At 65.0% G+C, this 56,915-nt stretch carries 50 protein-coding genes and 2 riboswitches (2 of these 52 cut by a window edge); of the genes, 26 read left to right on the forward strand and 24 right to left on the reverse strand.

Translation table 11 applies throughout. The features are described 5' to 3' along the window. Together ACOJCM_RS03710 and ACOJCM_RS03715 are read left to right on the forward strand one after the other, a co-directional pair. Positions 1–14: the final stretch of a heavy metal translocating P-type ATPase gene (locus ACOJCM_RS03710; RefSeq protein ID WP_445210717.1), read on the forward strand. The gene continues 2,524 nt to the left of window position 1, outside the view; only the last 14 of its 2,538 coding nucleotides appear in the window; its start codon lies off the left edge, out of view; the stop codon is at positions 12–14. A gap of 11 nt (positions 15–25) precedes the next feature. Next, positions 26–271 (forward strand): hypothetical protein, encoded by a 246-nt coding sequence (locus ACOJCM_RS03715; RefSeq protein WP_445210718.1) that lies wholly within the window; start codon positions 26–28, stop codon positions 269–271. Between the two features lie 205 nt (positions 272–476). Here the strand turns inward: ACOJCM_RS03715 and ACOJCM_RS03720 are convergent, their stop codons facing one another. After that, positions 477–1,490: a L,D-transpeptidase family protein gene (locus tag ACOJCM_RS03720; protein WP_445210780.1), complete on the reverse strand. Its 1,014-nt coding sequence runs from the start codon at positions 1,488–1,490 to the stop codon at positions 477–479. A gap of 320 nt (positions 1,491–1,810) precedes the next feature. Between ACOJCM_RS03720 and ACOJCM_RS03725 the strand changes: the two genes are divergently transcribed. From ACOJCM_RS03725 to ACOJCM_RS03735, 3 genes are all read left to right on the forward strand, one after another. After that, positions 1,811–2,131, forward strand: coding sequence for a hypothetical protein (locus ACOJCM_RS03725; RefSeq protein WP_445210719.1), 321 nt, complete (start codon positions 1,811–1,813; stop codon positions 2,129–2,131). 62 nt (positions 2,132–2,193) lie between these two features. After that, a complete protein-coding gene (locus ACOJCM_RS03730) occupies positions 2,194–2,346 on the forward strand; it encodes a hypothetical protein (protein ID WP_445210720.1) in 153 nt (50 codons plus the stop codon). After that, positions 2,343–2,783 carry a DUF411 domain-containing protein gene (locus ACOJCM_RS03735; protein ID WP_445210721.1) on the forward strand — a complete coding sequence of 147 codons (441 nt, stop codon included), beginning with the start codon at positions 2,343–2,345 and terminating at the stop codon, positions 2,781–2,783. The genes ACOJCM_RS03730 and ACOJCM_RS03735 overlap by 4 nt, the downstream gene beginning before the upstream one ends. Positions 2,784–2,829: 46 nt before the next feature. Here the strand turns inward: ACOJCM_RS03735 and ACOJCM_RS03740 are convergent, their stop codons facing one another. From ACOJCM_RS03740 to ACOJCM_RS03760, 5 genes are all read right to left on the reverse strand, one after another. Beyond that, entirely contained in the window at positions 2,830–3,549 is a 720-nt protein-coding gene (locus ACOJCM_RS03740) for a response regulator (protein WP_445210722.1), read from the reverse strand. After that, positions 3,533–5,536: an ATP-binding protein gene (locus ACOJCM_RS03745; protein WP_445210723.1), complete on the reverse strand. Its 2,004-nt coding sequence runs from the start codon at positions 5,534–5,536 to the stop codon at positions 3,533–3,535. The genes ACOJCM_RS03740 and ACOJCM_RS03745 overlap by 17 nt, the downstream gene beginning before the upstream one ends. Before the next feature lie 11 nt (positions 5,537–5,547). After that, entirely contained in the window at positions 5,548–7,050 is a 1,503-nt protein-coding gene (trkI, locus tag ACOJCM_RS03750; RefSeq protein WP_445210724.1) for a Trk system potassium transporter TrkI, read from the reverse strand. A 98-nt stretch (positions 7,051–7,148) separates the two neighbouring features. Further along, complete coding sequence (locus tag ACOJCM_RS03755) at positions 7,149–7,502, reverse strand: DUF488 domain-containing protein (protein WP_445210725.1); 354 nt, start codon at positions 7,500–7,502, stop codon at positions 7,149–7,151. Between the two features lie 421 nt (positions 7,503–7,923). After that, positions 7,924–8,763 carry an MOSC domain-containing protein gene (locus tag ACOJCM_RS03760; protein ID WP_445210726.1) on the reverse strand — a complete coding sequence of 280 codons (840 nt, stop codon included), beginning with the start codon at positions 8,761–8,763 and terminating at the stop codon, positions 7,924–7,926. A gap of 118 nt (positions 8,764–8,881) precedes the next feature. Between ACOJCM_RS03760 and ACOJCM_RS03765 the strand changes: the two genes are divergently transcribed. Both ACOJCM_RS03765 and ACOJCM_RS03770 read left to right on the forward strand, forming a co-directional pair. Beyond that, positions 8,882–9,154 carry a DUF5666 domain-containing protein gene (locus ACOJCM_RS03765; RefSeq protein ID WP_445210727.1) on the forward strand — a complete coding sequence of 91 codons (273 nt, stop codon included), beginning with the start codon at positions 8,882–8,884 and terminating at the stop codon, positions 9,152–9,154. A 196-nt stretch (positions 9,155–9,350) separates the two neighbouring features. Beyond that, entirely contained in the window at positions 9,351–10,232 is an 882-nt protein-coding gene (locus ACOJCM_RS03770; RefSeq protein ID WP_445210728.1) for a DMT family transporter, read from the forward strand. A gap of 89 nt (positions 10,233–10,321) precedes the next feature. Here ACOJCM_RS03770 and ACOJCM_RS03775 read toward each other — a convergent pair whose 3' ends face one another. The 6 genes from ACOJCM_RS03775 to ACOJCM_RS03800 form a co-directional block, all read right to left on the reverse strand. Further along, positions 10,322–11,095 carry an enoyl-CoA hydratase-related protein gene (locus ACOJCM_RS03775; RefSeq protein WP_445210729.1) on the reverse strand — a complete coding sequence of 258 codons (774 nt, stop codon included), beginning with the start codon at positions 11,093–11,095 and terminating at the stop codon, positions 10,322–10,324. Between the two features lie 72 nt (positions 11,096–11,167). Next, complete coding sequence (locus ACOJCM_RS03780) at positions 11,168–12,016, reverse strand: 3-hydroxybutyryl-CoA dehydrogenase (RefSeq protein WP_445210730.1); 849 nt, start codon at positions 12,014–12,016, stop codon at positions 11,168–11,170. Beyond that, positions 12,013–13,662: an acyl-CoA synthetase gene (locus ACOJCM_RS03785; RefSeq protein ID WP_445210731.1), complete on the reverse strand. Its 1,650-nt coding sequence runs from the start codon at positions 13,660–13,662 to the stop codon at positions 12,013–12,015. The genes ACOJCM_RS03780 and ACOJCM_RS03785 overlap by 4 nt, the downstream gene beginning before the upstream one ends. A gap of 79 nt (positions 13,663–13,741) precedes the next feature. Beyond that, positions 13,742–15,517 (reverse strand): acyl-CoA dehydrogenase, encoded by a 1,776-nt coding sequence (locus ACOJCM_RS03790; RefSeq protein WP_445210732.1) that lies wholly within the window; start codon positions 15,515–15,517, stop codon positions 13,742–13,744. Between the two features lie 135 nt (positions 15,518–15,652). Continuing rightward, positions 15,653–17,071: an MFS transporter gene (locus tag ACOJCM_RS03795; RefSeq protein WP_445210733.1), complete on the reverse strand. Its 1,419-nt coding sequence runs from the start codon at positions 17,069–17,071 to the stop codon at positions 15,653–15,655. A 243-nt stretch (positions 17,072–17,314) separates the two neighbouring features. Beyond that, positions 17,315–17,950, reverse strand: a complete 636-nt coding sequence (locus ACOJCM_RS03800) for a class I SAM-dependent methyltransferase (protein ID WP_445210734.1) — start codon at positions 17,948–17,950, stop codon at positions 17,315–17,317. Between the two features lie 67 nt (positions 17,951–18,017). On the opposite strand from ACOJCM_RS03800, the gene ACOJCM_RS03805 reads away from it, so the two are divergent. The 3 genes from ACOJCM_RS03805 to ACOJCM_RS03815 all read left to right on the forward strand — a co-directional run bounded on the left by ACOJCM_RS03805 (position 18,018) and on the right by ACOJCM_RS03815 (position 19,786). Then, positions 18,018–18,410 carry a VOC family protein gene (locus tag ACOJCM_RS03805; RefSeq protein WP_445210735.1) on the forward strand — a complete coding sequence of 131 codons (393 nt, stop codon included), beginning with the start codon at positions 18,018–18,020 and terminating at the stop codon, positions 18,408–18,410. Between the two features lie 67 nt (positions 18,411–18,477). Beyond that, positions 18,478–18,852: a DUF4870 family protein gene (locus ACOJCM_RS03810; protein WP_445210736.1), complete on the forward strand. Its 375-nt coding sequence runs from the start codon at positions 18,478–18,480 to the stop codon at positions 18,850–18,852. 4 nt (positions 18,853–18,856) lie between these two features. Continuing rightward, positions 18,857–19,786, forward strand: coding sequence for a lysophospholipid acyltransferase family protein (locus tag ACOJCM_RS03815; RefSeq protein ID WP_445210737.1), 930 nt, complete (start codon positions 18,857–18,859; stop codon positions 19,784–19,786). Between the two features lie 74 nt (positions 19,787–19,860). Here the strand turns inward: ACOJCM_RS03815 and otnC are convergent, their stop codons facing one another. Next, positions 19,861–20,508, reverse strand: coding sequence for a 3-oxo-tetronate 4-phosphate decarboxylase (gene otnC, locus ACOJCM_RS03820; RefSeq protein ID WP_445210738.1), 648 nt, complete (start codon positions 20,506–20,508; stop codon positions 19,861–19,863). Between the two features lie 5 nt (positions 20,509–20,513). Next, a complete protein-coding gene (gene otnK / locus ACOJCM_RS03825) occupies positions 20,514–21,812 on the reverse strand; it encodes a 3-oxo-tetronate kinase (RefSeq protein WP_445210739.1) in 1,299 nt (432 codons plus the stop codon). Between the two features lie 447 nt (positions 21,813–22,259). On the opposite strand from otnK, the gene ACOJCM_RS03830 reads away from it, so the two are divergent. The 5 genes from ACOJCM_RS03830 to ACOJCM_RS03850 all read left to right on the forward strand — a co-directional run bounded on the left by ACOJCM_RS03830 (position 22,260) and on the right by ACOJCM_RS03850 (position 30,220). Beyond that, positions 22,260–22,967 carry a hypothetical protein gene (locus ACOJCM_RS03830; protein WP_445210740.1) on the forward strand — a complete coding sequence of 236 codons (708 nt, stop codon included), beginning with the start codon at positions 22,260–22,262 and terminating at the stop codon, positions 22,965–22,967. Between the two features lie 31 nt (positions 22,968–22,998). After that, positions 22,999–25,626 carry a hypothetical protein gene (locus ACOJCM_RS03835; protein WP_445210741.1) on the forward strand — a complete coding sequence of 876 codons (2,628 nt, stop codon included), beginning with the start codon at positions 22,999–23,001 and terminating at the stop codon, positions 25,624–25,626. Between the two features lie 57 nt (positions 25,627–25,683). Then, positions 25,684–25,818: riboswitch (TPP riboswitch) on the forward strand. Positions 25,819–25,902: 84 nt separating this feature from the next. Next, positions 25,903–26,571: a thiaminase II gene (tenA, locus tag ACOJCM_RS03840; RefSeq protein ID WP_445210742.1), complete on the forward strand. Its 669-nt coding sequence runs from the start codon at positions 25,903–25,905 to the stop codon at positions 26,569–26,571. A 188-nt stretch (positions 26,572–26,759) separates the two neighbouring features. Further along, positions 26,760–26,878: riboswitch (TPP riboswitch) on the forward strand. A 70-nt stretch (positions 26,879–26,948) separates the two neighbouring features. Then, on the forward strand, positions 26,949–28,838 hold the full coding sequence (gene thiC, locus ACOJCM_RS03845; RefSeq protein ID WP_445210743.1) for a phosphomethylpyrimidine synthase ThiC: 1,890 nt from the start codon (positions 26,949–26,951) through the stop codon (positions 28,836–28,838). Positions 28,839–28,966: 128 nt separating this feature from the next. Continuing rightward, entirely contained in the window at positions 28,967–30,220 is a 1,254-nt protein-coding gene (locus ACOJCM_RS03850) for a hypothetical protein (protein WP_445210744.1), read from the forward strand. A 75-nt stretch (positions 30,221–30,295) separates the two neighbouring features. Here ACOJCM_RS03850 and ACOJCM_RS03855 read toward each other — a convergent pair whose 3' ends face one another. Together ACOJCM_RS03855 and ACOJCM_RS03860 are read right to left on the reverse strand one after the other, a co-directional pair. Then, on the reverse strand, positions 30,296–30,937 hold the full coding sequence (locus ACOJCM_RS03855) for a porin family protein (RefSeq protein ID WP_445210745.1): 642 nt from the start codon (positions 30,935–30,937) through the stop codon (positions 30,296–30,298). Between the two features lie 98 nt (positions 30,938–31,035). After that, entirely contained in the window at positions 31,036–31,959 is a 924-nt protein-coding gene (locus ACOJCM_RS03860; protein ID WP_445210746.1) for an EamA family transporter, read from the reverse strand. Positions 31,960–32,131: 172 nt separating this feature from the next. Between ACOJCM_RS03860 and ACOJCM_RS03865 the strand changes: the two genes are divergently transcribed. After that, positions 32,132–33,310 (forward strand): acetate/propionate family kinase, encoded by a 1,179-nt coding sequence (locus tag ACOJCM_RS03865; RefSeq protein WP_445210747.1) that lies wholly within the window; start codon positions 32,132–32,134, stop codon positions 33,308–33,310. Next, the gene (gene pta / locus ACOJCM_RS03870; RefSeq protein ID WP_445210748.1) at positions 33,307–35,481 is read left to right on the forward strand and encodes a phosphate acetyltransferase; all 2,175 of its coding nucleotides are present in this window, start codon (positions 33,307–33,309) and stop codon (positions 35,479–35,481) included. The genes ACOJCM_RS03865 and pta overlap by 4 nt, the downstream gene beginning before the upstream one ends. Here the strand turns inward: pta and thiO are convergent. Next, positions 35,478–36,623 carry a glycine oxidase ThiO gene (gene thiO / locus ACOJCM_RS03875; protein ID WP_445210749.1) on the reverse strand — a complete coding sequence of 382 codons (1,146 nt, stop codon included), beginning with the start codon at positions 36,621–36,623 and terminating at the stop codon, positions 35,478–35,480. The two genes, pta and thiO, sit on opposite strands and share 4 nt — an antisense overlap. A gap of 202 nt (positions 36,624–36,825) precedes the next feature. On the opposite strand from thiO, the gene ACOJCM_RS03880 reads away from it, so the two are divergent. Together ACOJCM_RS03880 and ACOJCM_RS03885 are read left to right on the forward strand one after the other, a co-directional pair. Continuing rightward, positions 36,826–37,428 (forward strand): class I SAM-dependent methyltransferase, encoded by a 603-nt coding sequence (locus tag ACOJCM_RS03880; RefSeq protein WP_445210750.1) that lies wholly within the window; start codon positions 36,826–36,828, stop codon positions 37,426–37,428. A 207-nt stretch (positions 37,429–37,635) separates the two neighbouring features. Further along, on the forward strand, positions 37,636–38,760 hold the full coding sequence (locus tag ACOJCM_RS03885) for an aminotransferase class V-fold PLP-dependent enzyme (RefSeq protein WP_445210751.1): 1,125 nt from the start codon (positions 37,636–37,638) through the stop codon (positions 38,758–38,760). A 47-nt stretch (positions 38,761–38,807) separates the two neighbouring features. Here ACOJCM_RS03885 and ACOJCM_RS03890 read toward each other — a convergent pair whose 3' ends face one another. From ACOJCM_RS03890 to ACOJCM_RS03900, 3 genes are all read right to left on the reverse strand, one after another. Continuing rightward, the gene (locus tag ACOJCM_RS03890) at positions 38,808–39,506 is read right to left on the reverse strand and encodes a CBS domain-containing protein (protein WP_445210752.1); all 699 of its coding nucleotides are present in this window, start codon (positions 39,504–39,506) and stop codon (positions 38,808–38,810) included. Positions 39,507–39,670: 164 nt separating this feature from the next. Further along, entirely contained in the window at positions 39,671–41,164 is a 1,494-nt protein-coding gene (locus tag ACOJCM_RS03895) for a hypothetical protein (RefSeq protein WP_445210753.1), read from the reverse strand. A gap of 111 nt (positions 41,165–41,275) precedes the next feature. Continuing rightward, positions 41,276–43,552 (reverse strand): mechanosensitive ion channel family protein, encoded by a 2,277-nt coding sequence (locus ACOJCM_RS03900; protein ID WP_445210754.1) that lies wholly within the window; start codon positions 43,550–43,552, stop codon positions 41,276–41,278. A gap of 206 nt (positions 43,553–43,758) precedes the next feature. Between ACOJCM_RS03900 and ACOJCM_RS03905 the strand changes: the two genes are divergently transcribed. Together ACOJCM_RS03905 and ACOJCM_RS03910 are read left to right on the forward strand one after the other, a co-directional pair. Beyond that, entirely contained in the window at positions 43,759–44,778 is a 1,020-nt protein-coding gene (locus ACOJCM_RS03905; protein ID WP_445210755.1) for an amidoligase family protein, read from the forward strand. Beyond that, the gene (locus tag ACOJCM_RS03910) at positions 44,775–45,467 is read left to right on the forward strand and encodes a gamma-glutamyl-gamma-aminobutyrate hydrolase family protein (protein WP_445210756.1); all 693 of its coding nucleotides are present in this window, start codon (positions 44,775–44,777) and stop codon (positions 45,465–45,467) included. Before ACOJCM_RS03905 ends, ACOJCM_RS03910 begins: the two co-directional genes overlap by 4 nt. A gap of 47 nt (positions 45,468–45,514) precedes the next feature. Here the strand turns inward: ACOJCM_RS03910 and ACOJCM_RS03915 are convergent, their stop codons facing one another. Beyond that, a complete protein-coding gene (locus ACOJCM_RS03915) occupies positions 45,515–45,946 on the reverse strand; it encodes an OsmC family protein (RefSeq protein ID WP_445210757.1) in 432 nt (143 codons plus the stop codon). Between the two features lie 145 nt (positions 45,947–46,091). Here ACOJCM_RS03915 and ACOJCM_RS03920 point away from each other — a divergent pair, with 145 nt between their 5' ends. After that, positions 46,092–46,979 carry an aldo/keto reductase gene (locus ACOJCM_RS03920; protein WP_445210758.1) on the forward strand — a complete coding sequence of 296 codons (888 nt, stop codon included), beginning with the start codon at positions 46,092–46,094 and terminating at the stop codon, positions 46,977–46,979. A gap of 3 nt (positions 46,980–46,982) precedes the next feature. On the opposite strand, the gene ACOJCM_RS03925 is transcribed toward ACOJCM_RS03920, so the two are convergent. Together ACOJCM_RS03925 and nfi are read right to left on the reverse strand one after the other, a co-directional pair. Next, positions 46,983–47,540, reverse strand: a complete 558-nt coding sequence (locus ACOJCM_RS03925) for a DUF1415 domain-containing protein (RefSeq protein ID WP_445210759.1) — start codon at positions 47,538–47,540, stop codon at positions 46,983–46,985. Between the two features lie 58 nt (positions 47,541–47,598). Continuing rightward, positions 47,599–48,294 carry a deoxyribonuclease V gene (nfi, locus tag ACOJCM_RS03930; protein ID WP_445210760.1) on the reverse strand — a complete coding sequence of 232 codons (696 nt, stop codon included), beginning with the start codon at positions 48,292–48,294 and terminating at the stop codon, positions 47,599–47,601. 133 nt (positions 48,295–48,427) lie between these two features. Between nfi and ACOJCM_RS03935 the strand changes: the two genes are divergently transcribed. From ACOJCM_RS03935 to ACOJCM_RS03950, 4 genes are all read left to right on the forward strand, one after another. After that, complete coding sequence (locus tag ACOJCM_RS03935) at positions 48,428–49,708, forward strand: exonuclease SbcCD subunit D C-terminal domain-containing protein (RefSeq protein ID WP_445210761.1); 1,281 nt, start codon at positions 48,428–48,430, stop codon at positions 49,706–49,708. Further along, positions 49,705–53,010, forward strand: a complete 3,306-nt coding sequence (locus ACOJCM_RS03940; RefSeq protein WP_445210762.1) for an AAA family ATPase — start codon at positions 49,705–49,707, stop codon at positions 53,008–53,010. The genes ACOJCM_RS03935 and ACOJCM_RS03940 overlap by 4 nt, the downstream gene beginning before the upstream one ends. Positions 53,011–53,097: 87 nt before the next feature. Beyond that, complete coding sequence (locus ACOJCM_RS03945; protein WP_445210763.1) at positions 53,098–53,466, forward strand: YciI family protein; 369 nt, start codon at positions 53,098–53,100, stop codon at positions 53,464–53,466. Between the two features lie 118 nt (positions 53,467–53,584). Next, positions 53,585–54,463: an alpha/beta fold hydrolase gene (locus ACOJCM_RS03950; protein ID WP_445210764.1), complete on the forward strand. Its 879-nt coding sequence runs from the start codon at positions 53,585–53,587 to the stop codon at positions 54,461–54,463. Between the two features lie 25 nt (positions 54,464–54,488). Here the strand turns inward: ACOJCM_RS03950 and ACOJCM_RS03955 are convergent, their stop codons facing one another. After that, positions 54,489–56,915 carry the 3' portion of a bifunctional diguanylate cyclase/phosphodiesterase gene (locus tag ACOJCM_RS03955; RefSeq protein ID WP_445210765.1) on the reverse strand. The gene runs 84 nt beyond the window's last position, so only the last 2,427 of its 2,511 coding nucleotides appear in the window; its start codon lies beyond the right edge, outside the window — the gene reads right to left on this strand; it ends in the stop codon at positions 54,489–54,491.

The raw sequence follows: 56,915 nt of genomic DNA on the forward strand, positions 1-56,915 counted from the left end.
AGGCTCAAGCCTAAGGAGACCTCTCATGACACAGCCGCATCCGAAACCCTCCGCAGGAGAGGCCGAGTCGCAGAAGGACTCACCAACACATTCGGGGGGTTTCCATAAATGGATGATGACCCTCTGCCTGGTGCTGATGGGGGTGGCCATGCTCACCGTGATGTGGCGCGGCAACGCCTTCGGAGCCGGCTCCTGGCTGCTGCTGCTTCCCATGGCGCTCTGCCTCGGGGTCCATCTGCTGCTGCACCGCCATGGCCACCGGCACGAATAAGCAGAAGGCAACACTCAGAGGAGTCCAAATGAACGGCTTGAACCCACATCGCTGACACAACGCACAGGAGGGCGCTGGGCGGCCCTCCTGCTCGCCTTGTTGGCAAAGGTCACACTGTCGAGTCACGGCTGCGGCATGGCGTAATCCCCTGATTGTAGCGCCGCTTCCGAGTGGAAGCGTATGACGCCACTGGGTCAACGATTCGCTAGACCGCCAGCTCCTCCCAGAACAGCCCCTCTTCGCTGTGTTCTTCCTCGGGTTCCGGCTCAGGCGTCGTGGCAGGAGTCAGTGCGGCGACTTCGCCAGAGGGATTCTCGAGCAGTTCGCGCAACAGCTCGTAGTTGAGGGGCGTGGAAGGTTCACCGCCGTCGCGCTCCAGCATCGTCAGCGTTTCCATGAGAGCGGCCATGCCGGCTTCCTGCTCTTCCAACGGCTCGTAGACCTGAACGTATGGCATGTCCCCATCCCAACCGGCCTTGATCGGCTGGTTGATGAGGTGTACCTGGGTGCCGACGGGCACCCGCTCGAAGAGCGATGCGACGTCTTCGGGGAACATGCGGATGCAGCCCCGGCTGGCGCGCATGCCGATGCCGTCGGGCTTGTTGGTGCCATGGATGAGGTAGCCGGGTATCTCGAGCAGGATGGCATGGCTGCCGAGCGGGTTGTCCGGTCCCGGCGGCACCACGGCGGGTGCCTCCTCGCCACGCTCGGCGGCCTCCTCGCGCACCGACCGGGGCGGGTACCAGGCCGGGTCCTTGAGATTCATGGTGGTCTCGGTCTTGCCCAAGGGGGTATCGAAGCCTTCCCGCCCGATACCGATCGGGTAGGTCTCCACCCGTGGCGTTTCGCCTTCCTCAACCGATGGGTAGTAGTAAAGCCGGAGCTCGGCAACATTGATCACGATGCCTTCTCGCTCCACCGGCGGCAGGAGGAAGCGTCCGGGAATCGTCACCTTCGTGCCCTCACCGGGCAACCAGACGCTGACATCCGGATTGGCCCGTCGGATCTCCTCATAGCCTACGTTATGCTTGCGGGCGACATCGAGCAGGGTCTCTTCTCCTTCCACTTCGACGGCGTAGTCCTCGCCGATGACGTCGCCCTGCTCCGGTAGCGGGTAGTGACCCTTGGGCCACTCCTCGGCGGATGCATCATCACTCTCCTCGGCGGGTGCCTCTTCCTCGGCCCAGGCCGTGCCGGCGACCGATGCAATGGCCAGCATGCCCACGAACAGCGACAGCCATACCAGGCGCCACGTCGGTCGGCAGTTCTCCCGAACAGTGCCGTCATGTCTCATCATCTTGCCTCTTCCCTTCCACCCTGGAGCGGAGCCGATTCAGAATGGCCCTTATACTAACGTTCCTCATGCAATTCGGCAGCCATCGCTCCCGATTTCGATGACGATACTCCGCTGCATGCCCTACCTGCATGCCGCACGCCCTTCTTTCTCCACCGGCAGCGGGAACTCGCCGCCTTGCGCTGGGTCAATACCGAGCAGCCCTCACCGTCGTAGGATGGTGACAAGCAGAATGAGGCAAGGCCATGACTCGACCCACCATCATGAAAGCGCATTACGGCAGCGCCATTCGTCTGGTGGCCCTGCTGCTCGCACTGCTGGTGGCGTCAAACAGCCTCATGAGCCACGCCGCCGTCGACAGTCACATGGCCGATTGCGGGCTCTCATCGCAGATGCAGTCGCCCAATACCGATACGCCATCGGACGAGACCCGCTGCTCGGCCTGCAGCATGCTCCCGCATAGCGGTGAGATGGCCGTTGATGAGTCGCCCTTCCCGGCCTTCGCTCCCGCGTTGGCCCTGCTCGATCACCGCTTGCCCCCACCGAGGCGTCCTCCCAAAGCCTGAGCGAATGCATGACGAGCCCGACCGGCTCGAAGACATTCCTTCATTCCTCAGGAGTCATTGCCATGATGACCAACTGCCTCGCCCTGATGGGCAACATGAGCTGGCTGGGCTGGCTGATGCCGCTGACCGTCCTTAGTCTGCTGGGCCTCGGTATCGCCGCCCTGATCAAGTACCTGTTCACTTCCACCCGAACCTCGACCGGAGCACGCTCATGAACCGACACACGACCTCCCTGCTGCTTTCCGCCACGCTTCTCCTGGGTGCCGGTGCCGCTCATGCTGCATTGCCCGACGAGGCGACGCTCTACAAGAACCCGCAGTGCGGCTGCTGCGACGAGTATGCGCGCCAGCTCGAGGAACTGGGCGTGACGGTGCATATCGTCGATGACATGGACATGGGCAAGATCAAGCAGGATGCCGGCCTTCCCTATGGCCTGGGCTCGTGCCATACCGTGTTGATGGGTGACTACGCCATAGAAGGACACGTGCCCTTCGAGGCCATCGAGCGGCTGTTCCAGGAGCGGCCCAAGGTCGACGGCATCGGCCTGGCCGGCATGCCCATCGGCACGCCCGGCATGCCGGGACCGAAGCGGGAGGACTGGAACGTCTACCAGTTCACCGACCAGGAGCCCGCTCCGTTCATGACACTGTGAAACAGGAGGCACCGGCTTCGGCCGGTGCCTGCTCAACACGTTGGGTTCAAGACACTTCGCTCGGCTCGACCAGCAGTCGATAGCCGATTCCCGCCTCGGTCTGGAGAAGCGAGGGAGCCTGCGGGTTGTCTCCCAGCTTGTAACGCAACTTGCTGATGACGATACGGAGATAATGCGTGTCCTCGACGTGGGTCGGTCCCCAAATATCGCGCAATAGCTGGGTCTGGGTCACTACCCGACCGGCGTGACGCCCCAAGCACTCCAATACGGCATACTCCTTGGGAGTCAGATGAATGGGGCGACGGTCGCGGGTGACGCGCCGAGCGGCGAGGTCGATCTCGAGCCCGGCATGCTGCAGGCGCAATGCACCAGCACTGCCCACAGCCGCTTCGTGCTGTCGCAGCAATGCGCGAATCCGCGCCAGCAGCTCCTGAATACCGAAGGGTTTCGTCACATAATCGTTGGCGCCCGAGTCGAGCGCCTGCACCTTCTCCGATTCACGCTCGCGAACCGATAGCACGATGACCGGCATCTGGCTCTTGCTGCGCAGTTCGCCGAGCACATGCTGTCCGTCCATGTCGGGCAAACCCAGGTCGAGCAGCACCAGATCCGGAAGCTGGGAGTCGACGAGAGTCAGCCCCTCCCTGCCCGTTGTCGCCTCGTTCACGACAAAGTCCTGCGACATCAGGCTAATGCGCAGGAAACGACGTATCTGCGGCTCGTCATCGATGATGAGGATGCGGCGGCGTTCAGTCGTCATGGACATGCCCCCGTTCCGGCCGCTCAAGCGGTAGGCGCAAGACAATCGCCGTTCCTCGCCCAGCCGGGCCGGGTTCCGCTTCGACACTGCCGCCGTGCGCCCCCAGCATGCCACGGCAGATGGCCAGCCCCAGACCGCTCCCATGACGTCCCCGGTCACCCTCGCCACCGGTAAAGAACATATCGAACACGGCTTCGCGCTGCTCCGGTGGTATGCCCGGCCCTTCGTCGGTGACGCGAATCTGCAGCTGTTCTCCGGCGGCGTCCAACCTGGCCTGAATCCCCACCTGGCCGCCCGGCGGCGAGAAGCGCACGGCATTATCGAGCACGTTAACCAGGGCCTGCTCGATCAGTGCCGGGTGCACATAGAGCAACGGCAAGCCATCGGTCTCTTCCCGCTCGATACGAACGGATTCCAACGCGGATCCAAGCCGCTTCAGCGCACCCGTAATCAGGTCGTCCAGCGAAACCCAATCGCGTTCTATCTTGAGGCTGCCATGGCCAAGCCGGGTCATGTCGAGCAGGTTCTGGATATAGCGATTGAGACGCTCGCTCTCGGCCAGGATGCCGTCGAGCAACTCGTGTCGATCCGAGCGGCTGAGTTGCGGCTCGAGCTCCCGCAGCGAGCTGGCCGAACCAATGATCGAGGCGAGCGGTGTCCGCAGGTCATGCGATACCGAAGAGAGCAGCGCCGAGCGCAAGCGCTCGTTTTCCTCCGACAGTCGCGAAGCCCCAAGTTCCGCCACCAGTCGCGTGCGCTCAAGCGCCATGGCAAGCTGTCGGGTCAGGGTGGTGATCAGCGTCTCCTGGTCCGGGTCCGGCGGCCCGTCGCGTACGGCGAGTTCCAGCCCCACGATGCCCAGCATGCGCTCCTGCTCCACCAGGGGCACGAAGCGCCAGCGCAGTGAAGTCTGAGCAGCCGTACCCGCACCGCACGGCTTGCGGTGCTGCCAGCACCAGGCGGCGGCCGCCGCCTCCGCGCTACCGAGCCCGACATTGGCCGGGACCGAACTGCGCACCGACAGCCCGCTCCCCGTTTCACTCTCGTCGAGGAAGACAACCGGCACGCCCAGCCATCGTTCCAATGTGGTGACACCGATATCGCGTACCTGCTCCCGATCGGTGGCCACCGAAAGCGCACGGGAAAGGGAGAGCAACCGGTGGGTCTGCTCGCGGCTGCTGCGTAGCGCCATCAGGCGCTGCCGACCGTTGCCGGCAAGCTGGCCGACGACCACCGCCACCAGCAGGAAGAAGATGACCGTCAATAGCTGCTCGCGCTCGACCATCGCCAGCGAGAAGCGTGGCCGGGTGAAGAGGAAGTTGAAGGCGAGAAAACCCAGCGCAGCACAGATCATGGCGGCCCGGGTTCCTGCCAGCGTGGCGCTGGCCAGCACGGCAGCAAGGAATATGAGCGACAGGTTAGCCAGTTCAAGCCAGAATTCGAGCGCCCAGGCCACCGCCACAGCGACAAGGAAGCTGCCCGCCACTACCGTCCCCTCGCGCCAGCCCAGCGGGTGTCGCCGGCTAACGGGACGGAAGCGGCGCCGCTGCCGAGCCTCGGCGACAACCACCAGATCGTAGGCGCCGCTATAGCGCAGCAGGCGCTCCGCCAGCGGACGGCGCCAGAAGCGCCAACCCGAAGGCCGTGTGCGCCCCACCATGAGGGTCGCAACCACCTGCTCCGTGGCGTATTCGTGAAGCTCCCGTGCCCGACCCGCTCCCTGGAGGATTCGCACCTCGCCGCCCAGGCGGGCCACTAGCGCAAGGATTTGATCCAGCTCCAGTCGCTGCCTGGCGCCAGCGCGACCATTGTCGACATGGACAGCGCGCCAGCTCACCCCCTCGCGCTGCGCGTACCGATGCGCTGCCCGCACCAGCGCGGCATCCTCGGCACCGCGGCCGGCCAAGGCAACCAGCAGTTGTGGTCGTGCCGGCTTGACCACATCAAACCGAGGCTCGTCCTCTTCCGCCTGGGGTACCGAACGATCCGCCATTCTCCTCCCGCCTATTTGCGCCAGAACATGGGCGTCAACAATACGAGTACGGTGAGTATTTCCAGCCTTCCGAGCAACATGCCAGCGCACAGCAACCACTTGGCGGCATCCGGCAATGAGGCGAAATTTCCTGCTGGGCCGATGATGTCGCCCAGCCCCGGGCCGACATTGGCCACCGCCGTGGCGGCCCCCGACAGCGCCGTGGTGAAGTCCAGTCCCATCAGTGCAAGCCCCAGCGCCAAGCCGGCAATGGTCAGGAAGAAAAAGAACGAGAAGGCCACCACGCCCCGAGTGATGTCGTCGGTCAGCGGCTGGTCGTTGTAGCGCGAGGCGAAGACCCCGTGGGAATGAATCAGGAAGCGCAGCTGGTTGCGCAGCAGGAGGAAGGCCACCTGGAAGCGGAAGATCTTCATGCCGCCGCTGGTGGAGCCGCTGCACCCGCCGACGAAGGTCAGATAGAAGAACGCCACGTAGGCCAGCGGCCCCCAGAGGCTATAGTCATCGGAAGCGTAGCCGGTGGTCGTCACCACCGAGACGACATTGAAGGCAACGTGCGTCAGGGCCTCGAACGGCGGCGTACCAAGCCAGACCCGCCAGAGGGAAAGCCCCAGGATGACCATGGCCAGCAGCATCAGGAGCCCCTGCACCTGCTGGTCGCGCCACAGCGCCATGTAGGCACCTCGCAGTGCGCGGATATAGAGTACGAAAGGCAGGGCACCCATCAGCATGAACAGCGACCCCAGCCACAGCAGGTGGAGCTGTCCGGCGTAGGCACCAAAGGAAGCGTCGGAATTGGCGAAGCCACCGGTGGCAAGCGAGGTCATGCCATGCACGACGGCATCCAGTAACGTCATGCCGCCCAGCCAGTAGCCCAACATGGCTATCAGCGTGAAACTGCAGTAGATGCCCAGGGTCGCCTTGGCGATACCGCCCGTGCGCGGCATGACTTTGTCCGACCAGTCTGACGACTCGGTGTGAAACAGGCGCATGCCGCCCACCTTGAGGAAAGGGAGTATGGCAATACCCATGACGATGATACCGATACCGCCCAGCCACTGCATGAGGCCCCGCCACAGCTTCAGCCCGTCGGAGAGCGTCTCGATGCTGATAAGTACGGTGGAGCCGGTCGTGGTGATGGCCGAAACCGATTCGAAGACGGCGTTGGTGAAGGTCAGCTGCGGCGCACCGAGTATCAGCGGCAAGCTGGCAAAGCCGCTGACGCTGACCCAACTGAAGGTCGTCAGCACGAACATCTGCCAGGGTTTGAGTTCGATCGCGGTGCGAAGGGTAGACAGCCACACCAGGCCGACCGCCGCCAGGACGATGAGGATCGACAGGCCGAAGGCGCGCGCATCCGGGTCTTGCTCGATGACCAGGACGATCCAGGGTATGGCCATGAAAAGCGCGAGTACCGTCCAAAGGACGGACATGACTCTTAGTACCGGCGTCCAGTTGCGCCAGTGGGATCTGAGACGCGAGCCCAGCTCATTCGCACCTCGTGCGGCGATACGCATTGGCTGACCGTCATCCTTCTACCCAACGTAACGGTATGAAAGCACAGCCCAACCTAAAAAAGCCGTAAAAATCGCTGCCAGTTCGCCTGGCCTAGATGCTATGGCTTGAGCATCTCCAGGTACTGTTTAAGAACGACCGCATTGTTGCGACGCTCATTCTTCGAGCTGAACACCAGCGTTACGCTGCCCCGCCGCGCGCGCTCCGCCAGTTCGCGCAGTGTGGCGCGATGAGCCTTGAGCTCCGCCAGATAGCGGCGGCGAAAGTCCCCCCAGCCAAGCTCGCCGTCATGGAATGCCTTGCGCAGTTCCTCGCTCGGGGCGATCTCCTTGGGCCAGGAATCGATCCTGGCGTCCTCCTTGGCTATGCCTCGGGGCCAGAGCCGGTCCACGAGCACGCGATAACCATCTTTCGTCTCGGGCGAAGCATAAGCACGCTTAAGCGTGATACTCACCGCAGCCCTCCCTTGATCATGAAGACAATGGACGATACGGCAAGCGTAGCAAGTCGCAATGGCCAGTGAATCGCACGCTAAACTACACCAGTCAACCGGCCGGAGGCTGAAACATGAGGAGGCGATCAGGCATACGACTTACATACGTTGTCGGCAATTTCCTACAAAACGGAAGTAGAACGGATGACATTCTCATTGCCCTAAAGAGGCTACCTTAGATCAACTCACGCCGGTTCTTGCACAGCAGTCGTGAGTCCCTTGCTTATGCCCGCTTTACTAGCGGGCATTTTTTTGCCCTCGGCTCGACGCCTGGCCGGAACCAACACTACGGTTCACTCTGTCGTGAGCGTCAAGCGGCCGCTTCTTCTCGGCAATTTCACCTCGCTCCGGCGAACCCGTGCGGTTGCAGTTTCAAGCGCGCTCAAGTGATGTCCAGCCTATCCCCCACGGCAATGGTTAGCCCTTCACCGGCCAGCAGTGTGGCGTTCTGGCCGAAGTACGCTCCCGGGCGCAACGGCTGTGTCTTCATCTGGATCAGCGTCTGCAACGGTTCGCCAGGCACGTCGATGGTGCCGCTGGTCTGTTCGATGGTGGTGATCTTGCAGCGCTGGCACGGCTTGCGGATACCGAAGCGATAGCGACCGTCCTGTGCCGATACCTCACGCCACCCGTCCTCGGCGAAGGCCGATCCTTCCTCGATGACGATATTGGGCCGGAATCGGTTCATGGGCAGCGGCTCGAGCCCCTTCTGCTCCAATGAACGATTCAGGGCTTGCAGGGATGCCGTGGAAGCGATCAGGAAGGGGTAACCATCGGCGAAGGCGGTATGGGCCGTCTCACCTTGCAGATAGCGGGACTCCACGGGGCGACGATGATCGTCGTCGAAACGCACCAGGCGAAGCCTGCTGCCGCGCAGGTCGCCAAGCACGCGGGTCAGCCAGTCGGATACCTCCTCACCCTCATCCAGCGCTTGGCAGGCATCGTCCCAAACGTAGGCTGTCAGCCGAGGCTGGCCACGGCGCTCCAGCGCCACAGCGCACGGCTCCGCTCCGGGATGGCTCAACACCAGCCAATCGTCATCGAGGTGCACCGAGACCCGCGCCATCGTCGGCAGCTGCCGCTGGGTAACGAATCGCCCCACCTGGTCGACCACCATCCAGTTGCGGTCGTAGGCCAGGCCGCGTATGCCCAGTGTGGCCCGTTCGAGCGGGATGCCACCGAGCGACTTTACCGGGTAGAAATTGAGCGCGGAAACCTTCACATACCGTTCCTCTGCATGACGTCACATTTTTTAACTCGCAGGTGAATATCGCGCTGAATAAGCTGTTTCTGCAAGCCAAGCTCAACCAAGGATAGGCATAACCCAAGGAGAGACAACCATGTCAAAACGCTTCGCTTACATCGCTTCCGCCCTGCTGCTCACTTTCGCTGCAGTTGCCCATGCCGACGACATCGAGGGCGAAGTCGAATCGGTGGATGCCGACAGCCAGACCTTGACCGTGCAGGGCATCACTTTCCAAACCGATGACAGTACCGACTACGACGACGGCCTGAACAGCTTCGATGACCTGGAAACCGGGCAGCGGGTCGAGGTTGACTACGAGTACGATGGTGAGCGTCACCTGGCGACCGAGATTGAACAGGACGACTGACCGTACCTGACGTTCAACGACACCAGACGAGCGGGCCGGCACTGGCTTCCATGCCGGCCGGTTCCGTAGGGCTTCGCTCTTTCGCGCCGTGCAAATTGAACCATACCATCAGAATTATTGATGGAAGCTGGCCTATCAATTCACTGGCAGCGTGGTTTAGTCTTTTCGCTCAGCCATAGCTTGCCAAGGACGCCGAATGTCGCCGGCCGATTCCCTACGCCTTATCCTGCTCTCGACGCTATGGGGCATGTCGTTCATCTTCATGCGCGTGGCAGTGCCCGAGTTCGGCCCGGTGCCACTGATCCTGGTCCGCATGGGTATCGGCTCCCTGCTGCTGTTGCCTCTGCTTTTCAGCCTGCGCTATATCACGCTGGTGTGGGAGAACAAGGGCGGCTTGCTGCTGCTGGGACTGGTCAACCATGTGTTGCCCTTCAGCCTGCTGGCATTGGCCACGGTGCGGCTCGAGGCAGGCTTCACCTCCTTGATCAACGCAACCACGCCGATTTTTACCGCCCTGCTCGGCGCGCTGTTCTTCACCACCCCGGTGCAGCGTCGGCAATATCTGGGTCTGGCGCTGGCCTTCTTCGGCGTCTACGTGCTGTCGGCCAATCGGCTGGACTTCGCCCTGGGCGGCGACGGCTGGTTCATTGTGGCTGCCGTCGGGGCCACCTTCTGCTACGGCGTGGCGACCAATTATTCCAAGACTTACCTGTCACACCTGCCGGTACGCGTACTGGCCGCCGGCAGTACCGCAATGTCCGCGTTGATTCTGCTCGTGCCAGGGCTGTGGCTGTGGCCCAGCGAGCCGATCAGCGGCCTGGCCTGGGCCAACGGCCTGGGGCTTGCCGTCTTCAGTACCACGCTGGCTTTCCTGCTCTACTTCGGGCTGCTCTCCAGCGCCGGCGCCACCGCGACCTCGACGGTCACGTTCCTGGTGCCGGTCAGTGCGCTGCTATGGGGCTACCTGCTGCTTGGGGAGCGTCTCAGTCTGCAGGTCATGATCGGTATGGCCATTACCCTGGCAGGGACTGCCATCGCCACCGGGATGCTTCGCTGGCGACGGCACGAAGTGGCTTGAACCAAGCCTAGCCGACGCCAAACGAAAGGCGGCAGCGTGGATCACGCTGCCGCCTTTATTGGTTGAGCCGCTACGTCGTCGGGACTGGATCAGAAGTTCGGCTTGCGCTTCTCGACGAAGGCCCCCATACCCTCCTTCTGCTCGTCGCCGGCGAAGCAGAAGGCGAACAGCGCGGTTTCCAGCGCCAGGGCGCTGTCGAGGTCCTGGTCCATGCCGTCGTGGACGGCCTGCTTGGCGGCGCGAACCGCCAGCGGGCCGTTGCCGGCAAGCTGCTTGGCGAGCTCATCGGCATAGCCCTCGAGATCGGCCTGAGGCATGACACGGTTGACCAGGCCGATGCGCAGCGCTTCCTGGGCATCGATCTTGCGACCGGTGGTGACCAGGTCGAGCGCCATGGCCGGGCCGACACGGCGCGGCAGGCGCTGGGTGCCGCCGAAGCCCGGGATTACGCCCAGCAGCACTTCCGGCTGGCCAAAGACCGCATTGTCGCTGGCTACGGCCCAGTCGCAGGCCAGCGCCAGTTCGCAGCCGCCGCCAAGACAAAACCCGTTCACCAGGGCGACCACCGGCACCGGGAGCACCTCCAGTCGCTTGATGGTACGCAATGCCTGGCTGGCGAAGGCGCGCGCCTCCTCCGGCGTCTTCTCGCGCATCTCGGTGATGTCGGCACCGGCGACGAAGGACTTCTCGCCCGCCCCGGTAATCAGCACGGCACGTAGGTCCGTGCGGGCTTCGAGCTCGGTCAGGATGCTTTCCAGCTCGGTCAGCACGCCGCTGTTGAGGGCGTTCAGCGCCTTGGGGCGGTTGATGGTGAGGCGCACGACGCCAGCGTCTTCAACCACATCGATCAGCTTCTCGCTCATGTGGGGCTCCTGGGTTGTTGTCGGAACGATACCGGCCAACCCTAGCGAACGCTTGGTTGGTCGGCAATCCCCTTAATCGTAAATATGGAAGCCTCGCCCCGTCTTTCGCCCCAGATAACCGGCCGCGACCATGCGCTTGAGCAACGGGCAGGGGCGGTACTTGGGATCGCCGAAGCCCTCCTGGAGCACTTCCATGATCGCCAGGCAGACGTCGAGCCCGATCAGGTCGGCCAGTGCCAGCGGCCCCATGGGGTGGGCGGCGCCCAGCTTCATCGATTGGTCGATGTCCTCGGCGCTGGCCGCGCCCTCCTGCAGCAAAAAGGCGGCCTCGTTGATCATCGGCACCAGCAAGCGATTGACGGCGAACCCGGGCGAGTCGGCAATCGCCACCGAGGTCTTGCCCAATGACCGCGCCAGCGCTTCGATGCTCGCCACGGTGGCATCACTGGTCTGCTCGGCGCGGATCACCTCGACCAGCTTCAGCACCGGCACGGGGTTGAAGAAGTGCATGCCCACCACGCGCTCGGGACGTTCGCACACCGCGGCAAGCCGGGTCAGTGACAGCGAAGAGGTGTTCGAGGCGAGTATCGCATCGTGGCTCAGCCGGCTCAGGTCGCGGAATAGTTTCTCCTTCAGCGCCGGCTGCTCGGGGGCGGCTTCGATGATGATCGCGCAACCACGCAGGGCCTCCAGCGATGTGGTCAGCTCGAGGCGCGCCATGGCCTCGCCTTTCTCCGCTTCGCCAAGCTTCTCCTTGGCGACGAGCTTGGCAAGCCCCTTGTCGATGGCAGCCTGGGCGCGGCCGAGCTGGTCATCGGCCACGTCATAGAGCTGCACGGGGAAGCCGCTCGCAACCAGCACCTGCGCAATGCCCTGCCCCATGGTACCGGCGCCCACCACACCGATGACTTGCTGACTCATCGTGTTTCTCCCGTTGAGTGCTTGCGCGCTTCTTCGCGCAGGACGAACTTCTGGATCTTGCCGGTGGAGGTCTTGGGTAGTTCGGTGAAAATGACCGTCTTGGGCACCTTGAAGCCGGCCAGTCGCTCGCGACAGTGGCTAATGATGTCGGCTTCACCGATCTCGCCGTAGCCCACCTTTAGCTTGACGAAGGCGCAGGGCGTTTCGCCCCACTTCTCGTCGGGCTTGGCCACCACCGCGGCCTCCTCCACCGCAGGATGCGAGTAGATGGCATCCTCGACTTCGATGGTGGAAATGTTCTCGCCGCCGGAAATGATGATGTCCTTGGAGCGGTCCTTGATCTCGATGTAGCCATCCGGATGCCACACGGCCAGATCGCCGGTGTGGTACCAGCCGCCCTCCAGCGCCTGTTCGGTGGCGGCCTCGTTCTTGAGGTAACCCTTCATCACGTTGTTGCCGCGCATCAGGATCTCGCCGATGGTCTGGCCGTCCTTGGGCACCGGTTCCAGGGTGTTGGGATCGGCCACGCAGAGCGCTTCAAGCATGTGGTAGCGCACGCCCTGGCGTGCCTTGATCCTGGCCCGCTGCTCCAGCGACAGCTCGTCCCACGCCTCGCGCCAGGCGCACACGGTCACCGGCCCGTAGACCTCGGTGAGGCCATAGACGTGAGTGACCTCGATGCCGAGCTTCTCGACCCCGGCGATCACCGAGGCGGGCGGCGCGGCGCCGGCGGTCGTGACCTTGACCGGGTGATCGAACTGGCGCTGCTGCTCTGCGGGCAGGTTGACTAGACCGTTGAGCACGATAGGCGCGCCGCTGAAGTGGGTCACCTTCTCATCGGCGATGAGGTCCATGATCTTCTTGGGGTCGACCTTGCGCAGGCACACGCTGGTACCGGCGTTGGCGGCAATCGTCCAGGGGAAGCACCAGCCGTTGCAGTGGAACATCGGCAGCGTCCAGAGGTAGACCGGGTGGTGCGGCATGGCCCACTCGAGGATGTTGCTCACCGCATTGAGGTAGGCGCCGCGGTGGTGGTAGACCACGCCCTTGGGCTTGCCGGTGGTGCCCGACGTGTAGTTGAGCGAGATCGCTTCCCACTCGTCCTCGGGCAGGCGGTAGGTGTAGTCCGGATCGCCCTCGCCCAGCAGCGCCTCGTAGTCGACCTCGCCGATACGACGCGCCTCGCCTTCATACAACGCATCCTCGACATCGATGACCAACGGCTTGATCGCCAGTCGCGAGACGGCGTCCTCGATCACGCCGGCAAACTCCGGGTCGACCAGCACCGCCTGGGCCTCGCCATGCTCGAGCATGTAGGCGATGGCCTCGGCGTCGAGGCGAATGTTGAGGGTATTGAGCACGCAGCCGGCCAGCGGCACGCCGAAGTGCGCCTCGAACATGGCGGGTACGTTGGGCAACATGGCGGCCACCGTCTCGCCGGGCTTGACGCCTCGCTTCTCCAGCGCCGAGGCGAGCCGGCGGCAGCGCAGCCAGGTTTCGCTCCAGCTGCGGCGGATGTCGCCGTAAATCACCGCGGGGTAGTCGGGGTAGATGGAAGCGCTGCGCTCGATGAACGTGAGCGGCGACAGCGGCACGTGATTGGCCGGCGTCTTGGGCAGGCCCTGTTCGAAGATGCTGTTGTTCATGGTGGGCTCCGAGTGGGTGTTCGTTATTGTGTGGTGCGGTTCGACGCAGCGCCCGGCGAGTCGGCCGCTGCGCATCGCCTCAGGAGGCGGTGACGTCGAAGTCGGCCAGGCTCGCCATGCCGGCCTCGATCACGCTGCGATTGGCGCGGCCAACCGGCAGCCACTGGCGCAAGGCGAAGTCGGCGGCGGCCAGTTTGGCCCGGTAGAAGGGCTCTGCCTTGCCGGCATTCAGGGCGGCGCGGGCCTTGAGCGCCGCGCGCCCCATCTGCCAGGCGCACAGCACATGGCCGGCCAGGCTGAGGAAGGGCGTGGCGTAGGCCTGGATGGCATCCGCGCCACGTTCGGCGTCGCGCCCCGCTTCGAGCACGATCTGCATGGCGGCTTCGAGGTCGGCAGCACCGGCGGCCAGGCTCTCGCCCAGGGCGACAAGCTCGCTATCACGCAGTTCGCTGGCCGTGGCCTCGACCTCCTCGATCAGCCCGGCCAGCGCCGCCCCGCCATCGCGGGATAGCTTGCGCCCGGCCAGGTCCAGCGCCTGGATGCCATTGGTACCTTCATAGATCGGCGCGATACGGGCGTCGCGCAGTAGCTGGGCGGCACCGGTCTCCTCGATGAAGCCCATGCCGCCGTGCACCTGTACGCCCATGGAAGCGATATCCACTGCCTGGTCGGTGGAGAACGCCTTGACCACAGGAATCAGGACGTCGGCGCGGGCCTGGGCGACCTCACGCTCGCCGGAGGCACCATGGCGAGCCACGTCGAGCTGAGCGGCGCAGTAGAGCGCCAGCGCCCGCAGGGCATCGGTACGCGCCCGCATGGAGAGCAGCATGCGGCGGACATCGAGATGCTCGCTGATGGTCGCCTCGCGGCCACGTACCCGGCCCTGAACGCGATCGAGGGCATAGGCGAAGGCGTGCTGACAGGCGCGCTCGGCCACGCCGATGCCTTGTACGCCCACCTTGTGGCGCGCTTCGTTCATCATGGTGAACATGTGGTTGAGGCCACGCCCTTCCTCGCCCACCAGGTAACCGATGGCACCCTCCTTCTCGCCGAAGCTTAGGGTGCAGGTCGGCGAGCCGTGGATGCCCAGCTTGTGCTCGATGGAAGCGCAGGTGACGTCGTTGCGCTGACCCAGCGAGCCATCGGCATTCACCAGGAATTTCGGCACCAGGAACAGTGAGATGCCCTTGTTGCCCTCGGGGGCATCGGGCTTGCGCGCCAGCACCAGGTGGATGATGTTCTCGCTGGCATCGTGCTCCCCCCAGGTGATGAATATCTTCTGGCCGTACAGACGATAATGATCGCCTTCGGGGACGGCACGGGTACGCACCTGGGAAAGATCGGAGCCGGCCTGGGGCTCGGTGAGGTTCATGGTGCCGGTCCAGCTACCCTCGACCAGCTTGGACAGGTAGCTCTGCTTGAGCGCATCGCTGCCATGATGCGCCAGCGCCTCGATGGCGCCGGCGGTGAGCATCGGGCACAGCCCCAGCGCCATGTTGGCGCCGTGCAGCATTTCCTGCACGCTGCTTGCCACGACCTCGGGCAGGCCCTGCCCGCCCAGCGCCTGCGACACCCCGATGCCGTTCCAGCCCCCCTGGGCATAGGCCTGGTAGGCCTCGGCGAAGCCATCCGGCAAGGACACGCCACCCTCTTCCCGGCGCACGCAGCCCTGGCGGTCACCACTGGCGTTGAGTGGCGCCCAGACTTCGCCGGCGAGCTTGGCGGCTTCTTCCAGCACGGCCTCGACCAGGTCTGGGCTGGCCTCTTCGAAACCAGGCAGGTCGAGCGAGCGATACTCGAGCAACTCCTCGAGCACGAAGCGGAAGTCACGGATGGGGGGGGCGAAGGGGAACATGGCACTACCTCGGGAAAATGATAACAGCGATAGTAGATTCACTACTTTTGGTTAACCATTATCCCTAGGTCGCAGCACAACGCAAAGCGCCCGATGCAAGGCACCGGGCGCAAACGAATCGGCTTGGAGGCGCTATCAGCGGCGCGAGTCGTCCACCAGCGGCGCCTCGGCTCGCTCTTGTTCCTCGGGCGGCGTTGCCTCCTCTTCCTCCGGGAAGAAGGCGATATGCGGTTCGTCCGGCGGCGGCGGACCCACCAGGGGTTCGGCCACCTCCACGTCGGGCACCAGGTCGGAAAGATCCTCCACGTGCTCGTGCTCGATGGCTCCCTGCATCAATTCTTCGGTTACGGTCAGCTCGGCGCCCGCCGGCGACATCGGCGTGTTGGGAGAGAACGGCGCCACCGGTATCGGCGCCGGACGCACGCTACGCCGCCAGGCGAAGAAGCCGACCAGGAAGAGCCCCAGGGCACCGAAGGCCCAGAACAGGCCGGCATCGCCCGCCCATGCCATGGCCGGGGAAATCAGCGGCGGGCTCACCGTCGAACCGATGGCGTTGATCAGCAACAGCCCCTGGCTCATGCGCACCAAGGCGCCGGCCGGAGCGCGGTCGGCGGCATGGCTCACCGCCACCGGGTAGAGCGCGAACACCCCGCCACCCAGCAAGAACAGCAGCGCTGCCAACATCCAGATATTCAGGGGCAGCATCAGCATGCCGACCGAAATCAGGGTGCAGAAGGCGCCGATCAGGATCAGCACGATCTGGCGGTCGTGGCGGTCGGACCAACGCCCGATGGGGTACTGCAGCAACATGGCACCGAGCACCACCACCGCCATCATCTGGCCGACCTGCGCCACCGTGAGGCCGATGCGCTGCAGGTAGAGAGGCAGCAAGGTATACACGGCGGCCACCGCGAGGCCTGAGCCGAAGCTTCCCATCACCCCGGTCGGAGTGAGCGTGATCAGGCGCATCGGCGAGAGCGGCTCGGCGTGCTCGATCAGCGGCGACACCCTAGGGATCATCGCCATGGGCAGCACCGACAGCGAGGCCAGCATGCCGATGACCATGAACGGAGCGGTCTCTCCCATGGCGTCGGTCACGCCAAGCAGCAATTGGCCGACCACGCCAGCGGCATACAACGAGATCATGTAGAGCGCCAGCAGCCGGCCTCGCACCTTCTGGTCGCCGGAGGTGAGAAGCCAGCTCTCGATGACCAGGTAGACCCCCACGGTGGCCCAGCCCCCGACCAGGCGCAGCGCGAACCAGGCCCAGGGATCGAAGATCAACGCCTGCAACAGCACCGTGACCGCCACCAGCGAGGCGAAGCTGCCGTAGGCACGGATGTGACCGATGCGCAGCAACAGCCGGTCGTTGAGCATCGCCCCCAGTGCCAGTCCGATGAAATAGGCCGAGGAGACCCAGCCGATTACCACCGGCGATTCACCGGCCGCATCCAACCGCAGGGTGATCAGGGTGGCCAGAAAGCCGTTGCCGATCCCCAGGATGAAAAGGCCTAACAGGGGAGCCAGAGCCATGGCCAGTAGTTGCCGCGACATGAATGCGCCTCTCGACAGCAAGGAGAAAATAGGAAAGAAGATGACAGAAAATAGCGTGCAAGGCTGCCCACCGCCCGCTGCGAAACGCCGAAAAACGGGTCGCGAGCGAGCAGGGCGGCGCGAATCATACGCCTGACTGTGCCGGCATTAAATACTTATTCCTTCGTCGACTCGAAAGTTAGTGAAAAGCACCAACAATGAGCCCCAAAACAGCAAAACCTTTGGAGTCAAACGAGGTCTCCCTCAGCGCTTCTGCAGCAGGACCACGTCGGCGTCGGGAAACTCCACCTGCATGTCGAGACGCTGGGCCAGCCACTCGAAGCTCGCCTCGCTGAAAAAGCAGACATGGGTGGGGTCGAGGATGTAGTGCCAGCGTGCAAAGGACTCTTCACTGGTCACGCGCTTCGTCATCAGCCCCAGCCAGCCGCCTTCGGGCAGCAGGGCCGCGAGGCGCTCGAGCTCCCACCCCGGCGCGAACAGGTGCTCCACGACCTCCGTGGCGGTGATGAAATCGTAGCGGCGATCGAGCACGGCCGGGTCCGGGGCGTAGTAGGGGTCGTAGATGGCCATGGGGTGACCCGCCTCCTCGAACATCACCGAGAGGGTCGGCCCCGGGCCGGCCCCGAAGTCGAGGCCGCGGGCGCCCGGCTCCAGGCGGCTGCGAAGGGGCTCGAACAGCCGCGACAGGAAACGGCGATAGCCGGGGTCGTCGGGGCGGTTCTCGTGCTGGTCGTAGACCGCCCTCTCCTGCTCGGGCGGGAGATGATGCTCCGGGGGCACGAACGCCAGAAAGCAGACCCCGCAGCGGTAGTAGTCTCGACGCGCATCGCGATGGAAATGCCGCGAATGTGGACATGCGCATAGCGGGCAGGTCGGCATCGTCGTATCCTTTTGGGCCTGGTGCACTACAGGTTACTCAAAACTCATCTCGACGAGGAGGCCGGCAATGCTGTCAGGTCTGGACCACTTGGTCATCACCGTGACCGACATTTCCCGCGCCGTGGATTTCTATTCTCGTGTGCTTGGACTCGAGGTGCGCTACCGCGACCGCGAGCGAGTCGACCTGATGCTCGGCGACATCGCCCTGCGCCTGCATTGGACGGCCACCGATATCGTGCCGCGTGCCGCCACCCCCACCCCGGGCAGTCTCGACCTGTGCCTGCGCAGCCTGCTGCCGCTGGACGAGGTCCAACGGCATCTGGAGGCGCTGGAAGTGGAGGTGGAGCTCGGCCCCGTGACCCGCCAGGGCGCCACCGGCCCCATCGAATCGCTCTACCTGCGCGACCCCGACGGCAATCTGCTGGAAATCAGCCGGCCGCTCAAGGAAGCGATCGAATGATGGGTAGCCTGGCATTGTCGCCCACGGCCGGTATCATTGAGGCAAACCACGGACGACTGGACGTCTCATGAACCCAAGCCCCGATAACCACAGCGTCATCGAGCCGGGCCGTACGCCCGACACTACCCTGCCACTCGTCGTGTATGCCCTGCTCCTGGCCGGCATCGTCACCGGCGGCCTGACAGCCCTCGTCGGCGTGGTGATCGCCTATGTCTATCGCGGCGAAGGGCCACACTGGTTCGACGAGCACTACCGCTATCAGATCCGCACGTTCTGGATCTCCGTGCTCTACTTTGCCGTTTCCGGCCTGCTGACGTTGGTGTTGATCGGCTTCGTGACCTGGCTGCTGGCCGTGGTCTGGCTGGTCGTACGCTGCGTCAAGGGAATCCGGCGCCTTCAGGAACACCGCGCTCCCGACAACGTGGATGCCTGGCTGATCTGACTCCATGAGTGAAGCACCACCGCATAACCCTACCCTGCAGGGCCGTGCCATTGCCACGCTATGGCATACCCTGGCCGGCCGTCGCCCCGCCATGCTGTGGCGCCTGGCCCGTGTTGCCGGCCCCCTGGTGTATCGCTTCAGCCGGCGCGAACGCGAGGTGACCGAGATCAACCTTGCCGAGGTCTACCCGGAACAAGGCACAGCCGAACGCCGCCGGCTAGCCCGGGAAAGCCTGACCCACTCTACCGCCACCATGCTCGAGCTGGGCTTCGCCTGGATGGCCGAGCCCAGGCGAGTCGAAGCCTCCATCGTCGAGGTGTACGGCCGCGAGCTGCTCGACGAAGCCCGTGCCGAAGGGCGCGGGGTCATCGTGCTCGCTCCGCATTTCGGCAATTGGGAGGTGCTCAACTTCTGGCTCTCGAGCCATTTCCCGTTCACCGCCATGTATGAGCCCCCCAAGATCGACGATCTCGACCCCGTGATCCGCCAGGGCCGCGAGCGCATGGGCGCGAGCCTGGTACCGACCAACCCGCGCGGCGTCGCCGCCCTGCTCAAGGCGCTCAAGCGCAGCGAGGCCATAGGTATCCTGCCCGACCAGGAGCCTGACTGGGGAAGCGGTGTGTTCGCCCCCTTCTACCGTCGCCTGGCCTACACCGCGACCCTCCTGCCCAAGCTGGTGGCCCGCACCGACGCCCGCGTGGTTACCGGCGTGGCCCGTCGCCTTCCCGGCCAAGGCTTCGCCATTCACTTTCTCGCCGCCGACGAGCGGGTCTACTCGGCCGACGAAACGCAATCGGCGACGGGTGTCAACGCCTGCGTGGAGCATGCCATCGCCCTGGACCCGGCCCAGTATCAGTGGGAATACAAGCGCTACCGCAAGGTGATCGAGGAGCAACAGGGCGTACCCAACCACAGTGAGTACCGCCTCTACTGAGACGTGGGTAACTTGGCGTCAGCCAACCGGGGACCAGGCGACTTTTCGCTAACCAGCCCCCGCTGGAGGCTCGGTCAATCTCGCGGGAATCGCGCTTCCAGCTCAGCGACCTGTTCAGGGGTCAGTGCCCTTGGGTTCTCGCCACGCAACAACAGGAAAAGCTTGGCGGTCTCCTCCAGTTCTTCGGTGGCATAGACGGCCGCCTCGAGCGTCTTGCCGGCCACCACCGGGCCGTGGTTGGCGAGCAGCACGGCACAATGCCTGCCTGCCAGCCCCCGCACCGCATCCCCCAGAGCAGGGTCGCCGGGCACGTGGTAAGGCACCAGCGGCAGCTTGCCCACGCGCATGACGTAATAAGCGGTCAGGGGCGGTATGCAATCGCAGGGATCGATCCCCGGCAGGCAGGAAACGGCAACGGAATGGGTGGAATGCAAGTGGACGATGGCTCCCGAGCGCGGCCGCTCGGCGTACATCGCCATGTGCAGGAAGCTCTCCTTGGTCGGCTTGTCCCCATCGAGCCAGCGTCCCTCGCCGTCGAGACGAGAGATAGCGGCTGGGTCGAGACGCCCCAGGCATGCATTGGTGGGAGTCATCAGCCACCCCCCCTCTTCGGTACGAACACTGATATTACCGCTGGAGCCCATGGTCAGGCCGCGGTCGAACAATGACTTGCCGAGAGTCGCGATCTGCTCGCGCATTCGGCTCTCTTCGCTCAGGCTCATCGTGCTTATTCTCCGATCGTGAGCTGATCCAGTACCGTGAAAGCACGCGTAAAGAAATCCACACCGCCGAAATTGCCCGACTTGAGCGCCAGGGACAGGGGCGCCTCGCGACCCTCCAGCGGTGCTTGGGTCCAGGGTACGCCCGGATCGATCTGATCCCCGATACGCAGTTGGCGTAGGCCAAGCGCCGAAACCACCGCCCCCGAACTTTCACCACCCGCCACCACCAGGCGACCGACACCCTCGGCCACCAGAGTACGGGCCAAGCGTCCCAACGCTTCTTCTACCACTTCGCCGGCACGGCTTATGCCAAGAAAGTCTTGAGCCGCCTTGACTCGCTCAGGATCGGCCGAGGCATAGATCAACACGGGACCGCCCTCAGGCAGATATTGGCGGGCAAAGGCCAACGCTGCTTCTAGATGATCGTCATTCTCGGCCAGGCGCAGCGGATCCAGCGCGAAGCCTGGCTGGTGGCTGAGGAAGTGCTCGACCTGCCCCAGCGTCGCCCGAGAACAGCTACCCGACAGGACCAGGGCAGAACCTTGCGAAGGTGAGAGACGCCCGGCATCGGCCACTGCATCGAGCCAGCCAAGCCGGCGATACTGCTCGGGCAGCATCTTGCCCAGACCGGATCCGCCGGTGACCAAAGGATATTCCGCTACCGCCTCGGCCAGTACCTTGAGATGCCCGTCGTCGAGCGTATCGCAAATCACATGGCGTATGCCGGTATCGGCCAGCGAAGCGAGTTCCCGGCGCACCGCTTCACTGCCTTGGGTGATCAGCGGATAGGTGACCCGACCGACAGGGTGGCGAGTCTGACGCCCCAGCACGCGCACCAGGTCGGCGTCCGTCATCGGCGTCAAAGGATGGTTCTGCATACCGCTGTCGCTGAGCAGCCGGTCGCCGACGAAGAGGTGGCCTTGATAGACGGTGCGACCATTGTCGGGGAAGGCCGGTACCATGACCGTCTGCTCACTGCCGATACGCTCCAGCAGCGCGTCAGCCACAGGTCCGATATTGCCTGCCTCGGTAGAATCGAAGGTGGAACAATACTTGAAGTAAACCTGGCAGGCTCCCTGCTTGAGCAGCCAATCGACGGCCGCCAGGGAATTCTCGATGGCCTCTTCGACAGGGCAAGAGCGCGACTTCAGCGCCACCACCACCGCATCGGCATCGCCGATGTCGATATCGCCGTGTGGTACCCCGATCAGTTGTACGCAGCGCATGCCGGCACGAACCAGATTATTCGCCAGATCCGTGGCGCCGGTAAAATCATCGGCAACAGCCCCAAGAGCAATACTCATCCTACCCCCTTATTCAATAACCAATCAGCTCGTACCTCACGCGACCGACCCGTGGGGTTGCTCCCTGACACCCCCGAAAAGAACTATAAAACGAATTACGACAACGCTTTGTTGCTGAGAGGACGAGACACCTCATCGTATTTGCGACGCCCTTTATGCTCAGCCAGAGATGGCTCGAGCGAAAAGACAGCTTGAGGTCTTGCACTGATTCCTGTGCCGCCGGTAGGGATACAGTAGAGCAGGACACCGATGTCAAACAGGTCAACGACGTTCAATTGGCAAAATAAGCAACGGTGACTTCAGTCTTGCCCGACCGCAAGAGGAGCCAACGCCTCGCCAAGACTTGAGAACGTCAGTGCACAGCGGTGACTCAACGGCATTACCCTGTAGGCTATGGTGATGTTCGAATCGAGGAGGCCTGACATCGCAAGGACGCCACGATACGTCATGATTCGTCCCACTCTGCTCAAGGCGCTGGCATGGATCGCTCTGCTCCTGGCCACGCTCTACGGCCTTTATCTCGTGACGGCCAACGCCCTGCTTGCCAGCGACTGGGCGCGCAACCAGCTCGACCGAACGCCACGCCTCACGCTGGAGTGGGAGCACGCCTGGACGGCCTACCCCGGCCACTTGCAGGTCAGCGAGCTGCGCCTTGCCGGCGCAGCCGCCGAACGCCGTTATGCGCTGGAAGCCGAGCGCGCCACCCTGGGTGTCTCTCTCGTTTCGCTGTTGGGGCGCGAACTGCGCCTGCATCGTCTCGATGCCGAAGGCATTCGCCAGGTCAGCCTCGAAGAGTACCGCCTGCAGGGCAGCGGCCACCTGAACCTGGCAGGCATCCGCTGGGGGGCCGGCGAACTGGCCGTCAAAGCACTGCAGCTACAGTTGGAAGAGGGGACGATCCGCGAGGGCGACACCGCCCTGATGCAGCAGGTGGACATGCAGGCTGAGCTCGATCTTGCGCCACTGGCGCTGGCCGATCACACCGGACCTCAGGCGGCACGCTTCGTCTCGGGCCGCGTCGAGCTGGCCGGGCGCAGCGACGCCTACGACGTCTTCAATCGTTTCTTCTCCGCCCTGGGCTGGCTGGAGATCGACGGCCAAGGCGAAATGGCGGGCGACATTCGTATCGCTAACGGAGAAGTACAGCGGGGGTAGCCGCCTGCGCCTCGACTCCTCCCGGCTGAGCGTGCGCCTCGACGAGCGCCACTGGCTGGAGGACGGCGCGCACTATCAGATCGACGGCACCGGCACCGTGGAGGCCGAGATCGAAGAGAGCGCCCACCTCGCCCTCACGCTCGACGCCATCGCGATGCACGACATTCGGGAGCCAACTTCGGCGGCGTCTCCACTGCTCAAAGGCGACGGCTTCCACCTGGAGCTCACCGCGCCCGACCTGCATCTGCATGACCCGCCGGATGTACTACAGCGTGCCGAGCTGCGTTGGCTCAATACCGAGACGGATGCCATTGCGGCCTTGAACCGCTACCTGCCCGAGCCGGTACCGCTGGCACTGGAAGGCGGCTCGGCACGGCTGCAGGGCGGGCTCGCCTACGATGCCGAGCGCCTCTCCGGTAGTTTCGACCTGGCCGGCGAAGCCATCGCCCTGCGCCTCGGCGACCAGCCGTTGACCGGTCGGCTCGCCCTGCACTTGCCGATCGGCGAACTCGATGTGCAGCGCGGCGAGGTGGACATCTCCGGCACCCGCTTCGAGCTCGAAGCGGCCGCTCCGGGCGAAGCGCGACCGCTCGTCACCGAACTGGAACTGCCCACCGCCCGCTTCCACTCGCCGCTGGCCTGGCGCGAGCTGGATGACGACACGCTTCTCGCCGGCGAAGCACCGTGGGCGGCGAAACTCGAACTGCAGGGCCGCGTTGCCCATCTCGCCATGCTCGACCCCTTCCTCGCCGGGCTCTTCGCCGGCGGCGGCCTCGCCCTGGAGGGTGGCGGACGGCTTTCCGGCGCCCTGCACATTGACGACGGCCAGCCATCGGAAGGCAGCCACCTGGCAGTGCACTCCGAGGCGCTCGGCGCCCGCTTCCTCGGCATTCACGCCCGGGGAGCGGGCCGGGCGCATCTCGCCCTGAGCCCCGGTGATCCGAACCCGCAGGTGGGCGTGGAACTCGTCTTCGACGAGGCGGATCTTACCCGGCTCGCGGATGGGCGCCGGCTGCTGCAGGCCGAACGGTTGGCCCTCACCGCCACGGCGGAGGCACAGGCGTCACCCACGCGCCCTCGCACGGCCCAGTTAGCGTGGCGCGGCGCGCGCATCCCCGACGTCGACGTGCTCAATGCCTACCTGCCGGAAGCGGTACCGCTGCGGCTGCACGACGGGCGTGCCACGAGCTGTGGCCGGCTTATCCTGGAAGACGAGCGTGCCCAGGGGCACCTCACCCTGGCGGGGGACGCCATCGACGGCAGCCTGCTCGGGGAGGCGTTCCAGGGCGAACTGGACATGACGCTCGAACTGGGCGAACTCGTGCCCTCCCGCCAGCGTATCGACCTCTCTGGCAGCCGGTTGGCACTGACCGCATCGACGAATGGCGACGAGCCGCTGCGCACCCGGCTCGTTCTCCGTCGGGCGCGCCTCGAGGGCGGCTTCGACTGGCCCGGAAGCGAGACGCCGCGCCGGCCGATGTCCGGAACGCTGCAGCTGGATGGCCAACTCGACCGGCTCGGCTTTCTCAATACCTTTTTGCCCCAGGAGCACGGCCTGGCGATCCAGGGGGGCGGCCGCCTGGGTGCCGAGCTTCGCCTGGTACAAGGCGAAGCCGCACCCGGCAGCGTGCTTCGCGTGAATTCCGATCGGCTCGGCGCTCGCTTCCTGCACTACGAAGCCTTCGGCGACGGCTCACTGGTGCTGGAAACTGCCGATACCGGTGCCGAGCTTCGCCTCTCACTGCCCCGTTTCGGCCTGCGCCGCCAGGAGGGAGCGGGTGCGCTGCTCGAAGGGCGTCTGCTGGACATCCACAGCCGAGCACAGCACTTCGATCTCTCGACGGGGCTGCGCACGCTGAGCACGAGCATCGACATGCCTTACGTAGTCGCACCGGACCTTGCCGCCTTCAACGCCTACCTGCCGGAAGACGCCGGGGTCGAACTCCTTTCCGGCCAGGCACGGATCGCCACCCACTTGCGACTGGAAGGCCTGGGTGCCGAAGGCAACCTGGAACTGCACGCACCCGACGCCCGCCTCGCCTTCGGCGAGCAGATCCTCAGCGGGGCACTGGCGTTGGAGACACGCCTTGCCGATGGCGACCTGGAAACGCTGGACTTCGATATCTCCGGCTCGCAGGTGACGCTGAGGGACATCCGACTGGAGAGCGGCACCGGTGGCCCGGTGCATGGCTGGTGGGCACGGCTTGTCGTACCCGAGGGAAGCCTGCGCTGGGAGGCACCACTTGAACTCGATGCCCGGCTCGACCTGGCCATGCGCGACAGCGGCCTGCTGGTCAACCTTCTCGTCGACGCCGCCCGCGAACGACGCTGGCTGCGCGACAGACTCACGCTGGGTGAAGTGCGCGGCGAGACCCGCGTGCTGTTCGCAGACGACACCATTCACCTGGAGAATCTCGCCGTGCACGCCGGGGAGCGTCTGGAGCTGCTTGCCAACGTCGCGCTGCGCGACTCACACCTGGCGGGCCGCGCCTTCGCCCGCTACGGGCCGCTGCGGCTGGGCATCGAACTGGAGGGTGACCGCCGCCGCTGGCAGCTGCGCAACGCCCGCGAGTGGTACTGGAGCGGGCAACCCGCCGGCATGTTGACGTTGCCTGAAAGCGAGTCCTGGTTCGAACAGCTGGGCGTTCTGGCCGAATGATGCACGCTTCACGGCGATCGACTGGCAAGTCCCGGCCGACCTGTTAGACTCTGGTCCAGACGCTTGACGGGGTGCCGGTGGAACCGGCTGAGATCGCCATACGACATGACTGCTAGCAGTCCTGTCGTCACGGCGGGGCCCGTAGAACCTGATCCGGCTCGTACCGGCGTAGGGATCAAGCGGTGGCCCCTGTCGCGGCACGCAACCGTCGTCGTACGCCCGCCACCCCTTCCTTCCTCCCGTTCGCTCCGGATCCCATTCGATACCGGAGGCAAGATGGGCTATCGCTTCACCGACCTCACCCGTGCCTGCCAGGCGGACTGGCGTGACTACGTCGAGCACGATTTCGTACGTCATTTGGGTGCCGGCACTCTCGCTGAAAGCGCCTTTCGCCACTACCTGCAGCAGGACTACCTGTTCCTGATCCACTTCGCCCGCGCCTACGCACTCGCCGCCTACAAGAGCCGCACCCTGGCCGACCTGCGCCAGGCCTACGATGGCCTCAAGGCGATCGTCGACGTGGAGCTCGACCTTCACGTGGGCTACTGCCAGGAATGGGGCATCTCTGAGGTGGAGCTTGCCGCGCTGCCCGAGGCACGGGCGACGATGGCCTACACCCGCTACGTACTGGATACCGGCAACCGCGGCGACCTGCTCGACCTGCATGTGGCACTCGCACCCTGTCTGGTGGGTTACGGCGAGATCGCCAATTGGCTGAACGCCCAGGCCTTCACCGTGCGTGGCAGCGCCAACCCCTATGACGCCTGGATCGCCATGTACGAAAGCGAGGAATTCCAGAACGCCATGGACGCCGAGCTCGCATGGCTCGACGCACGCCTGGCCGACGTCACCCCGGCGCGCTTCGGCGAGCTCGTCGAGGTGTTCCGCGACGCCACCCGGCTCGAGATCGATTTCTGGCAGATGGGGCTGGATCACGCAGACTAGCCCACTGCCTGACCGGTGCCGCTGCGAAGACGCGAGGGGCGCCGGGGGCAGGCCGAAGAGGAGGTCCTAAGCCATGGATGGCGTAGGTAGCGTACAGGGAGGTATTTACAGCGCCTCCTCGAAGGCCTGCCGCCGGAGCAGCCCCGACTCAAGGCGGAAACGACCCAGCCCGCAACGAAAGCGGGCAACCACGCTTGACGGGGTGCCGTTGAAGACGGCTGAGATCATGCAGCGCCGCGCGCCCAGCATGGATCCCGTTGAACCTGAACTGGCTAGGACCAGCGTAGGGATCAAGCGACACGCAGCCGGGCGCCGCCCTGCTGCCCCTGTCCTCCCCAGCTGTCCTCCCTGACGACCCACAACAAGGGAGAACACCCATGAGCAAGACCGCCCACTTCCTCGCCGAGACCGCCAAGGTCGACGAGGCCGCCATTCAGCCGCTGCCCGGTTCGCGCAAGGTCTATGTCGAGGGTTCACGTCCCGACATCCGCGTGCCCTTCCGGGAGATCTCGCTGTCGCCGACGAAAACGTCCGGCGCCGACGAGGAGAACCCCCCGCTGCTGGTCTACGACACGTCCGGCCCCTACACCGACCCAAATACCGATATCGACCTGCGCCGCGGCCTGCCCGAGTTGCGCCGCGCCTGGATCGAGGCGCGTGGCGACACCGAGTTCCTTGACGGCCCTACCAGCGAATACGGGAAGCGTCGAGCCAGCGACCCGATGCTCGCCCCGCTGCGCTTTGACCTGACCCGCACGCCCCGCCGCGCCAAACCGGGAAAGAACGTGACCCAGCTGCATTACGCTAGCCAGGGCATCGTCACGCCGGAAATGGAGTTCATCGCCATTCGCGAGAACCAGCGACGCCAGGCGCTGGGAACGGACGAGGTGGAGCGTATCCTCGGCCACCAGCATCCCGGTCAGGGCTTCGGCGCGCGCCTGCCCAAGGAGATCACACCGGAATTCGTACGTGACGAGGTGGCGGCAGGAAGAGCGATCATTCCCTGCAACATCAACCACCCGGAATCGGAGCCGATGATCATCGGCCGCAACTTCCTGGTGAAGATCAACGGCAACCTGGGCAACTCGGCGGTGACCTCCTCCATCGAGGAGGAAGTCGACAAGATGACCTGGGGGATCCGCTGGGGCGCCGACACCATCATGGATCTCTCCACCGGCCAGAACATCCACGAGACCCGCGAGTGGATCATCCGCAACGCGCCGGTGCCGATCGGCACGGTGCCGATCTACCAGGCGCTGGAGAAGGTCAAGGGCGTGGCCGAGGACCTTACCTGGGAGGTGTTCCGCGACACCCTGATCGAGCAGGCCGAACAGGGCGTGGACTACTTCACCATCCATGCCGGGGTGCTGTTGCGCTACGTACCGCTCACTGCAAAGCGCGTCACCGGCATCGTTTCTCGTGGCGGTTCGATCATGGCCAAGTGGTGCCTGTTCCATCACGAGGAGAGCTTCCTCTATACCCACTTCGAGGAGATCTGCGAGATCTGCAAGCAGTACGACGTGGCCTTCTCGCTGGGCGATGGCCTGCGCCCTGGCTCGGTGGCGGATGCCAACGACGAAGCGCAGATGGCCGAGCTCAAGACCCTCGGCGAGCTGACCCGGATCGCCTGGAAGCACGACGTGCAGGTAATGATCGAAGGTCCCGGCCACGTGCCGATGCACCTGGTCAAGGAGAACATGGAAAAGCAGCTCGAATACTGCGACGAGGCGCCTTTCTATACCCTCGGCCCGCTGGTGACCGATATCGCCCCTGGCTACGACCACATCACCTCCGGCATCGGTGCGGCCATGATCGGTTGGTACGGCTGCGCCATGCTCTGCTACGTCACCCCCAAGGAGCACCTGGGGCTACCCAACAAGGACGACGTCAAGACCGGCATCATTACCTACAAGATCGCCGCGCACGCCGCCGACCTAGCCAAGGGCCACCCGGCCGCGCAGCGTCGTGACAACGCCCTCTCCAAGGCGCGCTTCGAGTTCCGCTGGGAGGATCAGTTCAACCTGGGACTGGACCCCGACACCGCCCGTGAGTACCACGACGAGACCCTGCCCAAGGACTCGGCCAAGGTGGCCCACTTCTGTTCAATGTGCGGACCCAAGTTCTGCTCGATGAAGATCAGCCAGGAGGTTCGCGACTACGCGAAGGACAAGGGGCTCGACGGCGATCGAGAAGCGGTGATGCGAGGAATGGAGGAGCAGGCGGAGAAATTCCGAGAGCAAGGGGCGGAGCTTTACAAGGAGGTTTGAGCCACCTCTTGCTATAAACAGCGTGCCGGCCCCAGGGCCGGCATTTTTTTCCCGTAGTGGCGACAGTGCGGAGCGTTGGGTTGTAGCCTGTAGGCATCGGCAAGGAAGAAGTGCGGAAGGAGCAAGCCATGCCACACCTGCACGTCGCGCTGGTGACAGAGCGCCCCGAGGTCAGCCTGATTCCGATTTTTCAGCTGCGCCCGCAGCGGATCGTACTGGTACCATGCCAATCAACCCCCCAGGCTGCCGAGCGACTGGCCATCCTGCTGCGCCATGAGCTGCCCGTCGGGACGGAGATCGAGACCTACCCCAGCCTTCCCTGCAACGAGCCGCGACGTTGCGCCGAGCATGCCAACGAGCTTGCCGAGGCCATCTACCGCCAGCAGTTCGACGAGCCGAGCCTGTCGGTCACGCTGGATCTCGGCGGCTGCGGCACCCTTACCGCGCTTTTGTTCCAGCAGGCCATGCGGCGCTGCTTGGCCGATTGGCTGTACGTGGACAGCCAATCGGGCGTCCTCTACCGCATGACCTGCGATGACTCCCATTCGACCCCCGAGACCTTGGCCATCGAGCCGGTGCTGGATATCGATCGCTATCTGCAGGCCAACGGACGCAAGCGGGTCCGGGCACGCTCCGACAGCAGCACATGGCGCGAAGCGTGTCAGCAGCGCAGGTCTCTCACGCTTTACCTCGCCCACCATGCCGATCGCCTGGCTGGCCTGCTTGGCGAACTTCATGACATCGTTCACGGCGAAGGGGGTGTGCTAACGACCTCCAAGGTGCCCTCTAGCCACCGGCTACGGCCCGGTGCCGAACGCCAGCGGCTGCACCGATTGCCGCGCTTTCCCGCTACAGACGCCCTGACCGCCCTGCAAGAGGCCGGCTTGCTCGAATGGTCGAGCGACACGCCCCGGGACGTGGCCGTTACCTCTCCGGAAGATGCCCACTATCTCGGCGGTGGCTGGTTGACGGAATACGCCTGGCTCAGCGCCAGAGAAGCCGGGCTGTCGCAAATCAATAGCGAGGCCCACATTCTCGACCTGAGCGGGCAGCACAACACCGAACCCGTCGTGTCGGACTGTCTGGCGGTAGAGCACAACCAGTTGCTGTTCATCGAATGTTTCATCGCCCGGCCGGGCGCCGAGGCCTGCCTCGAGCAAGGCCTCGGGCGATTGCACGAAATGCTCAACCATTCTGCAGGGCTCGCCGCCACCCGGGTGCTGCTGGCCTGCGGCGAATTCGACAAGGCCAGACAGCGACTCACTGAGCTGCAACACCTGCAGGGATTGCAGGTTCAGGTCGTTGAGAGTGCGGAGCTCAAGCACCTGCCTGCGCTGTTGACGCATTGGAAGGAGAACGGCGAATGGCCGGGGAGGCGATGATCACGAGCCTGCCGCAGAGAATCGCCCCCGGCATGGCCGGGGGCGCTGTCACGCTCCAGTGATTGGCTTCTCGGCTCAGAAACGGTAACGAATGCCGACGCTTGCGGCATCGAAGTTGTAGTCCGACTTGTCCAGGTAGCGCATGTAATCGGCGCCGATGGCCAGGTTGGGCGCCACGTCGAACTCGGCACCCGCCCCGTAGGAGAAGCCGTTCTCGCTACCGGTGTCGAAATCGACCTCGGTGAAGCCGGCCAGGCCGTAGAGGCGGAACTCTTGGGAAAGCGGCAGGATCCCCTTGGCGTAGGCGCCAACCAGGTAATCAAGCTCGGCCTCGCCATCGGAGCCGCCGGTACCCAGATGGGCCTCGGCCCCGAAATAGTCGTTGAACTGGGCGCCGCCGTTGAGGCGCAGCCCCACGCTGTCGCCATCGTCGCCATGTTCGTAGTCTAGATCCCAGAACATGGCGTCGGCACCGACATAGGTACGTGGATACATGGGCATCTGGCCCGGTGCCTGGCTACGAGGCTGGCTACGCCGGGCCTGATTCTGCCCCTGGCTCGGCGAGCGAGGCTGAGTCTGGGCCTGTTGCCCCTGGGTCTGCGATTGCTGTCCCTGAGTCTGGGTCTGTTGCCCCTGGGTCTGGACCTGCTGGGCCTGGGCCGAGACGGTAAAGGCGCTGGCGACGGCAACAGCTGCGGTGATGGCTAGCGGTTTCATCTCTCACCTCCATTAAAAAACACTGTTTCCTTACACGCCAAACCAGTCTGGTACAGAATCGTTTCCAGGGCAAGCGAGGCCAGGCGGATGAGTCAAGCTCAGCGCGGGGAGAGACTGAGCACGACGATACCGCCCAGCACGATCGCGCCACCCACCAGTTGGGTTCCCGACAGCATCTGCCCCAGCACCAGGTAGCCCAGCAGCAGCGAGGCCACCGGCTCGACATTCATCACCGGTGCGTTGCGGGCCATCTCCAGCCGCGGCACGCTGATGAACAGCACCGAGAACGCCACGCTGTAGAGCAGCGCCAGCGCTACGAGCGCGCCCCATCCCGTAGGACTGGCCGGCAGCGCCATGCCGCCCGGCACCAGTTGCAGCGCGCCGGCCATCAGCATCACGACGAGCACCGTCAACATGGTCAGCAGGCTACGCAGGGTGCTACCCACCTCGCTCAGGTGATGCTCGGTGATCCACAGGGCGCAGGCGAAAGCCGTTGCCGCCCCCAGCCCGAAGGCCACCCCAGGCAACCATTCCGAGCCAAGCGCCTCGGGTGAAGCCAACCAGGCGGGAACGTCGAGTACCACCACCAGCCCTACCAGGATCGCGGCCATGATAAGCGCGGCCCGCAGCGTCGGCCGCGGGCCGCCCAGCGCCCAGGTCAGCAGTGCCAACTGGATGGGAAAGGTGTTCATCAGCAGCAGCGCCACCACGACCGGGATGCGCGCCACCGCCGAATACAGGCACAGGCTCTGGACGGCCACCATCAAGCCCGCCATGAGCTGCCAGCGACCGGCCCCGGCCGGAAAGACGAAGCGCTTGCGCTGCAGCAGGAACAGAACGACGAGCACCGCAAGCGCCATTGACGATCGCGCCAGCACGGCCAGCAGCAGCCCGGTACCCTCGTCGAAGGCCAGGCGCGCGGCAACGTGATTGCTGGCAAACAGCGTCGCCACGGTGACCAGGATCGCGATAGCGACATGACGAGGCATCAGGATGGGCGAGCGTGATGAAGGAGCGGGCATGAGAAGGTATCCAGGCAGGCGAAGCGCACAGCATGCCAGCGTTCGCGCGCCATGGCCCAAACGTCACGTAAAAAAGGCACAACATGACGCAACTCAGGGCCAGCAAGTATGAGAGTGATAGACTAAGGTCTTACGACTATGCTGGCCCTACAGCCTGCCACATGGAGATGCCATGGACACTTCGGTACTGGTCATCAACTGCGGTTCCTCTTCGATCAAGTATGCCTTGGTGCCGGGGAACCCCGAACTGCCGCGACTGTCCGGGCTGGCCGAGCGCCTGGGCAGCGGCAGCGCCCGGCTGAAGGGAACCGACAGCCAAGGCGAACCCTTCGAACAGGCACTGGCCGACGCCGACCATACCCGGGCGCTGGAGGCTATTCTCGAGCGCCTGGAGGGGCGTCTACCAGTGGCGGTGGGACATCGTATCGTGCACGGCGGGGAACACTTCACGCGTGCGGCCTTGATCGACGACGAGGTGGTGGTCGCCATCGAACGGACCGCGGCCCTCGCTCCGCTGCATAACCCCGCCAACCTGGAAGGCGTCACGGCCACCCGCCGACTTTTTCCCGACCTGCCGCAGGTGGCGGTCTTCGATACCGCCTTCCACCAAAGCCTGCCACCGCGGGCCTATCGCTACGCCCTGCCTGAAGCGCTCTACCGCGATCATGCCATCCGGCGCTACGGCTTCCACGGCACCAGCCACGCCTATGTCAGCCGGCGGGCCGATGCCTTGAGCGGGCTCGGTGGGGGCGGTTGGCTCACCGCCCACCTGGGCAACGGTTGCTCCACCTGTGCCGTCTGGCAGGGCCAAAGCCTCGACACGAGCATGGGCCTCACCCCGTTGGAAGGCGTGGCCATGGGCACGCGAAGCGGTGACGTCGACCCGGGCCTGCATGCACATCTCTCGCGCCAGCTGGGCTGGCCGCTCGAGCGCATCGATGAAGTACTCAATCGCGAGAGTGGCCTGCTGGGACTGTCGGGTTTGACAAACGACATGCGCGAACTGGAAGCCGCCGCCGCAGAAGACCATGCAGGCGCCATTCTCGCCATCGAAGTGTTCTGTTACCGCATCGCCAAGTCGCTGGCCGCCCTTACCTGTGCCCTGCCCCGCCTCGATGGCTTGGTATTCACCGGTGGCATCGGCGAGAACTCGGCCGAAGTGCGCGAACGGGTCATCGCGCTGCTGCCGCACTTCGGCTTGCAACTCAACCGCACCGTGAACAGCGAGACGATCCGAGGCCGTGAGGGTCGCATCGACGCCGGAGGTCGCCAGCTCTGGGTGATTCCCACCGATGAAGAGGGGCAGATCGCCACCGAAACCCGTCAGAGACTGGGAGAGGCCACCGCATGACGCCGCAAGACGCACGCCCGCAGACTCAGGTTCTGCTCATGGTGCCGACCAGTGTCGGGGTCGGCCTGACCTCGGCCAGCCTGGGCCTGATGCAAGCTCTCGATACCCTTGGCCTCAAGACCGGCTTCCTCAAGCCGTTCCGTCAGGATGAGCTCAACGGCCCCGGCCCCGACCGCTCCACCGCCCTGGTCGGCAGCACGCTCGGGCTGCGCCCGCCGGCCCCCATTGGCCAGGCCGAGATGGAGCGACTGCTGCGCCAGGATCGTATCGACGTACTCATGGAGCAGGTGATCGAGCTCTTCGATCAGGCCGTCGACAACCAGGAAGGCGACACGCCGGACCTGATCGTGGTGGAGGGCGTGGTGCCCACCGCACAAGGCACCTACGCCACGCAGCTCAATGCCCAACTGGCCCACGCGCTCAATGCACGGACCATCCTAGTCGGCAGCGGCGACGCCACCGCTCCGGAAGCGCTGGCGGAACAGCTCGACATGCATGCTCGCGCCTTCGGCGGAGTGGGCTCCGCCCGTACCCTGGGCTGCATCCTGATGCGCATGCAGAACCTGCCCGGCGCCGAGGAGCCGGCGCTGGCCCCGGGCACCAGCAGCGTCGTGCTCGACGATGCCTTCCTAGCGGAGCTGCGCCGCCACTCCCCCGCGCTTGCCACCGACCGTTTTCATCTCATCGGCGTGGTGCCCTACAACCCGACCCTGATCGCGCCGCGGGTCATCGACGTGGCGCGGGCGCTGAATGCCCGCATGCTGAACGAAGGCGACGCCGCCACGCGCCGTGTACTCTCCACCAGCCTGTGCGCACGCAGTGCCGCCAACGCCCTGCATGTGTTCCGCCCCGGCAGCCTGATCGTCACCTCGGGCGATCGCGACGACATCGTGCTCGCCTCGGCGCTGGCCACCATGAACGGCATCCCCATGGCCGGCGTGCTGCTGACCAACGGCTTCATGCCCAACGACAACATGATCGAGATGTGCCGGCCGGCACTCAAGACCGGCATGCCGGTGCTGGCGGTGGACACCGACAGTTTCACCACGGCCAAGAACCTGGGTCGCATGAGCAACGACATTCCCATGGACGACCTGGAGCGCGCCGAGCAGGTGACACGCTTCGTCGCCGGGCACCTGGACCTGCAGTGGCTCAAGGATCACCTGAGCCGCGGCTTCACGCGGCGTCTGTCGCCCTCGGCGTTTCGCCATCAGCTGGTCAAGCTGGCCCAGCGCGCCAACCGCCGCATCGTACTGCCCGAAGGCAACGAACCGCGTACCGTGGAGGCTGCGGCCATCTGCCAGCGCCGCGGCATCGCCGACTGCGTGCTGCTGGCCCGCCGCGAGGAAGTCGAGGAGGTGGCGCGAAATCGCGGAATCGAATTGCCGGAAGGGTTGGAGATCCTCGACCCCGAGGGCATCCGCGCGCGCTACGTGGCGCCCATGGTGGCGCGGCGAAGCGGCAAGGTAAATGAGCTGACGGCGGAGGATCAGCTGCAGGACAATGTGGTGCTCGGCACCATGATGCTGCAACTCGACGAGGTCGACGGATTGGTCTCGGGCGCCGTGCATACCACCGCCAACACCGTGCGTCCCGCCTTCCAGTTGATCAAGACCGCCCCCGGGTATCGCCAGGTGTCGTCGATTTTCTTCATGCTGTTGCCGGAGCAGGTGGTGGTCTACGGCGACTGCGCGGTGAATCCGGATCCGGACGCCGAGGCACTGGCCGAGATCGCCATCCAGAGCGCGCGCTCTGCCCAGGCCTTCGGCATCGAGCCGCGGGTGGCGATGATCAGTTACTCCACCGGGGAATCGGGCAGCGGCGCCGACGTCGACAAGGTGCGCCAGGCCACGCACCTGGCCCGTGAACGGGCCCCCGACCTGCTGATCGACGGCCCGCTGCAGTACGACGCCGCGGCCATCGAAAGCGTCGGCCGCCAGAAGGCGCCGGATTCGCCGGTGGCCGGGCGGGCCACGGTATTCGTCTTTCCCGATCTCAATACCGGCAATACCACCTACAAGGCAGTGCAGCGCAGTGCACGCGTGGTCAGCGTGGGGCCGATGCTGCAGGGACTCAACAAGCCGGTCAACGACCTCTCGCGCGGCGCCCTGGTCGATGACATCGTCTACACCATCGCGCTGACGGCCATCCAGGCTGCCCAGCGTGGCTAGGCCTGCCCAACGAGCGGCGGTATGGCCCGTTCCGCCCTGACCCGACGGTCGGGGCGATAGGGAGCGGGATCGATGGCCGGTTCGCGATCCAGCAGCTGGTCGACCAGTAGTCGGGTTGCCGCAGGCGCCAGCACCAGCCCGTTGCGGTAGTGCCCGGCGTTGACAAAGAGCCCCTCGATCCCCGGCACCGGGCCGATGAAGGGAATGCCGTCCGGTGCCGCCGGCCGCAGCCCGGCCCAGTGGTGCTCGATCTCGCATTCAGCCAGCGCCGGCAGCATGGACACGGCGCTGTGCCATAGGGACTCGCGCGCCTCCTCGGTCGTGCGCTTGTCGAAATCGGTCTGCTCCAGGGTCGAGCCGACCAGCACCCGCCCGTCGGCGCGTGGAATCAGGTAGCGTCCGTCGGCCAGCACCACGCGCTCGAGCAGCCGGCGACCGCCAGGCATCGAGGGCGTGGCGAACAGCATCATCTGCCCCTTGACCGGTCTCACCGGCAACGCGACATCATGCTCTGCGAGCAGCACGCCACTCCAGGCCCCACTGCACAGGACGACCCGGTCGGCATTGACGCGCCCTTGCGCGATTTCCACGCCGCAGGCATGTCCCCGCTCGATGACGAGCCGCTCCACGGCGGCATTCTCGATCAGCGACACGTTGGAAAGCGAATCCAGTCGCGCTCGCAGTGCCCGGCATAGCCTCGGATTCCGCACGCTGCCCAGGGTCGGCATCCACAATCCTTCAATGACCCCTTCGCACAGCCAGGGCTCCTGGGCATAGATGAAGTCCGCATCGACCCATTCCAGCGGCCAGCCATGGCGCTGCGCCCAGGTGGATGCACGCTCGGCGTCATCCACCCGCAGATAAAGCATCCCCTGCTGGCGGTACTCGATATCGATGCCGGTGCACTCGAGTAGCCTCTCGGCCAGCTCGGCATAGCGCGACCCCGCGTCACGCGCAAGCTGCGATACGGGCTCGCTATAGCGCCAGGGGTAAAGCGGCGAGACGATACCGCCACCGGCCCAGGAAGCCTCCTGGCCACAGCGCCCCCGCTCCACCAGGGTGACGCCATGACCGGCCTCGGCCAACTGCCAGGCGGTCAGCATCCCGATGACCCCGCCACCGATGATCACGAAATCGTTCACGCAGTGCTCCTGTGACTCGTGCCCTTCTCCGGGCGCCCAGCCCTGCATGGTAACCAAAAGCCGCGTCGAGATCAGGCGCGGAGGGTGCCGGACCCGGGGCTACCCCGCCACAAGTGCAGCGCAAGACATCCCGAACTTTCACGCTGGCTCAGGCTAGCCTAGAGTGGAGGCATGTTCAGCTACAACTGAAGGAGGAATGCCCATGGCGGTTCAAGAGCGACCCTCGGTCGTGGCAGCCCCCGAGCGACGGGCTCAACTGTCGCTGTTCGCCCGCAATTTCTTCAAGCATCCGCGCATGCTGGGTTCGATCATTCCCAGCTCTTCCTTTCTGATACGTCGCTTGCTGGAACCCGTCGACTGGGAGCGAGCGCGGGTCATCGTCGAATACGGGCCGGGTGTGGGCACCATAACCCGAGAGATCCTCGACCGCTTGCATCCCGACGCCACCCTGGTGGTCATCGAGACCAACGACGATTTCGTCGAATTCCTCAACCGCTCGATGTCGGACCCGCGACTGAAGGTGATCGCCGGCTCGGCCGAAACCATCGAAGCCGAACTGGAGCGGCTGGGCCTTCCGGCTGCCGATTACGTGGTGGCGGGCCTCCCGTTCAGCACCATGCCGGCCGACTGCCGGGAGCGTATCCTGCTGGGTAGCCGCGAGGCCCTGGCACCGGAGGGTTCGATGCTGATCTACCAGTTCTCACCCAAGGTTTCATCCGATCTGCGTCAAACGTTCTCTCGCGTCGAGAGCACCTTCGAGCCCATCAACATCCCGCCGGCCAGGGTCTACTTCTGCCACAAGTGACTCCCGGCCAGGCAGTACCGCAGGTCAATGGCCTGCGGTGCATACCGGAACCCACCCTAGTTCGGCTTCCTTTGACAGCGAACGGTTGCTGCAGGGGCATGCCTGCCCGCTCGACATTCCCCGCTTCCCCCACTGGTTCAATGCCGGGAATCGACATATCCTCTTCGGTTCCATGACGCTCAAGCTACAACCACCAGGGAGAACTCCATGCCCGGCCTGTTGCCCGATGTCGACCCCGATGGCCTGCTCGAATACTCGGTGGTCTACACCGACCGTTCGCTCAACCATATGTCCCAACGTTTTCAGGGCGTGATGCGCGACGTCTCGGCGACCCTCAAGAGCGTCTACCGGGCTCACAGCGCCGTGATCGTGCCCGGCAGCGGCACCTTCGGCATGGAAGCGGTGGCGCGTCAGTTCGCCACCAACCAGCACTGCCTGGTGATTCGCAACGGCCAGTTCAGCTACCGCTGGACGCAGATCCTGGAAATGGGTGCCATTGCCGTCTCGACCACGGTCCTCAAGGCGAGTCGCCTCGACCCTCAGGACAACCGGTCACCCTTCGCTCCGGCCCCCATCGAGGAGGTCGAGCGCACCATCCGCGAAGAGCGCCCCGCCGTGGTATTCGCTCCCCACGTCGAGACCTCGGCCGGCCTGTTGCTGCCCGACGACTACCTGCGCCGGGTCGCCGCGGCGGTGCACGAGGCCGACGGCCTGTTCGTGCTCGACTGCATCGCCTCGGGGACGCTGTGGGTGGACATGCAGGAACTTGGTGTCGACGTGCTCGTCAGCGCGCCGCAGAAGGGCTGGAGCGGCCTGCCCTGCTGCGGCATGGTGATGCTCTCCGAGCGCGCCCGCGAGCGCATCGAGCAGACCGTCAGCACCAGTTTCGCCTGCGATCTCCGCAAATGGCTGAACATCATGGAAACCTACGAGAACGGCGGCCATGCCTATCACGCCACCATGCCCACCGACGGCCTGGCCCGCCTGCGCGACATCATGAGAGAAACCGCCGAATACGGTTTCGATCGGGTCTGCGAGGAGCAGTGGGCACTGGGGCGGGAGGTTCGCGAGATGCTGGCCCGCCACGGCTACCGCAGCGTGGCAGCGCCCGGCTTCGAGGCGCCCGGCGTGGTGGTCTGCTACACCGATGATGCCGGGATCGTGGCCAAGTTTGCCGATGCCGGCATTCAGGTCGCCGGTGGGGTACCGCTGATGTGCGATGAAGGCGACGCCTACCAGGCGTTTCGCATCGGCCTGTTCGGCCTCGACAAGCTGCACGCGAGGGAGCGCAGCCTGGCCAACCTGGAAGCGGCACTCGTCAAGATCGGCTGACCAGGCGATAAGCGCTGGGGCAGCCGGCCGGCTGCCCCTCGGCTCGCTCAGGTCCAGTAGCCACCCACGCCACGCGGCATCATGCCGAGATTGTTCTCTACCGATGTGACGCCCGGGGTATTCTCGGCGGCGACCTGAACGGCCTTCTTCTCTTCCTCACTCTCCACCAGGCCCCAGAGCTGCACCGCACCCGCGCTGACGATGACATTGATGCGCTCGACCCAGACGCCGGTGTTCTCGTCGACCTCCTTGAGGATGGCGTCGCGAATCTCGCGATCGTCGGTCGTGACCGATGTCTCCGTGTCGGGAGCGGTCGCCGAGAAGCCGCGCAGCAGATTGGCACGACTGACGATGCCGACAAGCTTGCCGTCCCGTACCACCGGCACGCGCTTGATATGGTGCTTCTCGAGCAGCCTGGCCACGCGATGCAGCGGTTCGTTCTCCTCGATCGTGATCGGTTCGGTCGTCATGATTTCGCGCGCCAGGCGCGCATGCGACTTGACGTAATCGCTGGCGCTGTTGCCGCCAGCCAGAATCCGCAGCCACCAGGACTTGTGTTGCTCCTCGTTGTTCTCGACCCGGCGTATCAGGTCGCCTTCGCTGACGATGCCCAGCACTTTGTCGCCTGCGTCCACCACAGGCACCGCGCTGATGTTGTGCTCGAGCAGCAGGCGGGCGATTTCCCGAACATCGGTATCGGGCGATACGGTAATGACCCTGGAGGTCATGACATCGGCGGCATGCATAGGCTTGCATCTCCTGTCGAGGCGAGCGTTTTCGGTCGAGCTACCTGAAATCTAGTTCGATTTCACAAGTGTCTCAATCCACCTGCCCATAAGACGGGCAGGCCGACCTCAGCAGGCGTTGATAAGCAGCCGCTTTGCCTTCAAGGCGCGCTTCGCAACGCGGATCAACCACTGCGACGCGCCTGTTCGTCTCCCTCGCCGCCCTCCTGATGCACCTTGACCACATCGACGATCCGGGAGCGGCTCATGACGATTTTCCAGCGCTGCAGCATCGGTTCCGCGTTGGCGACTTCCTCGCGAATCACCAGGTTGAGCAAGTGCCGTTTCTCCACCGACTCGCGCACGACCTGCCCTTCCTTCAGCCGATAGATGCGGTGGCTGCCCTTGTCCATCAACCGGGTCAGCAGCGACAGATCCAGCGAGACGGTTTCGCGGGTTTTCTCGTAGCCGCTGAGAAAGCGCGTCGGCGACATGCGTGAGCTGGAGCGATAGTGCAGCACCTTCTCCTCGCGCTGTGCCACGTTGCGCTTGCGCACGCGCTGGATCTGCTCGTCGAGCTTGCCGAAACGCTTGTAGTCGAACCATTCGAGCTGACGGCCGACCAGGGCGTCGCTGGTGGCATCGAAATACTGGCGCCGCCATTTGGGGCGTCCCTTGCGCAACCAGCGCCACAAGGTGTTGCGCAGGTCGTCCTTGAACACCTCGCGCATGGCATAGAGCACCGCCATGGACAGGACGAAAAGCGCGGTGATGTTGCCCAGGGTATCGCGGGCCTGGAGCAGTCCCAGGGAGACGAAGATCATCACCAGGCCGGTGGCGAGGCCCTTGACCGCCTTCTGTTCCGCGCCGCCGAGCTCCTGGGTCTGCTGCTTTAGGGTGACCGGGTACTCGATGAGACGCCGCAGCAGCCGCATCTTGTTGGACATGCGAGTCGGGTCGCGTATCACGCGACTGGCGTTATAGTCCGCCCGTTCGCGGTGTTCGCTCTCGGCCAGGCATATTTCCAGCAGCCGCTCGCGAATGGTCCGGTAGTCCCGCCCACGCGGAAGGTGCGCGAGCAGCGCCAGGAGTTGCTGCTCGGTGAACCATGAGAGGTAGTTGTCGATATTGGCGTAGTATTTGAAGAGACTTTCGTCGTTCGGCTTGTTGCGTCGCAGGCGGCGCAGGATGCCCTGGGCCAGCTCGCACAGCTCTTCAAGTCTGGCGTGCAGCCCCTCCGACGTGATGTCGGATGCTGCCGCTCCCTCTGCCTCGCCGCGGGGCATGCCCTCCTCTGGCTTGGCATCTCCCTCGCCGCGCTCCTCGCCTTCGGCTTTCTTCACCTCGCGCGCGGTATCCAGCAGGCTCTGAGTAGCACGGTCGAGCGCGACCACGTACTGGTAAGCGTAGAGGCTCAGGCTCAGGCGGTACTGCTCCGTACTCAGCCGACCGCGACTGGCCAGGCGGCTGAGCACCAGCGGCAGGTGGTGCTTGTCGCTGTAATAGGTGCGCTTGACGTGAATGGCCCGGTAATAGAAATCGTCCTCGGAGATGACGTGTTCGTTGAGACCGAGTTCCCCCGGCACGAACAGGAAGAGATCAAGCCGATGCGAGGTTCCCTCCTGTAGTACGCGGGAAATCTTGAGATGAAAGCTATCCTTGCGTTCGACCGTGATCACGTCGTCGCGGCTCCTTGTCAGGCAGGCCGTACGGCCGTATCACTTCATACTACGGGCAATGCCGGCCCGCTTTCCATGTCGAACCGGCCCTGCCCCGACGCCAGCGCTGTCTCAGGAGGAATCCGGCGAGGCCCGCTGGGGATGGGTAGCGCCTTCCGGATCGGCGATACCGGCTTCGCCCGGCGCCCGCCCCTTGGCATCGCGCAGGGGCCTCCTGTCGTTCCCCCCCGTTGCTGCACCGCTCTCCTCCCCGGGCTGCCCCTCCATGCTTACGCTCAGGCGCGGTACGCCAAGGTCGACACCCTGGGCCTCCATGCGCTGCTTCAGCAGCAAGTTGTAGGCACGCGCCACATCCCATTGCATGACCGGCGCAGTGCGAAAACGCATGCGCAGCACGGCGGCGCCTTCATCGAAGCGGTCGATACCCTGCATCTCAAGCGGCGACCAGATGTAATGACGCATCATCGGATCCTGGCGCAGCTCCTGGGCGGTCTCCTGCATCAGCGTGATGGCATCGTCGATCTTCATGGTATGCGGTATGCGTATGCGCATCAGCGCGATGCCGAAATGCCGCGACATGTTGTGGATCGACTGGATGACGCTGAAGGTGATGATGTGCAGGATGCCGTCCAGGTCGCGCAGGCGTACGGTGCGCAGGGTCAGCCCTTCGACCGTCCCCATGTGGCCGTTGATCTGGACGAAGTCATCCACCGCCAGGGAGTCCTCGACGATGATGAAAATGCCCGTGATCAGGTCCTGCACCAGGGTCTGGGCCCCGAAGCCCACGGCCAGGCCGATGACGCCGGCACCGGCCAGCAGCGGGGTGACATTGACGCCCAGGTTGGCCAGGCCGACGATGGCAGCGATGAGCACGATGGTGGCGAACATCACGTTGCGAATCATCGGCGTTATGGTCTGGGCACGGGCCTGATTGACGCGTCTCCCCCGTGAGCGCGCGGAAGAGACCAGCGCACGCTGGATGGCGGTATCGGCGAATATCCACGCGAGCCAGGCCAGCAGCACCGTGAAACCCAGCGCCAGCAGCGCCTGGCCGATGCGCACGCCCGCTACGCCCTCGCGCCCCAGGCCGAACAACGAACCGCCCCACACCTGCAGCGAGAGTTCGGCGAACACGATCCAGGCCGTTACGTGGGAAAGGGCATAGCCGAAGCGCTCGAGGCGGCGCCGATACTCGCTGATACGGCGCCGTCTGGTACGTCTCTCGCTATGCCGCTGGATCAACCGCGTCACGACCAGGGTCAGCACGAGCAGGGATGCCGAGATGATCGAGCGAGCCAGGGCCGTCCCCACGTCGCCCACGGTAATGAAGATGGCCAGCAGCGAACCCACCACCATCAGCAACGCCGGCACATGCCAGAGCCGGCCGACGATGCGGGCCATTTCGATGGTGGTGCCGCCCTCGCGTCGCGCCCGCCACGGGCGGTTGCGAATCAGGTGCTTGATCGGGCGCTTGAACCTGAAGATGAAGCGAATGCTGAGCAGGGCCGCCAGCATGTTGGCCAGCACCGAGCCCAGCGCCGCCAGTTCTTCGCCCACCTGCCAGGAGAGGCGCGCCGAGTTGAGCGCGTCACCCAGCGCAATCAATGCACCGATCAGGAACAGCGTGCGCAGGGCCTGCTGCTGGATGATCTGCACCGCCGGAAAGCGGTGGCCGCGGGTGAATACCGATACCACGCACTCGACAATGACCGACAGGGTACGACCGCACAGGGCCAGGTAGGCAACCACCAGTGCCAGTGTGCGCCCCGGGTTGGGCGGCAACATCTGCGCGAGACTCATGACGATGACGAACGACAGCGCCCAGGGCAGCATGCGGCGCAGGAAATGCAGCGCCAGCAGCCAGCCGCGCGGCTCTCGAGGCAGATCGAGGGGCAGCTCGCGACGTACGAACAGCTTCCTGCCCAGTGCGATCAGTGAGGCCAGCGCGCCTATCCAGATGCCCAGCAGCACGGCGCCATCGAAGGCCGAACGCAGGAGTTGCGGTGTTCCCGTACGCACCACCAACGCGCTGAGGTCTTGCCAACCCCGTTCCAGCTGGCGCTGCCAGTCGTCGATGGGCGATTCCCCGGCCTCGGCCTGTTCGCCCAGCTCACTGAGGGTCTCGGCCAGGGCGCCGAGCAGGCCCTGGCGCTGGATGGCGTCGCCTTCCGCGACGTTCCCGCCGTGCACCTGCTGGATGTCGCGCAGCTCGCCAAGCAGGGCGCTGCGACGCTCCTCGTCTTCCAGCGTGGCTATCACGTCATTCAGCGATTGCTGGAACGCCTCGGCGTCGTGACCCTCCGTCTCCGCCGGTTCGTCCTGCCCCAGCCCCCCGAGCGAGAGCGACTGGGCCTGCGACGGCCCAACGGCTCCCAGCGCCGCGAGCATCGCAATTAGCCACCCGATGCGAGCCGCCACTCGCCAAGGACCGGCCAGTATGTTTCGGATACATCCTCCAGGTATGTCCATACACTTCCTTGCCCGTTCTGCCATTGGCCCTCGAACAACAGTAGTACAGGGATAGGCCCCTGCCGGCTTAGTACCGCACTGTGCTAGGCTGGCGTTCAGACTCTCGAGTCGCACAGGATGCCTTCATGCTGCCGCAATCACCACCCGAGCCGCTGAATGTCCAAGGTAGGACCCGACGGGTAGGCGTTGAGATCGAGTTTGCCGGACTGCCACCCCAGCAGACCGGCGAGCTGGTCCGCGACCTCTTCGGCGGCGAGCTCAGGCTGATCAGCCCCCATCGGTTGAGAGTCGAGGATACCCGCTGGGGCGATTTCGTCATTGAACTCGACACCCAGTACGCCCATCCCGACACCAAGCTGCTGGAGCAGGCGTCGCCTAGCGACACCGAGTGGGAGCGCCAGCGCCACCAGATGCGCCTGGAGTTCCACCACAAGACACGTGAGCTGATCGGTGACGTCGTCATGGGGCTGGTCCCGACCGAGATCGTCTGCCCGCCGGTGCCCTGGAACGAGTTGAACCAGCTGGATCGTCTCTTTGCCGCGCTTCACGCCCACGGCGCCAAGGGCACCGACGCCAGCCTGCTGTACGGCTTCGGTTTGCATCTCAATCCCGAAGTGGCGAGCCAGGACCCCGACGACATCCTGCAGCAGTTGCGCGCCTTCCTGTTGATGGCAGCCTGGTTGCGGCGGGAGATCGACATCGACATCACTCGTGAGGTACTGCCCCACGCTAACCCCTTCCCCAAGCACTTTGCCCTTCACGTGCTCGACCCGGGCTATGAACCGGATCTGGAGACGCTGATCGACGACTACATCAGCTTCAACCCCACGCGCAATCGTGAGCTCGACCTCTACCCGCTATTTGCCTACCTCTGCCCCGATCATCCCCATGAGCTGTTTCGCAACGGGTTGATCAAGCCTCGCCCCACGTTCCACTACCGCTTGCCCAATGCCCAGTTGTCACAGCGCGGTTGGGGCGCCGTGGTGGAATGGAACCGCTGGGTAGCCGTGGAGCGACTCGCGGCAGACCGCAAGGAATTGCTCGAACGTGCGCAGCGCTACGTCAACCTTCATACCCAATCGCTCATGGCCCGCATGGTCGGCAGGCTGCGCCATTGGCTCAAGGAGGTCCGCTCCCCCTCATGACACGCCCTCTCATCGGCATTACCACGTCGGATTACAAGAGTCGCATCGCCTGGTGGTTCGATTGGTTCGCCGTATGGCGCCATGGCGGTCGTCCGCTGCGGCTGTCCCCTTCACGTCCGCTGCCTCAGATGCTCGACGGCCTGATCATCGGCGGCGGCGACGACATCCAGGCCCACCTCTACGGTGGCGAGGTACAGCTGGACGTACGCCTCGACCCTCAGCGCGACGAGCTGGAACTGGAGTTGATGGAACGCTTCATCCCGCAAGGCAAGCCGGTGCTGGGTATCTGCCGTGGTGCCCAGATGCTCAACGTGCACCTCGGCGGCACCTTGGACCCCGATATCTACACCACCCATGAAGGGCTCAAGCGCAGGCGTACCGTGCTGCCGCGCAAGACCGTCGATATCGTGGCCGACACCCAGCTCCATCGCATTCTCAAGGTGAGCTGGTGCCGTATCAACAGCCTGCACCACCAGGCCGTACAAGAAGCGGGGCGCGGCATCGACATCGTCGCCCGCGATCGCGATGGCCTGGTCCAGGGGATCGAGTCGCGCGATCACGAGTTCCTGATCGGCGTGCAGTGGCATCCCGAGTGGCTGATCTTCAATCGACCGCAGCAGCGACTGGTTCGCGCCCTGGTCGATGCCGCAAGGCGCACCATGGCCTCGACTCAGGCTGCCCCAAACTAGCGCGGCCACCCGAAGGTGGCCGCCAGCGGATGCCGTTCCGGCCCGGCTCAGTTCTCCAGTTCAGCGTCGAGGGTGATCTCGGCCTTGAACAGCTTGGAAACCGGACAGCCCTCCTTGGCCTTGTCGGCAGCGCCCTGGAAGGCAGCGGCATCGGCGCCGGGGCTGCGCACCCGGGTGGTGAGATGGATCTTGGTGATACTGAAGCCCCCGTCGTCCTGCTCGAGGGTCACGGCGGCCTCGGTGGCGATGCGTTCAGGGGTCAATCCCGCCTCGCCCATGATCATCGACAGCGCCATGGAGTAGCAGCTGGCGTGGGCCGCCCCGATCAGCTCCTCGGGGTTGGAGCCGGGCTCGCCTTCGAAGCGCTTGGCAAAGCTGTAGGGCTTGTCATCGAGTGCACCGCTCTGGGTCGAAACCTGACCCTTGCCCTCTTTCAAGCTACCCTGCCAGACAGCGCTACCGGTTTTCGTCATGCTCATGTGTGGTCGACTCCTTGCGATAAGAGAATGGGCAAAGAAGGACGACGCCGATGGACGTCGCCACTCTCACCATAGCGCATGGACTTGTCTTCGCCATCCCCATGGCGCAACCTTATGGAATTAATTTTCACAAATAAGTGACAGCATGGACTCACTGCTTCCCCAAGTGACGCTTGGCGCCACCGACAGCGAACCCGCCGTCACCCTGCCGGCCATCGGTCAGGGCACCTGGTACATGGGCGAGAACCTGGCACCCCGCCGCGATGAGGTACGCGCCCTGCAGTTCGGTCTGGAAATGGGCCTGACCTTGATCGACACGGCGGAAATGTATGCCGACGGTGGCGCCGAGGAAGTCGTCGGCGACGCCTTGGCCGGCCGCCGTGACCAGGCCTTTCTGGTATCAAAGGTTTATCCCTGGAACGCAGGCCGCGACAGTGCCATTGCGGCCTGCGAGCGTAGCCTGAAGCGGCTCGGTACCGACTATCTCGACCTCTACCTTCTCCACTGGCCCGGGAACATCCCGCTGGCGGAGACCCTGGAGGCTTTCGAGCGACTGCGCGAGCAGGGCAAGATCCGCCGCTATGGCGTCTCCAACTTCGACGTGGACGAACTCGAAGTGCTGGCGGCCCTGCCCGGTGGCAACGCCTGCGCCGTGAACCAGGTCCTCTACCACCTGGGCTCGCGTGGTATCGAATATGCCCTGCGCCCGCAGATGCAGCGCCTGAACATGCCATTGATGGCTTACTGCCCGTTGGCCCAGGCCGGCAAGTTGCGCCAGGACCTGTTCGGTCATCCCACCGTGCAAGACATTGCTGCCGGGCTCGGTATCACGCCCGCCCAGCTGCTGTTGGCCTGGGCGATTCGCTCCGTAGCCGGCCGGCGTGATGCCATCGCCATTCCCAAGGCGGTCCAGCCGGAACACGTCGAGCAGAACGCCGGCGCACTCAAGGTGACCCTCGACGATGAGGCCTTGGCTCGCCTCGACGAGGCCTTTCCTGCGCCCAGCAGGAAAGTGCCGCTCGATATCGTCTAGGCGTTATCCAGCCTGGCGGCGCAGCGCCGCCAGCTCATCGGCCAGCCGCTCGGCGCCGAACTCTCGCATCCGTTCGATATTGCGCTCCGGAATCGCCTCGGGATGGGGATAGTGAGCCAGGGCCTGCTCCAGTCCCGCCTCGCGCAGCAGGTGCAGCATCGGCCAGGGTGAGCGGTTGGTGAAATTGGCCGGGTCGCCTGGTTCGGCACCGTCGAAGCAGTAGTCGGGATGAAAGCTGGCCAGTTGATAGGTGCCTTCATAACCCTGTTCGACCAGCAGCGCCTCAGCCACGTCGAGGAAGTCGAGATAGTCGTCGAAATCCTCCAGGCCAGGCCGTAGCAACATCAGGGTCGTCTCGATCTCGGGTTTGGCATCGAGCCGGCGGCACTCCTCGACCATCGCCGTGAGCGCGGGCTCCCACCTCTCGGCGCCGACCTCGACGCAGCGGATGGTATCGCGCACCAGTTCCCGCCGCGCAAAGGGGCAGACGTTATGGGCAATGACGAAGCGCTCGACCCAGGCTCGGGTGGCGGCACAGGCCGGCGTCTGAATATGGGGCATCACGGAGCTCGACAGGACATGACAGGACAGTATACCCGAGCCCTGCCCCGCCAGACGCTCAATCGGCAGGGCGCGGCATCGGCCCGCGCCGAGAAGCGAGCCGGTCGGCCAGCCGGGTCGGCTCCGGCAGTTTCGTGCGTCCCAGGCAGCGAATGACCCAATCGAGCGAGGTGTCCAGGCTGATTCGATGGCCCAGCGAGATGAAGATCGGCTTGACCTTCTCTCGACTGCGCAGCGCTGCACCGACCGTCTCACCGCGATGCATCAGGGGCATCCAGGCGCCACGCGCCTCCGGTACGGCTTCATGCCGGCCACAGAGAATCGACTTGGCCACGCCGATGGTCGGCAGGTCGAGCCACAATCCCAAATGCGAGGCCACGCCGAGGCGGCGCGGGTGGGCGATACCCTGGCCGTCGACCATCACCAGCTCGGGTCGCGTCTCGAGCTTGGCGAAGGCCGCCAGCGCCGCCGGAATCTCACGGAAGGAGAGCAGTCCGGGGATGTAGGGCATGCGGGTCGGCTCGCGGTGCACCACCTGCTCCACGATCTCGAGTCCAACAAACGGGTCGCCGGGCCAGGCCAGCACCACCACGGCCGCGCGGGTGATCTCGCCGCCCTGCTCGAAGCCGATATCGACACCGGCGATGTGGCGCACTGCCGCGAGCCGATCCTCACGCTCGATGCGTGGTGCCAGCTCGCGCTGCAACGCGATAGCCTTCTCGGGAGTGGGGGTCCATTCATGCAGTGGTGTCATCCTGGCTTCCTTGCACAACGTTGATGGTTCGGCAGTGTAGGCGGTCGCCGTTCACTACCCAAGGCCAGCCGGTAACGACGGAGCCGGGAGGTGATCGTGTATCATCGGCGCAGAACCGACGACGAGGGACACCGTGCTCAAGCTGATCCATACCGCCGACTGGCATCTGGGCCAGACCTTCCACGGCCAGGAGCGCCATGCCGAACACCGCCTGTTTCTCGACTGGCTGCTGGACACGCTTGAAGCGCGCGAGGCCGACGCCCTGCTGGTGGCCGGCGACGTCTTCGACGTGGTCAACCCCTCGCTGCGCGCCCAGGAGCTGCTCTACGACTTCATCGTTACCGCCCACCAGCGCTTGCCCCAACTCGACATCGTGCTGATTGCCGGCAATCACGACAGCGGCAACCGCATCGAGCTGCCGGCGCCGCTGATGCGCCGCCTGCGCACCCATGCGCTGGGCCGGGTGAGCTGGCTCGACGACGGCACGCTCGATGCCGAGCGCCTGCTGGTACCGCTGACCGACGCTTCGGGGGAGGCCCGGGCCTGGTGCCTGGCTCTGCCCTTCCTGCGCCCTGCCGAGGTCACCGGTCACGGCCTGGTCCACGACAATGTCAGCGAAGGCGAGCGACGCAACGACTACGTCACAGGCATCTCCCGCGTCCACGAGCAGCTGATCGCCGCCGCACGCAAGCGCCGCCGTCCCGGCCAGGCGCTGGTGGCCATGAGCCACGCCCACCTGCACGGCGCCGCCGTGTCCGAGGCCAGCGAGCGGCCCATCGTGATCGGTGGCGAGGAGTCGATCTCGGCCGGCCTCTTTCCTCCCGACATTGCCTATGTGGCACTGGGCCACCTGCACCGTGCCCAGCAGGTCGGCGAGGCACGCATTCGCTACAGCGGCAGCCCGCTGCCGCTGGACTTCAGCGAGGTGGCCTACCCCCATCAAGTCGTGGAAGCGGTACTCGAGGGGGACTCCCTTGCCACAATGGAGGCGATACCCGTGCCGCGGCCCGTGGCCATGCATCGCGTCGGCCCCGGCGAGCTTGAGGCGGTGCTGGACGAACTGGCGGCGCTACCCCACGACCCCGAGCTGCCACGCGAGCGCTGGCCCTGGCTGGAGGTACGCGTCTCGCTCAGCGCCCCCGTGCCCGACCTGCGCGCCCGTGTGGAGGCCACCCTGGAGGGCAAGGCGCTGCGCCTGCTGCGCCTCGAGCGTCGCCTGCCCCGGTTCGAAGGTGAAGAAGCACCGGAGCGAGTCGACCTGGAACAGCTTGGCCCGAGAAAGCTCTTCGAGCGCACCTGGGAAGCCCGCTGGGGCCAAGCGCCTGACGCCGACGTGCTGGCCGACTTCGACCGGCTGCTGCAGGACGTGCTCGACGGCGAAACGGACGACGCCAGCGCGGAGGGCCGCCCATGAAAATCCTCGCCCTGCGCCTGGCCAACCTCGCCTCGCTGCCCGGCCCGCTGGAGCTCGACTTCACCGCACCGCCACTCAGCGATGCCGGCCTGTTCGCCATCACCGGCCCCACCGGCGCCGGCAAGAGCACCCTGCTCGACGCCCTGTGCCTCGCGCTCTATGGCAACACGCCGCGACTGCGCCAGGCGCCGGTACGCGACGCCCCGCTGCCCGACGTCGAGGGCGAGACGGTGAGCACCGCCGACCCCCGCACGCTCCTGCGCCGGGGCACGGCCAGCGGCTACGCCGAGGTCGACTTCCTCGGCCGCGATGGCCGCCGCTACCGCGCCCGCTGGGCCGTGCGCCGCGCCCGCGAGAAGGCCAGCGGTCGCCTGCAGGCCGTGGAGCAGTCGCTACGCGATCTCGACGGCGAGCGCCTGCTCACCGTTCAGAAGCGCGAATTCGACCGCCTGCTGCCGGAGCGGCTGGGCCTTACCTTCGACCAGTTCACCCGCGCCGTGTTGTTGGCACAGAGCGAGTTTGCCGCGTTCCTCAAGGCTGACGACAACGAACGCAGCGACCTGCTCGAACGATTGACCGGCACCGCCGAGTATTCGCGAATCTCCATGGCCGCCTACCGCCGCGCCAGCGAGGCCAGGAAGCGCGTCGATACGCTCCATGCCCGGCTTGCGGACGACCTGCCCGCCGAGCCAGAGGCCCGGGCGGAGCTGGAGCGCAATGCCGATGCCGCCGAGCGCGAGTTGGCCGACCTGCAGCAACAGGCCAAGCGCCTGGAGACCTACCAGCAGTGGCACGCCGCTGACGAGCGGCTGCGCCAGGCCTACGTCGAGGGGCTAAAGCAACAGCGCGACGTCGAGACGCGCTGGCACGCGCTCGCCGACGCAAGAGCCGACCGTAAATGCCGCCGACTGCTTGCCCCCCAGCGCCACCGCCTGCTGCGCCAGGCCGCGCTACCCGATGAGATCGCCACGCTGGAAGACGCCCATCGCCGGACCCGACAGAACCTCGACCAGGCCAGGGCCACCCAGCAGGATGCCGAACAGGCCCGGGACCAGGCCGCGCAGAAACTGAACGACGCCACCCAGGCGCGACGGCAGGCCGACCCCACCCTGCGCCAGGCCCGCGAGCATGCCCAGGCACTTGCCAGCCTGGAACAGCAACTGGCCGAACTCGAGACGCGCCACCGCAGTTGCCGCCAGCAGGCCGATGAGCTAGCCGGGCAGCGCAGACAGGTCGAGGCCAGGCAGCTCGAGCACAGGCAGCGACGTGACGAGTGGCGGGCCACTCTGCGCCAGCTGATGGGCAGCCACGAACGGCTCGATGACGCACGTCAAACCGTCCAGCAGGCCCACGACCGGGCGGCGCGGCGTAGTCTGGCCCTGGGCGAGCTGGAAAGCCGCTGGCAGGAGGCGCGCCGAGCCGAGCAGGCCCGACGGCAGCTGGCCGAACAGCTGGGCGTGGATGAGGCGCGCCAGGGGCAATTGACCGAGCAGGGCAAGGCCGCCCGGGAGCGGCTCGATGAGCGCGAGCGCCACTACAGCACCTTGCGCGACTTCATCGAACGTAGCCGCGCCGCCCGCAGCGAGAGCGTGACGCGGCTGCGCGAGGCGCTGCAGGAGGGCGAGCCCTGCCCGGTTTGCGGCGGGCTCGAACACCCCTACCGACACCGGCCACCCGAAACGCCCGAGGCGGCCCAGCTGGCCGCCCAACAGGCGCAGGAAGAACAACAGCTGACCGAGGCCAGGCAGGCACGGGAACGAGCCCAGCATGAGCGCGACGAGCTGGAAGGGGAATATCGTGCCGTCATGGCATCCATGATCCGCTGCCGTCAGGAGCTGCATGAGGCCGAAGAGCGTCTGGCCCAGGCGCAACAAGCCTTGGCCGGACACCCGCTGCATGCCGAGCTCAATGCCATCGATGCCGCCGAACGCGACGCCTGGCTGGCGTACCAGCGCCGTGAGAGCAATACCGAGCGCGAACATGGCGAGCGCACCTTGCAGGCGCTTGCCCATGCCGAGGCCCAACTGGCGCCACTGGAAGAGGCCTTGCGCCAGGGCGAGCTGGAGCTCGCCCAGCTCGAGGCCAGGCGGGCCACACTCCACGAGGAGCTGGCCCAACAGGCCGAACGGCTCCCGCCCCTGCGCCAGCAGCACGGCGATCTCGCCCAGCGGCTCCAGGCCCTGCTCGGCGAGCATGCTTCGGTCGATGCCTGGCAACAGGCGCTGGAAGCGCGCCAGGACGCCGCGCGAGAGCAGCGGGACAGGGCCATCGGGCACTGCCACGACGCCGAGCGCGAGCAGGCCCGGCTCACCCAACAGGCGCATCATGAAGCCGAGCGAATCGAACAGCTCATCCAGGAGCGTGACACGCTGGAGCGAGGACTGGCCGAGTGGCGCCAAGCCCAGCCACAGCTCGACGAGGCCACCCTCACCCGGCTGCTGGCGCAGCCCGAAGAGGAAGCCGAACGCCAGGAGCGCGAGCTGGTCGAGGCCGATGAGGCACGCCAGCGCGCCGAGGCGAGCCTTGCCGAGCGCCGCCATGCTCTGCTCGAGCATCGTCGTGGCCAGACCCTGGCCGAGGGGACCGACAGCGACGACGCACTACTGGGCGAAGCGGCTGAAGCAGTGATCGAAAGCCGCCGGGAAGCCCGGGCAGCTGAACGCCGCAAACTGGAACCCAGGCTGGCAGAAGCCCAGCAGGCTCGGGACGATGCCGTGCACGCCCTGCGCGACGACGACCGCCGTCGCGCACGGCGGCAGGAAGGCCAGGCCGAACTTGAAGCGGCCCGCAGCGAACAGGTGCGCTGGGGCCGCATCAGCGAACTGATCGGCGCCGCCGACGGCAAGGCGTTCCGTCGCATTGCCCAGGCCTACAACCTCGAGCAGTTGCTGGAGCACGCCAACGCCCACCTGGGCGGGCTCAGCCGGCGCTATCGGCTGGCTCGCGGCGGCAGCGAGCTCGGCCTGCTGGTCGTGGATCACGACATGGGCGACGAGCGCCGCTCGGTGCACTCGCTCTCCGGCGGCGAGACCTTCCTGGTCTCGCTGGCCCTCGCCCTCGGGCTCGCCTCCATGGCCTCGGGAGAACTCGCCATCGAATCGCTGTTCATCGACGAAGGCTTCGGCAGCCTCGACCCGCAGTCGCTGGCGTTGGCCATGGAGGCGCTCGACGGCCTGCAGGCGCTCGGCCGCCGCGTCGGGGTGATCTCCCACGTGCAGGAGATGCACGAAAGGATTCCGGTGCAGATCGAGGTGGAGCCGCTGGGGAATGGTACCAGTCGGGCGAGGTTGGTCAGCCTTTGACGTTTTTTCCCCCTTCACGATCCATTGCGCTGGCCCCTCTCGTGCGCCATCTTCTACCGGACAGCAATCCAAACGGGAGGGTCTCCCATGAAGTACCTCTGTCTCGCCTATGAGGAAGAGCGAATATTCCGTGAAATGACGGAAGCCCAGTGGCATGAGCTACTACAGGAGACCCTGGATTATGTGGCCGACCTAGAGAGACGAGGGAAGCTGGTCCTGACCAACGCCTTGCAGAGCGCCACCAAGGCTCACACCCTGAGAATTCGTGATGACGAACTCACCATGACCGATGGGCCCTTTGCCGAGACCAAGGAGCAGCTAGGCGGCTTCTTCCTGATCGAGGTCGCGTCAGAAGAGGAAGCCCTGGAGATTGCTGCCGGCTGGCCGTCAGCGCGACTCGGCACCATCGAGGTGAGGCCCGTCGAGGAGGAATTGAGACCCCAAAGCCGCTACTGAGCGGATTACCCTCCTTCCCCTATCTCGACGGCCATCGGCATCGGCTCCACGCTTCTCACCGTTCAGCCAGCATGCCGGTCAGAGGGCTTTGATTAAAGAAGTCTTTGAAGGGGGCATTATGCAAACCTTTGCGTTGCACGGCATACGTTACCTGAGTCTGGCACTACTGTTGGCGCTGACTGGCCAGGCGCTGGCAGCCGAAGTCAACTGGCCGCGCATGACCGAGTCGGCAGACGGTGTTCCGATTGCCTACGAGGTGCAGGGCAGCGGCGAGCCCACGCTCGTGTTCATCCACGGCTGGAGCTGCGACGGACGCTACTGGCGCGGACAGGTGCCGCACTTCTCGCAGGAGCATCGAGTGGTAACGATCGATCTCGCCGGCCACGGGCATTCCGGTCTGGAGCGAGAACACTTCACCATGCCGGCCTTCGGCGAGGACGTCAAAGCGGTGCTGGAGGACCTGGACGTGGAACAGGCCATCCTCATCGGGCACTCCATGGGAGGGGCGGTCGCCGTGGAAGCGGCGCGCCTGATGCCGGAACGCGTTATCGGCATCGTGGGCGTCGATACGTTCCACCATGTCGCACCGCAAATGACCCAGTCCGATCTCGAGCAGATGCTGGCACCCATGCAGGAAAACTTTTCCGGCGCCGCGCCCCATTTCACGGCTACGATGTTCGTCGAAGAGACCGATGCCACACTACGCGATTGGGTCATAAGGGACATGGCCGCCGCTGTGCCGGACGTCGCCCTCAGTGCATTCCAGGACATGGGAGCACGCCACATCGATGGAGAAACGGCGCAGCATTTCCAAGAGCTGACAATACCGGTGATGGCGATCAACGCCGATCTGTGGCCGACCGACATCGAGGCCAACCGGCAGCTGCAGCCAGGGTTCGACGTCGTGATCATGGAAGGCACCGACCACTTCCTGCACATGGCCCGGCCCGCGGAGTTCAACCGGGAGTTGGAACGGATGATCGGCACGCCACCATGACAGCCGGGGACCCATCCAAGGCGAGCTATCGAGCGATAGGTGGTGCTTCTTCCCTCTGGGAATCGAGGGTTGGTCGGAACGCCTCAATGGGTATCGGCCGACCATACAGGAACCCCTGGTACAGGTTGCATCCCAGGCTGGCAAGCACGTCACGCTGCATCTCCGTCTCGACACCTTCGGCAATGACCGCAAGCTCGAGGCTTCGGCCCAGGGCCACGATGGCGGCAGCGATGGGCGTCGACTGGGTGTCATGGCTCAGCCCGCGGACGAAGGCAATATCGATCTTCAGCGAATCCAGCGGCAATGACTTGAGGTAGACCAGCGAGGAGTAGCCGGTGCCGAAATCGTCCAGAGCGAAACTGACACCGATACGACGCAGCAGCCCCATCTTTTTGATGGTGCCGTCCGGGTCCTTGAGCAGCAGGGATTCGGTCAGCTCGAGTGTCAGGCGGCTCGGTACCACGTCATGGCGGTAGATGGCAGAAAGCACCTGGTCGATGAAGTCCGGCTGCTGAAACTGACGAACGCTGACATTGAGGGATAGCTTGAGATCGCAGCAGTCAGGCCGCTGTCGCCACTCCCCGAGCAGGCGGCACCCTTCCTGTAGCACCCAGTATCCGAGCGGCAGGATCAGGCCGCTCTCTTCCGCCAGAGGGATGAACTCACTGGGTGAAATGAACCCGCGCACCGGATGCTGCCAGCGCACCAGCGCTTCAGCACCAATGATGCGCTGGAGTGCATCAACCTGAGGCTGGAGGTACAGGCTCAGCTCACCTTTGTCGATGGCGTGTCGAAGCTCACGCTCGAGAGTCAGCCTCACCTCCCGCTCCTGCTCCAGTTCCGGACGGAATAGCTGGGGAATCCCGTCACGCTGCCGTTTGGCCTCCACGAGAGCCAGGCCGGCACGCTTGAACAGATGAGCCGGCCTGATGCCATGGCCAGGGTCGAAAACCAGCATGCCAATGCTGAGACGACACAGATAGGTGTGGCCATGCAGTTGGTACTCCGTAGTGAGAGACACGAGCACTCGCTCGGTAAGCGCGCGAGCCTCACCCTGGGCAGCCGTCTCTTGAGCAGCACTCAACCGTGCAAGCAGGTCAAATTCGTTGCCGTCCAGGCGCGCTACATAGATGTCGTCAGCCGCCCAGCGTCGCAAGCGTGTCGCAAGCTGGCGCAGCAGCTCATCGCCGATATCCTGACCCAGGCTGTCGTTGAGTATCTTGAATCGATCGACGTCGAACAGCACCAGCAACGAGAGTGCCGTCTCGCCGCCCTGGTGCTTCTCGCATCGATTCAAGCGCTCCTGAAGTGCGCGCCGGTTGGGAAGCTCGGTCAGGGTATCGTGGTAGGCCAGGTAGCGAATCCGCTGCTGAGCCTCATGGTCGGCGGAGCGATCGGAGAGCAGCGCGACATAATCTCGCTCATCGCAATCGGCATAGCTCACTCGGCTGACGCTGAGCCATGCCGGGAAGCACCTTCCATTGCTGTGCAGGGCTTCGATCATGCCGCTCCACTCCCCTTTTGCCGACAGCTCCCTGAGCAGGGTTGGCTTGAATGACTCGCCGTTGGAGGCGAAGACGAGCTTACAGGCCAACTGCCCCTTGGCCTGGTCGATATCCCAGCCAAGCATTCTCTCGAGAGCGGCGTTACTCAGCCGAATGCGTGCCTGATCGTCCAGTAGCGCGACGCCGTCATGAATCGCGGACAGTACCTCGAGGAGACGTCGTCGCGTCATGTGCTCGTGCTGCTCGCTGAGGTGCAGTCGCCGCTGGGCCTGTGTCGCCACCGCAGTGAGCAAGGCGACCAGCATCACACAGCCGCCAATGAGGTAGATCAACCAATGCGATTCCGCCGCAGGAATCGACGAGATCGCACCTCGGTGTGGAACGAACCAGGCAGCGCGTATGGCCAGGTAGTGCATGCTGCAGATAGCCAGGGAGACGAACAAGGCACTGATGAAGGCGCAGGTCTTGGCGCGCCGCATACCCCACTCCTGGCGGCATAGGCGATAAGCATAGGCGCTGGAGATGCCGAGCCCCACAGCTGCAAACAGGGACAGCAGAAAGAGCCTGAGCTCATGGTAGAGCGACGCCGGCATGTGCATGGCGGCCATGCCGGTGTAGTGCATCATGCCGATTCCCAACCCCAGGGTGATGCCGGCCAGCAACAGCTCGCGGTGGCTCGGCACCTCACGTACAAGTACCACCACGGCGGCCAGACTTCCCGCCACGGCCGGGACGATGGAGAACAACGTCAAGGCCGGATCATGGTGAACGACAAAGTCGAGCCTGTAGGCATGCATCCCGGTGAAGTGCATGCTCCAGATGCCCAACCCCATGACCCCCGCGCCGGCAATCAGCCAGAGCCAGCGGTGCCCCGCGTGCCTGGCCTTGCTGACCAGTTTGATGAGATCCAGACCGGCATAGGAAGCGGCCAGCGCAATCGCCCAGGA

The organism is Billgrantia hypersalina (genome assembly GCF_052584175.1).

Excerpts from the sequence above, each read along its gene's own strand:
- ACOJCM_RS03715 (WP_445210718.1), top strand. The coding sequence starts at position 26 with ATGACACAGCCGCATCCGAAACCCTCCGCAGGAGAGGCCGAGTCGCAG.
- ACOJCM_RS03720 (WP_445210780.1), bottom strand. The coding sequence starts at position 1,490 with ATGCTGGCCATTGCATCGGTCGCCGGCACGGCCTGGGCCGAGGAAGAG.
- ACOJCM_RS03725 (WP_445210719.1), top strand. The coding sequence starts at position 1,811 with ATGACTCGACCCACCATCATGAAAGCGCATTACGGCAGCGCCATTCGT.
- ACOJCM_RS03730 (WP_445210720.1), top strand. The coding sequence starts at position 2,194 with ATGATGACCAACTGCCTCGCCCTGATGGGCAACATGAGCTGGCTGGGC.
- ACOJCM_RS03735 (WP_445210721.1), top strand. The coding sequence starts at position 2,343 with ATGAACCGACACACGACCTCCCTGCTGCTTTCCGCCACGCTTCTCCTG.
- ACOJCM_RS03740 (WP_445210722.1), bottom strand. The coding sequence starts at position 3,549 with ATGTCCATGACGACTGAACGCCGCCGCATCCTCATCATCGATGACGAG.
- ACOJCM_RS03745 (WP_445210723.1), bottom strand. The coding sequence starts at position 5,536 with ATGGCGGATCGTTCGGTACCCCAGGCGGAAGAGGACGAGCCTCGGTTT.
- trkI (WP_445210724.1), bottom strand. The coding sequence starts at position 7,050 with ATGCGTATCGCCGCACGAGGTGCGAATGAGCTGGGCTCGCGTCTCAGA.
- ACOJCM_RS03765 (WP_445210727.1), top strand. The coding sequence starts at position 8,882 with ATGTCAAAACGCTTCGCTTACATCGCTTCCGCCCTGCTGCTCACTTTC.
- ACOJCM_RS03770 (WP_445210728.1), top strand. The coding sequence starts at position 9,351 with ATGTCGCCGGCCGATTCCCTACGCCTTATCCTGCTCTCGACGCTATGG.
- ACOJCM_RS03775 (WP_445210729.1), bottom strand. The coding sequence starts at position 11,095 with ATGAGCGAGAAGCTGATCGATGTGGTTGAAGACGCTGGCGTCGTGCGC.
- ACOJCM_RS03780 (WP_445210730.1), bottom strand. The coding sequence starts at position 12,016 with ATGAGTCAGCAAGTCATCGGTGTGGTGGGCGCCGGTACCATGGGGCAG.
- ACOJCM_RS03785 (WP_445210731.1), bottom strand. The coding sequence starts at position 13,662 with ATGAACAACAGCATCTTCGAACAGGGCCTGCCCAAGACGCCGGCCAAT.
- ACOJCM_RS03790 (WP_445210732.1), bottom strand. The coding sequence starts at position 15,517 with ATGTTCCCCTTCGCCCCCCCCATCCGTGACTTCCGCTTCGTGCTCGAG.
- ACOJCM_RS03795 (WP_445210733.1), bottom strand. The coding sequence starts at position 17,071 with ATGTCGCGGCAACTACTGGCCATGGCTCTGGCTCCCCTGTTAGGCCTT.
- ACOJCM_RS03800 (WP_445210734.1), bottom strand. The coding sequence starts at position 17,950 with ATGCCGACCTGCCCGCTATGCGCATGTCCACATTCGCGGCATTTCCAT.
- ACOJCM_RS03805 (WP_445210735.1), top strand. The coding sequence starts at position 18,018 with ATGCTGTCAGGTCTGGACCACTTGGTCATCACCGTGACCGACATTTCC.
- ACOJCM_RS03810 (WP_445210736.1), top strand. The coding sequence starts at position 18,478 with ATGAACCCAAGCCCCGATAACCACAGCGTCATCGAGCCGGGCCGTACG.
- ACOJCM_RS03815 (WP_445210737.1), top strand. The coding sequence starts at position 18,857 with ATGAGTGAAGCACCACCGCATAACCCTACCCTGCAGGGCCGTGCCATT.
- otnC (WP_445210738.1), bottom strand. The coding sequence starts at position 20,508 with ATGAGCCTGAGCGAAGAGAGCCGAATGCGCGAGCAGATCGCGACTCTC.
- otnK (WP_445210739.1), bottom strand. The coding sequence starts at position 21,812 with ATGAGTATTGCTCTTGGGGCTGTTGCCGATGATTTTACCGGCGCCACG.
- ACOJCM_RS03830 (WP_445210740.1), top strand. The coding sequence starts at position 22,260 with ATGATTCGTCCCACTCTGCTCAAGGCGCTGGCATGGATCGCTCTGCTC.
- tenA (WP_445210742.1), top strand. The coding sequence starts at position 25,903 with ATGGGCTATCGCTTCACCGACCTCACCCGTGCCTGCCAGGCGGACTGG.
- thiC (WP_445210743.1), top strand. The coding sequence starts at position 26,949 with ATGAGCAAGACCGCCCACTTCCTCGCCGAGACCGCCAAGGTCGACGAG.
- ACOJCM_RS03850 (WP_445210744.1), top strand. The coding sequence starts at position 28,967 with ATGCCACACCTGCACGTCGCGCTGGTGACAGAGCGCCCCGAGGTCAGC.
- ACOJCM_RS03855 (WP_445210745.1), bottom strand. The coding sequence starts at position 30,937 with ATGAAACCGCTAGCCATCACCGCAGCTGTTGCCGTCGCCAGCGCCTTT.
- ACOJCM_RS03860 (WP_445210746.1), bottom strand. The coding sequence starts at position 31,959 with ATGCCCGCTCCTTCATCACGCTCGCCCATCCTGATGCCTCGTCATGTC.
- ACOJCM_RS03865 (WP_445210747.1), top strand. The coding sequence starts at position 32,132 with ATGGACACTTCGGTACTGGTCATCAACTGCGGTTCCTCTTCGATCAAG.
- pta (WP_445210748.1), top strand. The coding sequence starts at position 33,307 with ATGACGCCGCAAGACGCACGCCCGCAGACTCAGGTTCTGCTCATGGTG.
- ACOJCM_RS03880 (WP_445210750.1), top strand. The coding sequence starts at position 36,826 with ATGGCGGTTCAAGAGCGACCCTCGGTCGTGGCAGCCCCCGAGCGACGG.
- ACOJCM_RS03885 (WP_445210751.1), top strand. The coding sequence starts at position 37,636 with ATGCCCGGCCTGTTGCCCGATGTCGACCCCGATGGCCTGCTCGAATAC.
- ACOJCM_RS03890 (WP_445210752.1), bottom strand. The coding sequence starts at position 39,506 with ATGCATGCCGCCGATGTCATGACCTCCAGGGTCATTACCGTATCGCCC.
- ACOJCM_RS03900 (WP_445210754.1), bottom strand. The coding sequence starts at position 43,552 with ATGCTCGCGGCGCTGGGAGCCGTTGGGCCGTCGCAGGCCCAGTCGCTC.
- ACOJCM_RS03905 (WP_445210755.1), top strand. The coding sequence starts at position 43,759 with ATGCTGCCGCAATCACCACCCGAGCCGCTGAATGTCCAAGGTAGGACC.
- ACOJCM_RS03910 (WP_445210756.1), top strand. The coding sequence starts at position 44,775 with ATGACACGCCCTCTCATCGGCATTACCACGTCGGATTACAAGAGTCGC.
- ACOJCM_RS03915 (WP_445210757.1), bottom strand. The coding sequence starts at position 45,946 with ATGAGCATGACGAAAACCGGTAGCGCTGTCTGGCAGGGTAGCTTGAAA.
- ACOJCM_RS03920 (WP_445210758.1), top strand. The coding sequence starts at position 46,092 with ATGGACTCACTGCTTCCCCAAGTGACGCTTGGCGCCACCGACAGCGAA.
- ACOJCM_RS03925 (WP_445210759.1), bottom strand. The coding sequence starts at position 47,540 with ATGCCCCATATTCAGACGCCGGCCTGTGCCGCCACCCGAGCCTGGGTC.
- nfi (WP_445210760.1), bottom strand. The coding sequence starts at position 48,294 with ATGACACCACTGCATGAATGGACCCCCACTCCCGAGAAGGCTATCGCG.
- ACOJCM_RS03940 (WP_445210762.1), top strand. The coding sequence starts at position 49,705 with ATGAAAATCCTCGCCCTGCGCCTGGCCAACCTCGCCTCGCTGCCCGGC.
- ACOJCM_RS03945 (WP_445210763.1), top strand. The coding sequence starts at position 53,098 with ATGAAGTACCTCTGTCTCGCCTATGAGGAAGAGCGAATATTCCGTGAA.
- ACOJCM_RS03950 (WP_445210764.1), top strand. The coding sequence starts at position 53,585 with ATGCAAACCTTTGCGTTGCACGGCATACGTTACCTGAGTCTGGCACTA.